Below are 57543 nucleotides of genomic sequence, written 5' to 3' on the forward strand. Positions count from 1 at the left end.
AAACGGAGCAAACAGTCACAAACCAACCAAACAAAAAATCATTGGCACACTATCGAGTTCTCACACAACACACGCACGCTCTCCGCGAAACCGTATCGGCTCCGTTTGAAGCGGCTTGTTCGACATTACTGGAGATCAACACACTGTGTCAATTCACTCGCAATATCGTTTTATTTTTGTCCTTACGTCCCGTTTACCTTGCGGTAACCGTCTGTAGGACGGATTCATACAATAGCCTCATTCGTTTCAAGAATGCAAACTCGGCCAAAAGCACCAGTTCAAACACACAAATGGCCAAACGGTGATTGCTTAGAAATACGCAGCAATAGGCCCACGGGATGTGGTGATCACGTCGATGTCGGTGCCAAAGATCTCGGTCAAGATATCGGCGCGAACAACCTGCTCAGGGGTACCAAACTCGACGATCTTGCCGTCTTTGACAGCACAGATGTAGTCGGCGTAGCGGGCAGCAAAGTTGATGTCGTGCAGGACAACGATGACGGTGCGACCCATCTTCTCGGCAGCATCGTGAAGGTGGCGCATCATGTCCACGGAGTGGGAGATGTCTAGGTTGTTGAGGGGCTCGTCGAGAAGCACATAGTCGGTTTCTTGTGCGAGGACCATTGCGACGTACGCGCGCTGACGTTGACCACCGGAGAGCTGATCGAGGTAGCGGCCCTCGAGTCCGGTGAGACCGAGGAAGTCGATGTAGCGGGAGATGATCTCTTCATCTTCTTCAGTCAAACGCCCCTTGCTGTAGGGGTAACGGCCAAAGCCGACCAGCTGTCGCACGGTTAGCTTGGTAACAAAGTTGTTCTCCTGGCGCAGGATGGAGAGCTCCTTGGCTAGGTCCTTGCCTTTCATGGAGGAAATATCGCGGCCGCCAATACTAACGGAACCGGAGTCCTGGGCAAGCAAGCGCCCAATGATGGTCAGCAGCGTGGACTTACCAGCACCGTTAGGGCCGATGAGAGCGGTCATGCCACCGGCGGGGATCTCCAGATCAATGGGGCCGATGGAGACTTCTTGGCCGTACTCCTTGGCGATAGATGACAGCTTGATCACAGCGTCCCCTTTCTCAGAATGACGGCAAGGAAGACAAGACCACCCACCAACTCGATGATGATGGACACGATGCCTTGAGCGTAGAAAATGTGGTTCATCACGAAATAGGACCCGGTGAGCACAACGAATCCAATCAGGGTGGCCATCGGGAAGATATAACGGTGATCGTAGGTGTCGGCGAACTGGTAAGCCAAAGTGGCCACCAGGAATCCGAGAAAAGTCATGGGCCCGACGAGGGCCGTGGAAATAGCCATGAGCACGCTCACCAGTACGAGCACGTAGATCGCATGCGCGCGGTGGTTGACACCCAGGTTCACGGCCGGTTCACGGCCGAGCGCGAGAACATTGAGCGTCCGCGAATGCACGTAGAGCAACAGCGCAGCGCCCAGCGCGAGAGGAATAGCGAGGGGAAAATACTCCGGGTCGGCGTTATTCACGGAACCGAAAAGGCGCGCTGTCAGCACGTCGAATTCGCTCGGCGCGAGCATGCGCTGCATGAACGTCGAAAGGCTAGCTAGTCCCCCACCGATCACCACGCCGATGAGCAGCATCGCGTGCATGTTGTTCTCACCGGTCAGCAGCCACGAGTACAGCAGCAGCGTGAAGCCCACCATGATGACCAGCTGGAGGATGAACATGTCCAGCGTGCGCGCATTAATCAGCCCGGCCGCGCCAAAGAAGTACACGGTCGATGTGTGAATAGCCACATAGAGCGCTTCAAATCCCATGATGGAGGGTGTGATGATGCGGTTGCCGGTCACCGTGTGAAACGCCACCGTAGCCATGCCTTGACACAGCGCAACCAGCGCCATAACCAGCACAGAGTTCGCGCGCCTTTCAGCAATCAGCCAGTAGCCGCGTGTGCCAAATTCCATCGGATTCTGGTACGCCAGCAGGCCCCACGCACTCGCCGCAGCAATCACAGCGAGCACCGCAAGGATCACCCAATAGCGCTTTTTGCTTGTCGACGTCTGGAACGCCCCCACATTCCTTCCACCTTTTACCTCCATCATGCGCGCACCTTCTTCGCAATCAGGGCCACAAAAACGAACGCGCCGACGATGCCAAGAATCACCGACACTGGCATTTCAAACGGGGCGATAATGGTGCGACCGATGATGTCGCAGATGGTCACCACGGCAACGCCAACGAGGCACACCCATGGAAGGTTTGAGCGTAGGTCATCCCCGCGCACCATGGAGACGAGGTTGGGCACGATGAGCCCCAGGAAGGGCAGCATGCCCACGACCACGGTGACCACACCGGAGGCAATGGCAACAAGACCGACACCGAGCAGCACGATGCGCTCATAGTTCAGGCCAACGTTCACGGCAATGTCTTTACCCAGGCCGGCGATAGTGAGCCGGTCCGCAAAGATGAACACCGCCACCACCACGATGCCCACGGTCCACAGCACTTCATACTGCCCACGGATGATCGAGGTGTACGAGCCCGCAAACCAAATGCCGAGCGACTGGAGCATATCCGTCTTCATGGCAAAGAACGTAGAAATGGAACTAATCACAGCACCCAGCATGATGCCGATGATGGGCACCACCAGGGAAGACTTCAGAGTCACCTTCCTCAAGAAGAGGAAGAAGACCATTGTTCCTATGAAGGCAAAGATCACTGCCACGATCATGCGCACGGTTAGCGATGAATTAGGAATGAAGTACAGCGCCACCAGCAGGCCAAGGCCCGCCCATTCAGTCGTGCCGGTGGTGGTGGGTTCCACGAATTTGTTCTGAGTGAGCAGCTGCATCACCATGCCACTCATAGCCATGGCCATGCCGGACAACACCAGCGCGATGGTGCGTGGCACGCGCGTGATCCAGAACATTTCAGTTCCTTCTTCGCTGCCCAGGATGTCGTACTGCCCCACCATCAAGGACACTGCGAGCAATGCTCCGACAACGGCGATACCCGCCAGCAGCTTCGTATCAAGAAGCCGCGGGCGGGTCGTCGATAAGCGATGCGGCACTAAGCGGCAGCCTCCCACTGATCTGCGAGAGCATTGAGAATCTCGGTGTACGTAATGATCGACTCATTAGTGTACGTGTCTGCCGGAGCGATGTAGATGTGGCCCTCCTTGATGGCGGTCACGTTCTTCAGCGCCTCACTGTCATCCAGAACCTGCTTCGCCGGCGCGGAATCCTCGGTGCGGATCGCGGCATCACGGTCAAGGACGAGCATCCAGTCCGGATTAGCCTCAGCGATAGCCTCCACCGAAATATCATCACCCTTGTGGTCATCGCTGGCATTTGCAACCTCGAGCGCCGGAGTCAGACCCAGCATGTCAAACAGCGGGCCCCACGTACGGCCAACCTTCGGTGCAACGTAGCCGATCTCACCACCGGAGACGTTTACCGCCATGACCTTCCAGTCCTTGTTGTATGCCTCGCGGGCGCGCTCAAGAGCCTTGCTGAAGTCATCGGCCATCTTCTTGGCATCTTCCTCCTTGTCAAAGATCTTGCCCAGCGCGTTGACCTGACGGAGGAACTCCTCATCCAGTGGCTGATCCTTGCGCGGCTCCAAGTCCACGAGAACTGCGTCCGGAACGAGCTTCTCAATCTCCTCGTTGTACTTGGTGAAGCGCTGGCCAGAAACGATCACCTGCGGGTCAGCTGCGACGATGGCCTCCAGGTTCGGCTCGCGGTGGTTGCCGATGTCCACGATGTCCTCATCATCCGCAATTCCCGGAATGGTCTCCGGCACGAGTGCACGAGCAGCCGCAACCGGCTTCACGCCCCACTCATCCAGGATTTCGAAGCTGCGGTTATCCAGCGCGACGACGGACGTCGGGTTTACCGGAACCTCCTTGGTGCCCTCATTGTCCTCAATGGTGACTGTCTTGGCTTCAGCTGCAGCCGTGGTCTCCTGCGCTGTGTTGTTGTCGGTCTGTGCACAGCCAACGAGGGTGAGCGAAGCAGCGGCGAAAAGGGCAACAGCAGCGCGCACCGGACGGCGGCCTGCGAGCCAGGATTTACGGGACATGATACTCCTTGTCCATCAAAAGTTTGGTAAGCGTTGCCTAACCTACCATATGGCCACTGAGAGTCAACACCCGCCCTAATAAATCGCCGACCAGTGGTTAGCTAACTCGTTGAACATCAGCGTGTACGCAGATAGCGTCCCTTGTGGCGGCGTGGAATACGGCGCGATGTAGACATTGCCCTTCTTCACCGCTGGCACATCCTTCATCTTGGGGTCCTTATCCAGCTGCCTGATCGTCGACTGGTAGCTCTCTGCGCTGTGCAGCGGCGACGGCTCACTGACCAAGATCACATCCGGCTTGTCCGCCAACGTCACCGGTTCAAGTCCCACCATCTCCATCACTGGACCGAAGAGCTTTCCGCCATCCTTGTCTAAAGGCAAGATTTTGCCGTCCACGACCTGAACCGCTGCGGCTGTCCAGCTTTTCTTCGCAGCGTTACGGGCGCGTTTGAGGGCGGCCGAGAAGTCGTCGTCAAGCTGCTTGGCTTCTTCTTCCCTACCGAAGATCTTCCCCAGCACCTGCGCCTGGCGCACCACTTCCCAATCCAGCGGCTGCTCCTTCCGCGGGGCAAGATCTACCACCGCTAGCTCGCCGAAATCGGCCGGCGAGTGGGACGTCTTCGCGCCGATCACCACCAGGTCAGGTTCCAGCCGCGCGACCTCCTCCGGCGTCGACCCATAATCCGCGTCCACCCCCAGGTTCTCCAACAGTACGGCGATCCCGGAGTCTAAGGCTACGACTTTTTTCGGCTGGAACGGCACCGTCTTCGTCCCCGTGTTGTCGGTGATCTCCACCGTGCCGCCCAGCCAGCGCGGCTTGGCTATTGTCTGCTCTCCCGCTGCCTCCGCTTCCCCCGCCTCACCGCACGCGCTCATCACCGGCAAACTCACCGCGCACAGCGCGACACAGACCAACCTCTTGCGCCAGATCATCTGCACCGGGGAGCCTTCTTTCACCTAATTCCAAGCGCACGAATCGGCGCGGTCACCCTAATGTCTTAGCACATAGGTAACCGAGGCTTTCTCCCCCGGGCTACTCACTTGAGGGGGCGGTTTTCCTTAACAAAGCGCCTTGCCTCTTGGCCATCACGGGTGGCCTCATTGCGGAACACGCTAAACCCCGAACCTTAGAACCCGAAAGTTGGCCCTTTTCATGCGAGGTTCGGGTTCTAGGGTTCGGGTTCTACGGCTGAAGCTAGGCCAGACATGGAAAAACCCCGGCCACATGAGCCGGGGAAATCCCACTAAGTGGAGATGCCGGGAATTGAACCCGGGTCCTTCGCCACTGCACCAGGGCTTCTCCGTGCGCAGTTCGCACAGGATCTCTGCTTGACCCTCCGGATCAGACGAACATGTCCGGATGATGGGCCCAGTCAGTGAAAGAAGTCCCCTCCAAGCACCTCACTGACACGGTGAGAGGGCAAGCTCCCTAGTCGATGCCAGGGTCCGGGGCGGGAGCAGGCCCGGCCTGACAGACACGCGGTCGCTACTTAGGCAGCGAGGGCGTAGTCACGCTGAGAGTTCTTCTCTGCGTTTATGAAGTGCTGCGACGCTTCAGTCGGTGGTCTCCAGCCTGCACCGGCACGCTTCCCCTGGATTGGTCAGCGAAGTCGAAACCAAGTCATCCCCTTGATTTAGACGTCCTGCGCGGTAAGAATACCGTGCAGGAAGATCAAGGTTACTACGCCAGGCCGGATGGGGCAACGCGCAGGAATTCGACGGTTGCGCCGGGGCCAGCATCGACGGCGAGGCGGACGGCGCGCGCGACGTTGGTGGCGTCCATCTTCGGGCGGTCGCCGAACTGCGGACCAGCCAACATGTCCGTATCCGTGCGTCCCGGGTGGATGGAGGTGACACGCACAGCGCCCTTCTCTTCCAGCGCCAGGGAGTCAGTGAAGCCCTTCAGCGCGAACTTCGACGCGCAGTACGCGGTGTGCTCAGGCACGCCATGGAATCCGGCACCAGAGTTAATCGCGATGATCAAACCATTCGAGCGGCGCAGCGCTGGCAGCAGCTCGCGGGTCAGAATGACCGGGGCAAGGAGGTTGAGGTCGAGGGTTTCGCGCCAGATGTCGTCGTCAAGCTCCTCGAAAGGCCCCTTGTGCAGCACACCCGCATTGAGCACAAGGACATCTAGCTCCTCGATGCCACGCGCGGCCGCACGGATCGCGGCGGGATCGCGCAGATCAACCTCGAAAGGCTCGGCGCTGGGCAGCTTTTCGACGACCCCCGCCGCATCCTGCGACGCCCCCGCAATCACGTGGTGATCCTTGCCCAACTCTTCCGCGATCGCGCGGCCAATTCCGCGGGTTGCGCCGGTGATGAGTGCCTTTTTCATGCCTTGATCCCCTTGAATTTCCGGCCAAGATCGCGCGCAATTTCACGGTCTTCCGTGCGGCGCTTGATGGCTTGGCGCTTGTCGTAGTCCTGTTTACCTTGGGCAAGCCCCAGTTCGACCTTGGCTAAACCGTCCTTGAGGTAGAGCTTGAGCGGCACGAGGGTCTTGTTGCCGTCGCGGATCTTGCCTTCAAGCGAGGCGATTTCGCGGCGGTGCATGAGCAGCTTACGGGTACGGCGCGGCGAGTGGTTCGTCCACGAGCCCATCGAGTATTCGGGGATGTGGAGGTTGCGGAGCCAGACCTCGCCGTCGTCGATAGTTGCGTAGGCCTCAACGAGTGAGGCCTTGCCATCGCGCAGGGACTTGATCTCCGTGCCCTGGAGGACGATCCCGGTCTCATAGGTATCCAGGATCGTGTAATCGTGCCGCGCCTTGCGGTTTGCGGCGATCACGCCTGCGCCGGGGTTTTTCTTCTTCTTAGCCATAAGTTACTTACGAACGTAGGAGCGCAGCGCCACTTGCGCAACCAGCCCGGACACCACCAGGGCAGCCAGGCCCACCAGTGGCATGACAGTCCACACCGCGGAATCTGGCAGCTTGGCCACGAGCAGGTTCTCATACACCGTGCCAAGCATCGGGTCGACCAGCTGGGACTTGGTGAGCCACACGCCGAGCGTGGCCACCACAGCACCGATGAACACGGAGGCCACTGCCTCCAGAATGAACGGCGCCTGGGTGAACCAGCGGGTGGCGCCCACCATGCGCATAATCGAAATTTCCTCGCGGCGGTTGTAGGCCGCCAGCTGCACCATGTTGGAGATGAGGAAGATCGCCGCCAGCGCCTGGGTCGCAGCCACAATGAAGGTCGCGTTGCGGAAGGAATCCATGGAATCAGCCACGCCGCGGACGTCGCTCGCTTGGTCCGCGATGAAGGTGACCTGTGGCTTGTCACGGATCTTCTCAATCGGCGCGGTATCCGTCGGATCCGCCAGACGCACGTGCAGTGCCGCCGGCATGGAATCGCGGGACGTCTCCTGCACCAGCACCGGGTCGGACTCGCGGAACAGCTCGGCGAAACGCTCGTAGGACTGCTCGCGGTTGCGAAAGGTCACCGATTCCACGCGGTCATCGGCTTGCAGCGCGTCGCGGATTTCGGCACAGCTTTTCGACGTGCAGTCTTTGTCCGACGCCGAAATCTCCTCATCCAGCTCCACCATCACTTCGACGCGGTCCAGGTACAGCGCCTTGGTCTCGCTCGTCACCTGGGAAATCAAAATGCCCGCACCGACGAGTGCCAGGGACAACGTGGTGGTGATGATCAGCGCGATAGTCATGGTCAAGTTGCGTCCGAGACCACGGAATCCTTCGCGGAAAATGAAATTCCAGTTCATAGTTATGCTCCCCTAGCTTCCGTGGACGCCGTAAACGCCGTTGTGGTCATCGCGGACGAGCTTGCCCAGGTGCAGCTCAATCACGCGCTTGCGCATGTCATTGACGGCGCGGGCATTGTGGGTGGACATCACCACTGTGGTGCCCATGCGGTTGATGCGGGCGAGCAGCGCCATGATGTCGTCTGCGGTGGAGGGATCAAGGTTGCCCGTCGGCTCGTCCGCAAGCAACAGCGGCGGACGGTCCACGAAGGCACGAGCAACAGCAACACGCTGCTGCTCACCACCGGAGAGCTCATTGGGCATGCGGTTCGCCTTCGCATCCAAGCCCACGATCTCCAGTGCTTCCGGCACGAGTTTGTTGATCTTGGACTTCGGCTTCCCAATCACTTCCAGGGCAAACGCCACATTGTCATACACGCTGAGTTTGGGCAGCAGACGGAAATCCTGGAACACGTAGCCGATGGACTGGCGGAGCTTGTTCACTTCCTTGCCCTTCAACTCATTCACATGGAAGTCGTTGAAGTAAATATCGCCGCTCGTCACGTTTTCCTCACGGATCATCAACTGCAAAAACGAGGATTTGCCCGACCCAGACGGCCCAATAAGGAAGACGAATTCGCCGTTTTCAATGGTCAGCGACACATCATCCAAAGCCGGACGCGTTGACGTCGGATATGTCTTAGTTACATGAGAAAAGGTGATCACCCCAGCCACCTTACCCGTTACGTAAGCAACCAATGAAACAGAAGGGGCAAATGTAAACAAAGAGTCATGCGCGCTCAACGCGAGACCCCTAAGATCAATCCCAAACCTGTTACCCGCGTCACATTAAGGCTCTATAGTGGCTACACAAAAGGAGGGACCCTTGACCGCTTTCACGTACCAACCCTGGCACCCGCTTCACGCCACCATCACCGGCACGCGCATCACCGACCCACAACGCGAGCTAGACAGTGCAGGGTTCCTCGCCGAAGTAGAGGCACTCGCCCAGCAGCTTATCCGCGCAGGCGTTAAGCCCGGCGACGTCGTTGCCACGTTCCTGCCCAACCGCATTGAGCTCCTGACCACCATGTGTGCTGCATGGCGCATTCGCGCATCCGTCACCCCGATGAACCCCACCTTCGCCGTACCCGAGTCCGCCTATCAGATCCAGGACGCGCATGTGAAGCTCGTGGTCACCACTGATGAGTTCGCTGCCCGCAGCCCGGAGGACTACTTCCCCGGCGCGACAGTGCTCGCGCTCAAAGACCTTGTTACTGATGCTCCCGCCACCGATCTGCCTGAACCACCGACGGGCGAGGACATTGCCCTGATCATTTACACCTCCGGCTCAACGGGCCGTCCAAAAGGTGTATTGCTCAGCCACAACAACCTGGATGCGATGACCAGTAGCATTTGCGAGGGCTTTGGCATGGACAGCAGCTTCCACGCGCTCATGCCCCTCCCACTGTTCCATTGCAATGCGATTCTGGTCAGCTTCCTCGCCCCGTTTAGTCGTGGGGGTCGCGTGACCATCCTGGAGCGCTTCGAACCAGTCGCTTTCGTCCAAGCCGTGGCGCAACACCGTCCCACGTATTTCTCCGCGGTGCCCGCCATCTTTGCCTACCTGCTCCAGCTTCCCGACGATGCCGGCGCCGACTTCTCCAGCGTCACGTTCGCCGTATGCGGTGCTGCACCCGCCTCGATCCAACTGATCGAGGCCTTTGAGAAGAAATACGGTGTAAAGATCCGGGGCGCCTACGGCCTCACCGAAGGAACCGTCGGCTCTACTGCCGTGCGACTGGAGGACACCCCACCGTCCGGCACCGTCGGCCGCGCACTCCCCGGACAGGAGGTGCGGATCTCTGACGGCAAGGGCGGGTTCCTCCCCACCGGCGAATCCGGCGAGGTTGTTATCAAGGGGCCCAACGTCATGGTGGGCTACCTCAACCGGCCGGAAGAAACCGCTAAGACAATCGTCGATGGCTGGCTGCACACGGGCGATGTGGGCTACTTGGATGAGAACGGCTTCCTCTTCCTCGTTGACCGCATCAAAGACATGATCATCCGTGGCGGAGAAAACCTCTACCCGTCTGAAATCGAGGCCGCCCTGAATACACACGAGGCGGTTGTTGAATCCGCAGTGGTGGGTCTCCCCCATGAGGTACTCGGCGAAGTCCCCGTGGCGTACGTCTCCAACGCAAACCCAGACTCAGTCGACCCTGAGGCCCTGCTAGACCACATCCGCCCGCAGCTGGCCAAGGTCAAGTGGCCAGTACACATCACCGCGCTCCAGGATCTGCCGCGCAATCCGGTGGGCAAGGTGGATAAACCTCAACTTCGGGAGATGGCCAAGGAACACTTCCTCAAGCAAGGCGACTAGAAAACTTCAGCCGAACACGGTGGCAGAGAACACTCCATACGAGTGTCCTGCCACCGTGTCGTTGCATTCAATGCAATTCTCTCGCTTCTGTTTCAGCACATTGAAGCTAGCTTTTGTACCCCCGGCACAAAAACCGCTGATTTCTTTAGCCAAACAAACATTGCCACCAATATCGCAGCAACCCTACGGTAATGCCTCAATCCTGTAATCCACGTCACACAAACAATTCTCATATGTGGAAGACCGGGGCGAGTGCCCAGGTTCACAACAGGATCTTGGACAGAAGCAATCGAAAGGAGAGACTGGTGGCCTGGTCTACACCCGACCTCATCGACACACCGTATGAGGAATACAAGAAACTAAGCCTGACCGAACGTCTGCGAATCTCGAGTGCGAGCCTCGCAGAGATCGGTCTCGGCTCGCCGAGGAACGCAACGATCTTCTATCTCGTCAAGTGCACTGCCTACGTCCTTATCGGTTTGGCAGTCTCTACCTTATTCGCGGGAGTGGGCAATCCCCTCAATGTCAGCAACTGGTGGGCTGAGCCGATCGTCTACCAAAAGTTCCTGATGTTCGCGATCCTTTGGGAGCTTTGTGGCCTAGGAGCTAGCTCTGGACCGGCGGGATTCCACTATGTACCGAAGTTTGGGGCCAACAAGTATTGGTCCAAGGTCGGCGTAATCAAGCGCCCTCCTTTCGCTGGCCGCTTGCCAGGTCAAGGCGGAGACACCCGCTCGCTCCTGGATGTGGTGCTCTACTACACACTGATCGCTTCTCTGATTGTCGCGATCGTGTTCCCTCCGACTAACCATAACTACGTCGCGGACTACATTCCGGGCGCAGAGGGTGGAATGTTGCCAAACTGGTGTTTTCTTGTTCCGATCCTGCTGATCTTGGCAATCGGCTACCGCTGCCAGCATCTCTTCCTGGGGATGCGCAATGATCAGTACTTCTTGGCGCTGCTCTTCGCCGTTGTTCTCAACCCGCACGATTACATCATTGGTGTGAAGATGATCATCATCCTCGTCTGGATGGGCGCTGGTGTTTCCAAGTTCGGTCGCCACTTCGAGTACGTCGTTCCGGTCATGATGGCCAACGCTCCGTACATGCTCAGCAAGCGCATCAGCCGGTTGTTCTTCCGCAAGCATCCACATGATCTGCAGCCTTCCAAGTTGTCCCTCGCTATGGCGCACGGACTGGGCACCGTGGTCGAGCTCATTTGTCCGCTGGTCCTTCTCCTGTCCGGCAACGCCGTGGCAGCAGGCATCGCCGCCTTCGTGATCATCGGCATGCACGTCGTCATCGTCTTGTCGATGCCGATCGCTGTACCTCTCGAGTGGAATATCCACTACATCCTGCTGACCGTATTCATCTTCTTCGGATTCCCGGCGTGGGAAGGCTTCGGCATCGGAGACATCAGCAGCGTAGGCGCAGGCGCATTCATTTTCTTCTGTGTTCTGGTCGGCCCTGTCGTGGGCAACCTCAAGCCAGAATGGATCTCCTTCCTGATCAGCATGCGCCAGTACGCAGGAAACTGGGCATGCACGGTGTGGGCTTTCTCTCCGGAAGGAATCGAGAAGATGTACAAAGACTACCCCGGCGCCATCCCGCCACCGGAGGAGATCATCAAGGCCGGCTTTGGTGAAGAGGCCAAGTTCAAGCTCATGGACAAGGTGCTCTCCTGGCGCGCCATGCACTCCCAGGGACGCGGCCTTCTCTCCGTGCTCAAGCGTGAGCTCGGCTCGAATATTGACGGCTATCACCTGCGCGAAGGTGAATACATGTCCGCGTGGCTGCTTGGATGGAACTTCGGCGAAGGCCACTTCCACGGCCCAACTATGTGGCCCTCCGTGCAAAAGCATCTCCAGTTCGAGCCAGGCGAGTGCGTTGTCGCTTTCGTTGAGTCCCAGCCGATTCACAAGAAAACACAGCGTTACATGGTCTACGACATGGCACTCGGTGTACTGGAGACCGGTTCTTGGAAGGTCAAGGACTGCATCGCTGAGCAGCCATGGCTGCCAAACGGCCCGATCCCGGTTAATCCGGATGCGGAGTTCGAAGGCCGCAAGTTCCTGCACGAGCGCATCGCACTCTACACTCGGGACGCACAAGAACCGGTCGTTCCGCAGAGCTAAATAACCACTCTCCCCCATACGCCACCGGCGACGTGGGGGAACCCTATTTATCGTGAGGAGCACAATCATGAAAGCAGCAGTTGTCGGTAGCGGACCGAACGGGCTCGCTGCGGGAATCACTCTCGCTAAGAGTGGATACGACGTGACGGTCTACGAGTCGGCTCCTACTCCTGGCGGTGGCATGCGCAGCAACGACGACCTCCGTACCGGTGTTATTCATGACATGTGCTCCGCTGTACACCCAATGTCAGTAGTCAGCCCCTTCTTTCGGGACACTGATCTTTCCAAGCACGGCCTGGCCTTCGCCTACCCAGAAGTCGACCTCGCTCACCCACTCGATGGCGGTCGTGCTGGAGTACTGTACAAAGACATTGATCGGACTGCTAACCGCATGGGAGCAGACGGAAAACTATGGAAGGCTACCTTCGGCCCCATGGCGAAAAGCTTTGACAAAATCGCCACTTCTGTTTTCGGCCCGATTATTGATATTCCGAGGCACCCGCTACCGTTCGCCTACTTCGGTCTGAATTCTGCATTGCCGGCAGTACTGTCGGCAAAGAGATGGAGGTCCGATGAAGCACAAGCGCTCTACATGGGTGTGGCTGCCCATATCTTGACCCGCTTGGACACCCCTATGAGCTCCGCGGTGGGTACGTTGCTCACGGCAGCGGCTCATAAAGCGGGTTGGCCGGTTGCTGAAGGCGGAAGCGGGGCTATTGCTGCAGCTATGGTCGCCGAGCTGGAAGCCCACGGTGGTCGCGTTGTGTGTGACCACAAGGTGAACTCACTTAAGGAGCTCGGGGATGTGAACGCAGTCATGCTCGACGTCAGCCCTTCCATTGCTCTGGAGATCTGCGGAGATGCCCTCCCTGCACGCCAGAAGCGGGCTTACCGCAACTATCGCCATGGAATGGGTGCATTCAAGGTCGACTTTGTCATCCGCGGTGATGTCCCATGGACCAACTCGGAAGCCCGTAAAGCGGGCACAGTACACGTTGGAGGCACCGCTGCTGAGGTTGCGCGAGCAGAGAAAGCAGCCACCGCGGGAGGGTTGTCTGACCGCCCGTTCGTTCTCGTCGGTCAGCAGTATCTAGCCGATACAACTCGTAGTGACGGTGAGTACCACCCTCTTTGGGCCTACGCCCACGTCCCCGCAGGGTATGCCGGTGATGCAACCCAGGCGATCATCGAACACATCGAGCGGTTCGCTCCAGGTTTCCGCGACACCATCGTCGATTCGGTCAGCTATTCAACTCAGGAAGTCGAGGGTTACAACGCTAACTACATCGGTGGGGACATCATCGGTGGGGCCTCGGACATGATTCAGTTGCTCGCCCGGCCAATCCTCTCTATGGACCCTTACTTCACTGGAATTGATGGTGTCTATCTCTGCTCTGCGTCGACTCCTCCTGGTGCTGGTGTTCACGGTATGAGTGGCTGGCAGGCTGCAACCCGAGCAATCAAGAGCAATCAAGGTTAAGGCGGACATCGGTGGTCAACTCATCACAGCGGTTGGAGAGCGAGCAGTTTAAGCTCCTCAGCCAGCGGGTTTCCGAAAACGTCGAGGAGCTCATTTCTACTGTCACGCAATACATCGAAGACACGATCTTCGTCGATATTTCCCCGGCGCTCCACGCAGACCTCTACGCCAGCGTCCATGCCAATATCTCTAACCTAGTACTGCTGCTGCAAGGCAAGCTTGAGCTGGAGGCTGTTCACCACATTCCTCTACCTGAAGGGGTCGTCCGATTTGCACGGTCATGCGCACGCCACGGCTATTCGGTCACCACCCTCACTCTTGCGTACCACCAAGGCCAAAACTCGATTGAGCGAGCGGTCTTGGTGATGATCCAAGAACAGTTTGCCGAGCAAGAGTCTGCGTCCTCGGTAACTGACCACTTCGAGCTGCTCGAAGAAGCGATGCATCTGTGCCACGAATTCCTGCTCATCGTGCAGGGAAAAGTGGTGGAGCTTTATAACGAAGAGTTGGAGCTTCTCTCGCTCCCTGGCAATACTGCGACACTGGAAATGGTCAGCTCGATCCTCACTGCCCCTGAGTCTGCGCCGTCAGATGGCGAGGTGGAGAACTACTCTCTAAACGGGCGACATATCGCCGGCGTGCTATGGACTGATCCACAGGAAACGCTTCCGGCCAAAACATCGGTGGAGCTTGCCCAACGCATTGCCCGTTTCCTCGGATCCAAGCTAGATCCATTGATTGTCTTTCCTCGCCCAGGCGAAATGTGGTTATGGGTCAAGAACCCAGCCCAAGGAGTCGCACCGACGTGGGCAAACCCATTGGGACAGCTTTCAGATATCTTGCCGGAAGACACTAAGCTCGCATTCGGCCCTTCTGCCTCTGGGGTGAGCGGTTTCGCTTATTCACATTCCCACGCGCTGCGATTCCAGCAGCTCGCACTCAAAGCCGCATGTAGTGTCCCGCAAGTGATCGATTACACCGTGCCCGGCGCGACGGTCGCCGCTGCCTTTGTCGAGCAAGTAGATGTCGCGTCTAATTTCGTCCGACTCACGCTTGGCGAGTTGGCTCTGCGCGATCCGAACAGTGCAATTCTCCGGCAAAGCGCCCGGATGTTCCTGCTTCACGGGACTGACGAGGCTGCCCGTCTTTTACACACTCACCCGAACACAGTTAAATACCGCAACAAGCGTTTCCGCGATATTTTGGACCGCGACTCTTTGCGCTCCTCAGATATCCAACTCGCACTCGATCTGACGTACTGGTACGGAGAATCCGTACTGTGGTCGTCTCTCTATGCCTAGCCCTGCTGCTTCGCCATCCGCCAGCGAATCCCGGCCTCGAGGAATCCGTCCAGGTCCCCGTCGAGCACCTTCTGCGGGTCGTTGACCTCGTAGTTCGTGCGTAGGTCTTTGACCATTTGGTACGGGTGCAGAACATAGGAGCGCATCTGGTTACCCCAGCTGGCGTTGCCACCGGCGCCGAGCGCATCCATTTCGGCCTTCTCTTCTTGGCGCTTCTTTTCCAGCAGTTTGGACTGCAGGACGTTGAGTGCGGAGGCCTTGTTCTGGATTTGGGATTTCTCGTTCTGGCAGGTCACCACGATGCCGGTGGGGATGTGCGTGATGCGCACGGCGGAGTCGGTGGTGTTCACCGACTGGCCGCCGGGGCCGGAGGAGCGGTACACGTCAACGCGGATATCGGAGTCCGGGATGTCAATGTGGTCCACTTGCTCCACCACCGGCAGGACCTCCACCTCAGCGAAGGATGTTTGGCGGCGCCCCTGGTTATCAAAGGGAGAGATACGCACGAGGCGGTGTGCGCCCTGTTCGACGGAAAGCTGGCCGTACATGTAATCGCCATGGACGACGAAGGTCGCGGATTTAATGCCTGCTTCCTCGGCATAAGAAATGTCGTAGAGATCGACCTTGTGCCCGTGCTTGTCCGCCCAGCGCGTGTACATGCGCATGAGCATCTCCGCCCAATCAGCCGCATCCACGCCACCCGCGCCGGAGCGGATGTGCACCACGGCCTCGCGCTCGTCGTATTCGCCCGAAAGCATGGTGGTCACTTCCAGGCTGTCGATGGCGGCAGAGAGCTGCTCCAGTTCATCGTCCGCAAGCGATGCGTCGCCTTCTTCTTCGGCGAGTTCGTACATGACCGGGAGGTCGTCGATACGCTGGCGCAGATCACGCACCTTCCGCAATCGTGCCTGCACAGCGGAGAGTTCGGTGGTGATTTTCTGCGCGTGATCCGGGTCGTCCCACAAGCTCGGGTCGGCGGCTTGGTCTTCGAGTTCGCGCGCGCGTGATTCCATCTCCTCGAGGTCCATGACCTTCTCAATCGTGGTCAGCGTGGAGTTCAAGGAGTCAATGCGTGCGGAAGTCTCGGGCTGCATAGGTGCGAAGTCTAGTGGACACCGCCATAATGGCAGCCATGAGCACATTGACCTCCTCTTTCATCGAAGAGCATTTGCTTATCGACGACCCCCACCTCGCCGCCGCCCTCACCCGCACCGCCGGCCAGCTTGCCCTGCGCATGCGCGCTGAGGGACTGGAGACCGCCCAGAAAACCTCCGTGTCTGATGTGGTGACGCAGGCGGATACTGCCGCTGAGCAGTTCGTTGTGGAGGCGTTAGCAGCCCTACGCCCCGAGGACGGCTTGCTAGGTGAGGAAGGCGCTGCCAAAGAATCCAGCAGCGGCCGCACCTGGGTGATTGACCCGGTGGATGGCACCTATAACTTCTCGTGTGGGTCTGATTACTTCTGTTCCGCACTGGCGTTGGTGGAAGGCGATCCTACTGAACCGGAGCGAATCCTGGCCAGCGCCGTGACCCGCCCAGCCTTGGACACCACGTGGGTGGCTGATGGCCTCGCTGCTTCTATCAACGGCACTCCCTTGCCCGCTTTGGAGTCTGCCCCGCTGCAAGCCCTCGCGCTGGCTACCTACCTGCACCCGCGCGATATGAACAACGCTGCCATCCGCGATTCCTGGCTTCAAGCTGTCAACAGTGCCGCCACGGTGCGCATGTTTGGTGCTGGTTCCATCGACTTGGCCACCGTGGCCAGCGGTGGCGTGGGCGGGTGGCTCCAACATTCCGTGCCCGCCTGGGACTGGCTGCCCGGAAAAGCACTGGTGGAGGCAGTCGGCGGACGCGCCGAGCAGATCACCGCGGGTGGAGTGACCTGGAGTGTTGCCGGCAATCCCCAGCTGGTGGCCGATGTTCTGGCTAAACTTGAGAGCCATGTCTAACTACTCCGACGATCTGGCACTCGCCCTTGAACTGGCGGATATCGCTGACGGCATCACCCTTGACCGCTTTGAGTCCACGGATCTCTCCGTGGACTCAAAGCCGGATATGACTCCGGTGACGGACGCGGACCTCGCCGTTGAGGCTGCCCTGCGCAGTCGCTTGGAGGACGCCCGCCCCGCCGATGCCGTCCTCGGCGAGGAATACGGCGGCAACGTCACCTTCTCCGGCCGCCAGTGGGTCATTGACCCGATCGATGGCACCAAGAACTTCGTTCGTGGCGTTCCTGTGTGGGCCACCCTGATCGCGCTGCTGGAAGACGGCAAACCGGTCGTAGGCGTCATCAGCGCCCCCGCCCTTGCCCGCCGCTGGTACGCCAGCGAAGGAAGCGGTGCTTGGCGCACGTTCGGCGACGGTGCTGTGCGGAAGTTGTCCGTGTCCGGGGTGGACCGGGTGGAGGATGCGTCGTTGGCGATTTCGTCGTTAAGCGGATGGCACGATCGCGGCTTGCGTGAGAATCTCATCGCGCTGACGGATGCGACATGGCGTCTGCGCGGCTACGGCGATTTCTTCTCGTATTGCCTGGTCGCGGAAGGTGCTGTGGATATTGCTGCGGAGCCGGAAGTCTCCCTGTGGGACCTGGCACCGCTGGCCATCCTGGTGACGGAGGCCGGCGGTCGTTTCACTTCCTTGGCTGGTGAGGACGGCCCGCACGGCGGCGATGCCCTTGCCACGAACGGCCCGCTTCACGAGGACGTCCGCGCCCGCCTTACGCGAGCCTAAAGCCCTGGCCCGGCCCCGGCGTGGCGTTGAGGTCCCGCATCACCGCGTCGATGTTGCGCGACACCGTCGGCGCGTGGAAGCCACCCTGCAACGGCGTGTGGCAGGACAGGTTGACCTGTTGCGGCAGAATCCCGCCGTTGATCATGCCGACCAGCCGGCCCCCCGCATACACCGGCGCACCGGAATCCCCTTCCATCGCACAGACCTGCGTGATGTGGCGGGCAGGCTCAGATGCCCAGGTCACACCACAGGTCACGCCCGTGGCATAGCCGTTCTTGCACAGCGTGTCACCGGTCTTAGCCCAGCCACCGAGCGAGCGGATCGTCGTGCCGTTGTAGCTGCCCGTCACTTCCGCATTGGGGCCAAGCTCAATCACGGCGTAGTCCAGCGCGCCATTCTTGCGCACGATGCGGCCCGAGTAGCCAGCCTCCAGCGAATCCGCCGCGGCCACCAGCTCCCCCACGTTGCCGCAGTGGCCGGCCGTCAGCGCGATCTTCCTGCCGGCCGCATCCCAGCCAGCTGCAGTGACGGTGCACATGCCGAACTGTCCCACGTAAATCGGCGTGCCGGGCCCGTATAGCGATGTGCCCCTGCCCACCGCCGCGCGGGCCGCGGGGTTTACTGGGTTGGCGTCAAAGAACGACCCCGGCACACGGTTGAGCACCCGGTCCGCAAACGGCTTGCCCGCCATCACCTTGGACACCGGGTCCGTCTTCCAGTGGTAGTTCGGATCCACCTGCGCATTGGCCACCGCGGGCACCATGCTGAGCAGCAGCGCTGCCGCCACAATTCTTCCGGCACGTTTCATCCTCGGCCCCTTCCTGCCTGGTAATTTCGCACTAATCTTGTCACACCTCTTGTCCTTTCCCGGTGAGCCCACCCCCAGTACTGTTACTGTGGTGCGGGTGAATCAACGACTCATCGTTCCTGACCTTGCCCGTGGCCTTGCATTGCTGGGCATCGCCATGGCAAATATTTCCACTGCCTGGATCATCGCTGACATGCCTGGCGCGACTGGCGAATATGTCGGCTGGGTCCAGCCCGGCAATGTGGCCGACCAAATCGCGGCGATGTTTGCCGCCATGTTTGTCCACGTGCGTGGCCTACCCATGTTCTCCACGCTGCTTGGCTTCGGTGTCGGCCTGATCACCATGAGCCTGTCGCGGAAGAACTACCCGGCCAAGCAGGCCCGACTCGTGTTGGTGAAACGCTACGGCATCCTGGCTCTCTTCGGCCTTGTGCACATGTTCTTCATCTTCAACGGTGACATCATGGTCTCCTACGGTCTGTGCGGCATGGTTCTGGGCCTGCTCATCGCCGTGCGCACAAAAATCTTGCGGATCATTGCCTACTGCTTCATTGGATTCTCCATCTTCATGGCCTTCCTCGGCGCCGTTGGCGCTGCATTCGGTCAGGACCTGATGCTTCCGCTAGATACAACAGACAACTTCACCACTCCCGCTGACTACTTCATCGATAACGCCACCTGGGGCTTCATCATGCTCATCAATGCGGTGATGGCTAACGGTTTCCTCCTCGGCGTGATGCTCATCGGTTTCATCTGGGCTCGCGAAGGCGTGCTAGCTGACGTCAACGCACACCACCGCACCCTGCTCGTCTGGTCCGCCTTGACCGTGGCCGTCATCCTTCTCATTGGCATCCCCTTGGGCCTGGCCTCCATCGGCGTGTTCAGCGGGCGCGTTGAAGCCATCTTCATTGCCCTCAACCAGGGTTTGGGCATGATCACCGGTCCCGGCATCCTGGCCATGCTCGCGTTAGCCACCCAGCGCCTGCACAACAAGGTCCCCGTGGTGTTTTACCCCTTCGTCGCACTGGGCAAGCGTTCCATGTCCGGCTACATCATGCAGTCCCTCCTCTTTATCGTCACGGTCATGCCCTTCGGTCTCGGGTTGGGCCTCGAAGACGGCGTTGCCATGAAGCTCCTCATCGCCACCGGTATCTGGGCTGTCACTCTGGTGTTGGCCACCATCCTCGAGATCACCAACACTCAGGGGCCCTTCGAGTGGGCGCACCGCCACCTCTCGTACGGCAAGACTGGCCGTCTGGAGCCCTACACTGTTGCTCATGCTTGATCTGCGCTGTTACTTCATCACCGGCCACGGCTCGCACGAGCAGATCGTGGCGACCGCCCGCCAAGCCGCTCTCGGCGGCGCCGGCATGATCCAGGTGCGCAGCAAACCCATCAGTGCCCGCGCGCTCTACGACCTGGGCCTCGCTGTGGTCACCGCTGTTCGGTCAGTCAACCCCTCCACGCACGTGCTTATCGACGATCGCGTCGACATCGCCCTCGCCCTCCAACCCCACGGCGTCGCCGGTGTCCACATCGGCCAAGATGACCTGGACCCGCGCGTGGCACGGGAGCTGCTGGGCCCTGATGCGATCATCGGGCTGACCACGGGCACGCTTTCACTCGTTGAGGATGCGAACCAGTACGCCGATGTCATCGACTACATCGGGGCCGGCCCCTTCCGTGCCACGCCGACCAAGGATTCCGGCCGCGAACCATTGGGGCTTGCTGGCTACCCCGAGCTCGTCGCCGCCTCCAAGCTGCCCGTCGTGGCTATCGGTGATGTCACCGTGGATGATGTCGCTGACCTGGCTGGCACGGGCGTGGACGGTGTTGCGATCGTCCGCGGCATCATGAACGCTGCGGACCCACGCGCCTATGTTGAGCAGGTACTGCAGAACTTCCGCTAGTCGGCGAACGAGTCTGAATCACCTCCGTCCTCCGCGATTGGCAGGCACACATAATCGTCATCCCTGACCGGCAGAGCGAAGTCATAGGAGACGTACCGGGCGCCATCCCGGAAATCGAAGACGATATTGTGGCGGTCCCGCTGGATCCTCACATAACCGTCCGTGACAAGTGAGTGGCAGCCAGAGCACAGCGGCAAGAGGTTATCCAGGTTTGTCATTCCGCCATCTGCCCACTCCCGTATGTGGTGGATTTCCATGAAGCGCCGATGGATACAACCCGGCATTGCGCACTGGCCTCCCCACATCGCCATCAACGCCTTCACCTGCTTGTCCGTGGCCAGACGCGCACCTCGGCCGACGTTGAGCACCAGCCCGTGTTTGTCCACGATGTTCAGCTTCATCATCGCGTTGGACACGATGTTCGCTAGTGCCGTGGATGGTGCACCAGCATTGTTGGGCAGGTAGGCCTCGCCGCTCACCGTCATCATCACATTCACCTGCGCAGCCGGTGCACGCAGCGCGTTCTTCGGGTTTGTGCGCACAATATTCACCATGCCCATGAGCGCGTAGAGCATCGCCCGCCCGGTGGGGAGCCCGAAACTGGACTTGTCCCGCTTCGCTAGCTGCTTCTCCTCGTCGATTTTCTGGTTGTAAAGGTTGTCGATGCTGGCATCGTCGTTAAGCTCCGCGAGCTCTTCTTCCCCCGCACAAAACGCGAGGTGACCGATCTTGAGAGCTGCTGCCAGCGCTTCCCCGTCGACGGCGTTGAGCTTGCCCCACACGTTCACGTCGCCGTTCTCGTCCTGGCTCATGCGGAGGTAATGCTCCGGATAGTCCTCGCCCGCACCCGTTTTCGGCTTGCCGGCGAGCGCGTGCTCCAGCCCGTGATAGCCGAGCTCTATCGCGCGATTGACCAGTTCAACCTCATTATCTGGGGCGAGATATTTGAGTAGAAGGCGCACTGCGGAATAGCTCAGCTTGCCTTCCCCAAACATCAGCTTGAGGTACGGGAAACTCTCTAGCTGGCGGGCGACCGCCACGTATTCGTAGGCTGTGGAATGAGAGATCCCCAATCTTCGGATCAACCACGCGCTCGTGCTCGTTGCCCCGAGCTCTTGGGCTAACCCGAGGTAATCAAACTCCGCGATCTGCGCCAGGAGCGAAGCCTTAGAACGCATCATCGTGGCATACGTATCAATGATCCTCGCGCCTACATGCGCAGCTAGAAGGTTCGGCTCCGCAAGTGTCGCTGTCATGATGTCCCCCTATTTGTTCGTTGTAAATGTGTCGTGGGGACACCATACAAAACGAGCGCGACATCATTCGAACGACAATTCGAACATAACCTAAGGAAATGAGTCCGCATTGCGGACTCCCTGGGACTTTGCGTTCATACCAAAACGTAGGCTTCAAACGCGCCACAAAACGCATCGAGCACTTATTCGAAACTAACCTAAGAAAAAGAGTCCGCATTGCGGACTCCCTGGGGTTTTATAGGCCCAATAGATGGCCTCCCGCGGGAACCCGCCCAAACTCATAAAGATTATGGGGTAAGCCATTTTTATTTATAGTTTTTCCCTCAAACCCACTCGAAGGCACCATTTTTTCGGCATAATGTGACCTGTCCCACTATCTAGCTCTGATGAACGGAGGAATCACATGGCAACAGCTATCGACCAGCGCGAGTCACAAAAGCCACCGCGTGACCCATTCTTCGCCCGAGCCATGCGACCAATCAATCGACTAATTGAGGAGTACACGCCTTCTGCCCTTACCTTTGCGATTGCGCTCACCGCTGTAGTGGCAATCATGGCGCTCCTCTTCACCGATGCTGGTCCAGCTGACATTGCTCTTGGTTGGGGCGACGGGCTTTCCGGCCTGCTGGAGTTCATGACGCAAATGGCCCTCGTGCTCCTCCTGGGGTCGATCCTCGCTGGCACCAAAGCGGTGCGCACTTTGCTGAGCAAACTTGCCACGGTTCCCAAGAATCCGCTTTCCGCGTACCTATTCATCTTTGGCATTACCGCTATGGCCATGCTCTTTTCCTGGGGTCTTGGACTGATTCTGGGCGCCATTCTGGCCAAGAATGTGGCCGTTCAATTCCACCAGCGTGGCGAGCGAATCAGTTTCCCCATGCTCATTGCCTCCGCATACTCATCCATGGTTGTGTGGCACATGGGCTACTCGGGCTCTTCACAGCTCACTGCAGCAACGGAAGGGTCTTTCATTGCTGAGCAGCTCGGCCACACCATCCCCTTGTCCGACACGCTTTTCGCATGGTGGAACCTGGTCACCATCGTTTTTACTCTTGCGTGTGTCGCACTTGTCCTTTTCATCCTCGCACCACGAGAAGTGCAAGTCTCTCATCTAATTAAGGACGAGACGGTAGCCCAGCTCGTCGATGCAGAAGATGTCGCTGCGCCGAAGGATACGATGGCAGACCGTGTCGACGCCTCGCGGATCCTCACACTAGTCGTTGGCCTGGCACTTGTGACCTATCTCGTGCTGCACTTCATTAATGGTGGCAGCGTTACTCTCAACATCGTCAACTGGACGTTCCTTACCCTCATCTTCCTCTTGGTCCGCAGCCCCCACGAGCTTGGCCAGCTAACTAAGGAAGCGGCTTCGAACGTCGGCGACATCCTGCTCCAGTTCCCTCTCTATGCAGGCATTATGGGCATCATGACCTCGACGGGTCTTGCGGCAATCTTGTCCAACTCCATTGTTGCCGTTGCTACCCCGGAAACGCTGGGCGTCCTCGGCTTCATTTCCGCCGGAATCGTGAATTTCTTCGTGCCATCAGGCGGTGGCCAGCTCGCTGTCCAAGGGCCCATCCTGTTGGATGCCGCCCAGCAAATGGGCGCCTCACCCGAAATGGTTGTCATGGCGATTGCTTACGGCGACCAGTGGACAAACATGATCCAGCCATTTTGGGCATTGCCAATGCTCGCTGTCGCCGGCATGAAGATTCGTGATGTCCTGGGCTACACCACAGCAACACTTGTTGCTGCCGGAATCCCAATGGCAATCATGATGCTCATCGTCGGATACACCGTGTAAACCCTGCTACTTCAACCCGTATTGGAGCTGTAATGTCTCACTCGAAAATCGTTCAGAACGCAGAAGAAGCCCTAGCCGGTCTCTCTAACGGCATGACACTTGCTGTTGGTGGTTTCGGTATTTGCGGTAATCCGCTAATCCTACTCAGGAATATCGTTCAAACAGAACTCAGAGATCTCACCGTGTACTCGAACAATCCGGGCACGATGATTGATGATCAGCACCTCGGCTTGTCACTGTTGTTCCAAGCTAAACAAGTGAAGAAGTTCTGTGGTTCCTATTTTGGATTCAACAAAGAATTTGAACGCCAGTATTTCAACGGCGAGATCGAAGTAGATCTCATCCCCCAAGGCACCCTGGCCGAAAAGCTCCGCGCTGGCGGCGCAGGTATTCCGGCTTTTTATACCGCCACCGGTGTGGATACTGCCCGCGCAGACGGTGGACTCCCTGAGCTTTACGGCAGCGATGGCAACTTGGCCCGCGAGTCGCAACCGTTAGAAACACGTGAGTTCACTTTCAAGGGCACGACTCAGACTTATGTTCTGGAAGAGGGCGTCGTAACTGATTTCTCTCTTCTCCGCGCGTGGAAGGCTGATCCGGAAGGCAACTTGGTTTTCCGTCGCACGGCCAACAACTTCAATGCTGATGCGGCGACATGCGGAAAGATCACAGTCGTCGAAGTGGAGAACCTCGTTGAAACGGGTGATCTCGACCCCGATGAAATTGATGTTCCCAGCATCTTCGTTGATCGCATCCTGCCGCTGACACCAGAGCAGGCTGAAGACAAGTATGTGGAACGCGCAACGGTGCGGTCTCACGAAGAAGAGCACGACACAAAGAGCACAGCGAATGACTCTCCTGAAAAAGGATGGAGTCGCCTCCAGATTGCTGAACGCGCCGCACTTGAATTGCAGGATGGCGAATACGTCAATCTGGGCATCGGAATGCCCACAGCGGTTGCTAACTACATTCCAGACGGAATCTCGGTGACCCTGCAATCCGAAAACGGCATCCTCAAAACGGGCCCCTTCCCTTACGAGGAAGAGCTCGACCCAGACATCATCAATGCTGGTAAGGAGACTGTCACTATTCTTCCCGGGGGCGCGACGTTCAGTTCTTCTCTGTCCTTCGCAATGATCCGTGGCGGGCATGTAGACACCGCCATCCTTGGCGCGCTGGAAGTGTCTGAAAAAGGCGATATCGCCAACTGGAGCATCCCGGGCAAGAAAATGACCGGTATGGGCGGGGCCATGGATTTGGTGAAGGGAGCGCGCAAAGTCATTGCCGTCATGGACCACGTTTCCAGGAAAGACGGCGCCCCACGTGTGCTGAAGGAGTGTGCTCTGCCACTCACAGCCAAGGGAGCAGTAGACAAAATCATTACAAATCTCTGCGTTTTCGACGTGACCGACCAAGGCCTAGTCCTCGTCGAGCTCGCACCGGGAGTCACCGAGGAGGACATCGCTGCAGCGACCGAAGCGAGCTATACGGTTGCCTAGTCCTCCATCTCCGCGAAGGCCTCCTCCACCGAGTCATGCTCCTCGCGGGATTCCTCCCACACTTCCTTTGCGGCGGAGAGATTCACGAAGATGATGATCGCAGCGACGATGATGTCGAACCAGGCGGTGGCCCACACGAAGGTGAGCAGTCCAGCGAGGATGATGAGGAGGTTGGCCAATGCATCGTTACGCGCAGCCAGCCAGGCACCCGTTGCTAGCGACGACCCCTGGTTGCGCAGGCGCAACAGGATCACGGCGCAGATCAGATTGACCACGAGAGCGCCGAGCGCGATGCCAGTTAGACCCGACGGCGACGGCGGCTCCGGGTTGATGATCTTCAGAACTACGGTCACCAGCGCGGCAACAGCCGGAATAAGAATGAGGCCGGAAAGAACGGAGCCTGCCACGCGACGCTTAGAAGCCGGCCACGCCACCGCAAAGAAAACCAGCAGGTTAATGGCGGTGTCTTCGAGGAAGTCTGCCGAGTCGGCAAAGAGAGACGCCGAGCCGATCGCGATAGCAGCTGTGAACTCGACGAAGAAATAGCCGAGATTCAGCAGCGCCACGATCAGAACGGCGCGACGAATACGTTGTTCAGTCATAGCTAGTAGCTGCTGAATCCGTCGTCTGAAAGCGTGTGCTTTTCATCGCCGGTGATCGCCGGGTTGAAGATGGAGACGAGGATCAGGTCCTCGTCTTTGCCGCCACGCAGGTAGTGCGCGTCGTGCTCGTCGAGGACGTAAATCGTGCCCGGGGTGATCGGGTACACGTTGCCCTCGGTGTCCTCGACCTCGCCGGAGCCAGCGATGCAGTAGCAGGCTTCGAGGTGGTTGCGGTACTGCAGTTTGGACTCGGTGCCGGCGCGCACGACGGTGTGCGCGACAGCGAAGCCCATGTTGTCTTTCGCGGTGAGCACGCGCTCGGAGGTGCCGCCACCCCACTCAACAGTTTCGACATCTTCTCGGGAACGAATGAACATGATTCTCCTTCCAGTTACCCGTTCCACGGTACGCGTAAGCTCGTGGGCATGATTCTTGCCATCATCACCGCAGAAGTTGCGTTCTGGCTCTGTTTGTTTGGCGGAATGTTCCTGCGCTATGCCCTTAAGTTGCCTAAAGCAGGAATTGTGCTGCTAGCGGCAACCCCCCTCATTGACCTTGCTTTACTCGTTTACACGTTTTGGAGTCTGGCCGATACGCACCGCGCAAATTTTTTCCACGCATTCGGCGCTTTCTACGTCGTTTTTTCCATTGTTTTCGGCAAAGATCTGGTTCTCGCACTGGACAAGAAGTGGCGTGGTGAAACAGAGATCAGTGGTGAGGGCTTCAGCCGCTCGATCCGCGACAATCTGATCCGCGCGGTCATTGCCTCCGGGATCACCATCCTCATCCTCGTAGCCATGGTCTTTGTTACAGGCATCGCCGGTAGTTTTTGGTTGTTCTATTGGATCATTGCTATGGCGTTTCTGCCGGCCTGCTGGTGGGCAATCGATAAATGGGTGGAAAGAAGGAAAGCATGAAGGTCGCAGTAGTAGGCGCAGGAATTATTGGCTTATCGACGAGCCTTACCCTCGCCGACCACGGCCACCAGGTCACCGTGTACGACCCAGCACCAGCTAGTGGTGCCACGTGGCATGCGGGTGGGATGCTCGCCCCGGCGGCTGAGGTGGTCTACCAGCAGGATCCGCTGTTTCCACTCATGATCGCGGCCGGGAAGTGGTACCCGGAGCTCATCGCGCTGATACAGAAGTACACGGACTCCCCCACCGGCTACCGCACGGAGGGAACACTGGTGGTGGCTAAGGACCACGCGGACAAGACCCACTTGGAAGAGCTGCAGGAATACCAGCAGCTGCATGGGATGACCACGGAGCGCATCACTACGCGGGAGGCGCGGAAGCTCGAGCCGGCGCTCGCTCCCGCCATCAGCGGTGCCGTGCATATCCCCGGTGACCACCAAGTGCGGCCGCGTCTCATCGCGGCAGCGCTGCAAGATGCGTGCCACAATGCCGGGGTGACGTTCGTGGCGGAGACGGTGAAAGATGTCAACGATGTCGCAGCTGATCAGGTGCTGCTGGCCAACGGTTTGGGCGCCCGCGAAACGACGGGCTGGTTCGAGGGCACGACCCCGTTGAAGCTGCGCCCGGTATACGGCGACATGGTAGAGCTGCGCGTTCCGGAACACCAGCAGCCACTGGTTAAGCGGGTGATTCGCGGGTTCGTGGAGGACCGGCCGATCTACCTCATCCCGCGCGAAGACGGAACGCTCACCATCGGCGCCACCACCCGCGAGGACGACCGCCCCGAGCCACAGGCAGGCGGGGTGCTGCAGCTGCTGCGCGACGCCAGTGAGATTGTGCCGGGAATTGAGGAATGCGACATCATCGAAACCCACGTTGGAGCCCGTCCAGGCTCCCCGGATGATCTGCCGTACCTTGGCCGGGTGAATGACCGGGTGGTGGTGTCCACTGGCTATTTCCGCCACGGAATCCTGTTGACGGGGGTGGGGGCTAGGTGTGGGGCGGAGATCGTCGAGAAGCTTAAGCCCTCCGTAGACTTGGAGGCCTGTAACCCGCTGAGGCACAAGGAGAACCATGAAGCTGACAGTGAATAATGAGGCGGTCACCACGGAGGCGACAACCGTGAAGGGGCTGCTTGAGGAGTTGCTTGGGAAGGTCCCCGCTGGCACCGCCGTCGCCGTGGACGGCGATGTGGTGCCGAAGTCGCAGTGGGAGACGCACTCGCTGAGCGAAGACGCCCGCGTGGATATTCTTACCGCTGTTCAGGGAGGCTAAACGTGCTGGAAATTGCCGGCAAGCAGTTCGATTCCCACCTAATCATGGGCACGGGCGGGGCGAGCTCGCAGGACATGCTCGAGCGCGCGCTGATCGCGTCGGGGACGCAGATGACCACGGTGGCGATGCGGAGGTTCGCTGCTACCGCTCCCACGGGCGAGTCGGTCTTTGACCTGCTCAACCGGCTGAATATCGCGCCGCTGCCAAACACCGCTGGCTGCCGTACCGCGCGCGATGCGGTGATCACGGCGAAGCTGGCGCGCGAGGCGCTGGGCACAGACTGGGTGAAACTCGAGGTTATCGCCGATGATCGCACTCTGCTGCCCGATGTTGTGGAGACCGTGGATGCGTGCGAGATGCTTGTCGACGAGGGCTTCACCGTCCTCGCCTACACCTCCGATGACCCTGTGGCAGCGAAGCGGCTGGAGGACCTCGGTGCGGCTGCGGTCATGCCGCTGGGCGCACCGATTGGGACTGGCCTGGGCATTTTGAACCCGCACAACATTGAGCTGATTTGTTCGCGGGCGGAAGTACCCATCCTCATCGATGCCGGTGTGGGCACTGCCTCCGATGCGGCTTTGGCGATGGAGCTTGGCTGCGATGGTGTGCTTCTGGCCAGCGCCGTGAACCGCTGTCAGGACCCTGTAGCTATGGCTAAGGCGATGCGTCTAGCCGTGGAAGCAGGACTGCTTGCGCGTGAGGCGGGGAGGATTCCGAAGAGGGAGCACGCGGTGGCGTCCTCAAGCTTTGATGGCCTGGTCAGCTGGGCAGATCAGGTTTTGTAACCGAAAACTCCGTAGAATGTACATGACGGGGGCCACATGGGCCCCGCGCTACCTCAAGGAGTTCAACCATGAAACGCACACTTGGCGCCACGGTTCTCGCCGCTGGTCTTGTCACCGCCGCGTTCACTCCGAATGCGGCAGCCAACCCCAACTACGTATCCAACGCCAACAACACCGTCCGCTGCTACATGGTCGAGGGTGAAACACTCTGTGTCAGCGACATCGGCCGCGACGCGCAGCCGGAGTGCAACCCGCCGAACCATCTCATCCCGGCCGTGTCCATCCAGCGCAACTGGGTGGGCACCAAGTGCTGGAACCAGGGTTTTGATGGCCAGCCAATGCGCCTCAACCCGCTGCAGATTCACGTCAACGGCAGCAGGGTTGTCATCCCAGGTTTGGCCGGTGAGTTGTACGTCCTTGACGTGGCAAAGCCGGCGCTGGTTCGCGCCGGCACGCACAATGCAGTGTTGTTTGCCCTCTAACTAGTCCTCCTTGGAATCTGAGGACTCTGGCGTCTCACCGTCCACCACCAGTGCTTCGGTGAGGCGCCATGTTTCGTTCTCAAAGTCGTACTCGAGCTCAGGGCGGTCGATCTCATTGCCCTCCGCGTCATAGCCCGGCGCGGGCTTGGCTTCGGCTTCCTCGTACTTCTCGGCCGTGTCGGTCTTCTCCCACTTACGGGAACGGAAGCGGCGGTCAGCGGAGGCGTCATCGCTCATTGCCTTGATCAGCGCGTACATCATGATGAAGTACACGAAGAAGAATGGCAGGGCGATGATGATCACCACTTCTTGCAGAGCTTGAATGCCGGAGTCGTTGATGAACAGCAGCGCAGCCGTAACCACACCGACGGAACATGCCCAGGCGACTCGGTAGTAGCCCGGTGATTTTTCTTCCTCGCCAGTGGCAAACATGTCCATGACCATCGCGGCGGAGTCAATGGATGTGACGAAGTAGAAGACGATCACAGCCAGGGCGACCGTGCCGGTGATCGTGTACAGCGGGTACTGCGCAAGCAAGGTAAACAGTGCCTGCGGTGTCTCACCATCTTCCACGACAGGGCCGGTGAGCACACCCGGGTTCTCGCTTTCCACTTCAAGGGCAGCGCGACCGAAGGTAGCAAACCAGATGATGTCAAAGAGAGTGGGCAGCATGATCGTGCCAGCGATGAACTCGCGGACACTGCGGCCACGGGAAATGCGGGCGAAGAACATACCCACGTACGGCGACCAACAGATGGTCCACGCCCAGTAGAACGCAGTCCAGGTGGCATGCCAGCCGGGGTTCTCACCGTTTGAATCCACCCAGAACATCAGCTCTGGCAGCGAATTGGCGTAGATGCCAAAGGACTCGGTGATGTGCCCAATGATCTTCAAGGTCGGGCCCGCGATGAACAGGAACACCAGCAACAGGATGGAGCCGATGATGTTCAGATTGGACAGCAGCTTCACGCCCTTGTCCAGGCCGGTAGCCACGGAGATGGAGGCGACCAGGGTGATGGCAATGATGATCACCAGCTGCACCCACGTCACCAGCGGGACGTCGAACATGATGTTCAGGCCGGCACTGATCTGCAGCACACCAAGGCCCACGGAGACGGCGAGGCCGAAGACGGTGCCGATGATGCCCACTGCGTCGAGAAGCTTGCCGGGCCACTCGTACACCTTGGATCCTAGCAGCGGGGAGAACATCGAGGAGTAGCGCGCGGGCATCTTGCGCTTGTAAATGAAGTAACCCATAGCCAGGCCAGGCAGGGTGAAGATCACCCACATGTGAATACCGAAGTGGTAGTAGGTGAACTCAAAAGCTTGGCGGATGGCGCCGGGGCTCATGGATTCAAAGTCGCCGCGCGGCGGGTTGAAGGAGTGGTGCAGAGGTTCAGCCGCACCCCAGAACATCAGGGTTGCGCCCATGCCGGCGGCAAACAGCATGGAGAACCAGACGGGGAGGGAGTACTCCGGGTCATCGTCATCATCGCCGAGTTTGAAGTTGCCGTATTTAGATACGAAAACAACAATGAGGAAGACGAACACCGTGGACACACCGCCGATGTACAGCCACGCGAAGTTGTCCATCATCCAGCCGGAGACCTGCGAGTATGTCTCACGGGCACGCTCGCCGAAAATGATGGTGGCGGCCACGAAAAGGGTGATGAACCCGGCCGCGGCGCCGAAGATCAGAGGGTCTGAGTGAAATCTAGGTTTCCTAGGCATGACGATCAAGCTTAAGTTAAAAGCGTGACTAACGCTCATCAGATTCCACAAAGCGAACTTCAACGCACCGCGCGCCAGATGAATTTGCCGGGCTTCGGCCCTGAGCAACAGACCGCGCTCCATGCAGCTCACGTGCTGGTCATCGGGGCAGGCGGCCTTGGTTGCCCCATCATGCAAACGCTCGCCGCGACGGGGGTGGGAAAAATTTCGCTTATCGACGATGACACCGTCGACCTCACCAACATCCACCGTCAAATTCTCTTCGGCGCAGATGATGTCGGCCGGAAGAAGACGGAAGTGGCGGCCGAGCGGCTGAAAGCACTGCAGCCCGACATTGAGGTCACCATCATCGACGGCCGCATGACCGCGGATAACGCCGTGGGACTCCTCGAGGGCATCGATGTGCTTATCGACGGCTCCGATACCTTCGCCACCAAATTCCTCGCCGCCGACGTCGCGGAGATCACCGGCACTCCCCTGGTGTGGGGCTCCGTGCTCCGCTACCGCGGCGACGTCGCCCTGTGGTGGTCCGGCCCAGGTGCCCCGGAAGGCGGCGTAGGCCTGCGTGACCTCTACCCCGACCAACCCGATGCGGGCTCGGTCCCCGACTGCGCCACCGCCGGTGTACTGGGCGTGACCACCTCGGTTGTTGGCGGACTCATGGCCACGGAGGTAATCAAGTTCCTCACCGGCATCGGACAGTCCGAGGTGGGCAAGTTGATGATGTATGACGCGCTGGGGGCGTCGATTAGCGAGTTCCACGTGACCCGCGACCCGGCGCGTGCGCTGACGACCTCTCTGCGCACGAGCTATGGCGAGGTCTGCGCCGTGCCCGACGGTGCGCCGGAGCTGCTCGCACAACTGGAAGCTGGCAAGCTCATTCCGCTGGATGTGCGCGAACCGCACGAAAAAGCCATCGCGGACATGCCTGTTCCTGGCCACCTGCTGCCCACTTCTGATCTGGAGATCCAGCCCCGACTAGCCGCCGATTTCTTGGACAGCGTCGAAGCAGGCTCCCGCGTGCTTGTCTATTGCGCCTCCGGCATCCGCTCACAGTGGTTCGTGGACACCTTCGAACCGCTGGCGAAGGAGCGTGGCATTGAATTGGTGAACTTTCCCGGCGGAGTCAAGCTGCTAGCGTAGGAGCATGACTAACACCAAACTCCCCCTGTCCAACATCGATCCGGATGGCCTGCTGGAATACTCCGCAGTGTTCAGCGACCGCTCCCTGAACCACATGTCTGCCCGCTTCATCGGCGTCATGCAGGAACTGCAGTCCATCCTCCGCGAGACCTACAACGCCTCTACCATGGCCGTTGTCCCCGGTGGTGGCACCTTTGCCATGGAGGCTGTGGCCCGTCAGTTCGCCCGCGGCAAGAAGGCACTGGTGATCCGTACCGGTAACTTCTCCTACCGCTGGACCCAGATCTTCGACACCGGCAATATCACCGACTCCGCCATCGTGCTCAACGCGGAGCCGACCGGTGACGCGCAGCGCCCGTCCTACGTCCCGCCAGCTGCTACGGCACGTATCCGCGAGGAGCGCCCCGCCGTGGTCATCGCCGCCCACGTGGAAACCGCCGCTGGCCTGGAGCTGCCGAAGGAGTACATCACCGAACTGACCCAGGCCACCCACGACGCTGGTGGGCTGTTCGTCCTCGACTGTGTTGCCGCCGGCACCAAGTGGGTGGACATGAAGGAGTGCGGCGTGGACATTCTCATCACCGCCCCGCAGAAGGGCTGGTCCGGCTCCCCGTCCACCGGCTACATCATGTTCTCCGAGGCAGCCCGCGCGGAGCTGAACAACACCACCTCCGATAGCTTTGCCATGGACCTGAAGAAGTGGACCGCGATCTCCGAGGGCTACGCCTCCGGCTCCGCTGCCTACCACGCCACCCTTCCCACTGACACTATCCAGCACAACCTGGCCCTGATGAAGGAAGCCAAGGAAGTCGGGCTGGACACGCTCACCGAACGTCAGGTGGAGCTGGGCACCAAGATCCGCCAGGTTCTGGCTGACCGCGGCTTCGTCTCCGTTGCCGCCCCGGGTTATGAGGCCTCCTCCATCGTGGTCATGCACGCCACCACCCCGGAGCAGGCTAGCGGCGCTGCCTTCAAGCAGGCCGGCATCCAGATCGCTTCCGGTGTGCCGCTGCACGTGGGCGAGCCGGAGAACTTCTCCACTTTCCGCATCGGCCTCTTCGGCCTGGACAAGTGGGCCGACGTCGACGCGGCCGTTGCCCGCTTCACGGAGGCACTGGACAAGGTCGAGCGCTAACCAAACGTCAGCGAATACAACTTCACGCCTGCCGATGGCCGGATGCGCAGCACCCCATCGATGGGCGTGTCGCCTTTCACTAGGTCCAAGGTGCCGTCGGTGACCTCGAAGGTCTTAGTGGAGCCGTCTGGGTACTCCACGTCCACCGACCCATTACCGGACACCACCAGCTGCACCCACGCGGCGTGCACGTTGATGTCCATGTGACCGCCATCAGCCTCCACGGATTCTGGCCCCAGCGTCCACTTCCCGGACAGCGCGAACATGTACGTCCCCGGCGCGGGCTGCTCGCCAAAGTCGCGCGGGCCATCGATGTAGTCCCGCTGCGCTGTGTACTTCGCACGCGCGGTACCCAGGTAGGTCTCCGGGTTACGGTCCTTCGTGCCAGACTCACCCGCTTGCTTTTCGACGACCTCCGGCAACTCCACCCCCGGATTCGCCTCCCGCAGCAGTTGACGGATGAGCTGCTCCGTCTCGGCATACGAGCCCTCCCCTTCCACGATCTGGCGGACATTGCCGTCCTTGTCGATGAGGTAGCGCGCCGGCCAGTAGCGGTTGTTGAAGTTCTTCCAGGTCGCAAAGGAATTGTCTTGCGCCACTGGATAGTGGATGCCTTCTTTCTCCACGGCGGCCTTCACGTTGTCCAGGTCGTGTTCGAAGCCGTACTCCGGGGAGTGGACGCCGACGACGGTGAGGCCGGCGTCGCGGTAGGCGTCGTAAAGCTTGGTGATGTGCTCCCCTGCCCGCTGGCAGTTAATGCAGGCATAGGCCCAGAAGTCCACGAGCATGACGCCGCCGTCCTGCGGGCTTGGCGGCTGGTCGGTGTTGATCCAGTTCTCCAGGCCGGCGAATTCGGGGGCGGGGCCGCAGTCGTGGAGGGTGGAGGGGTCGGAGCGTCGACAAGCATTCAGCTCACCCGTACCCAACGCATTGGTGGCGAAGTCTGAGTTCTCAAAACGCTGCGACAGGCCCGCCGTCCAGTTCGGCAGCGAGCGCTGAATAGCGGCCGGCGCATTGAGCGCGAGCGCGAGCGTGAACACGAGCACGATCGCACCAATCGCGCGGCGGTGACGTTGCACCACGTCGACCTTCTCCCCGATCTTGTTGCCCGCGAGCGCGAAGATGAACAGCGGCAGCGCGGAACCCAGCGCGAAAGCCACGGTGAGCAGCACCGTATTCCAGCCGATCTCACCCGTACTACCCGCCACCGTCACCGCGGCGAGCACTGGCCCTGCACACGGCACGTACACCGCACCGAGCGCCAACCCGATAACAAAACCACCCTTGTCCTTGGCATTCTGCTGGAGCTGGTACGGGCGCGGAATGGCATCAAAGGGCTTCTGCACGATCGCACCGATCTTCGGGAAAATCATGCTCAACCCGACCAGGCACAGCAGGACAATGCCCGTCCACCGCAGCACCGACGGCGGCAAATGCAACACGCTGAGCAACAACGAACCCAGCAACGCAATCACCGCAAAACTAATGGTCAAACCCGCCACCACGTGCGATGGTTTGCGGCCCACACTCACACCGAGCACCACCGGCAACACTGGCAAAATGCACGGCGAGAGCGCTGTGATCACCCCTCCGATAAAGCCGACGAGAACAACACTGAACATCTCAAACGTCCTTACTTCATTGCGTTTTCCTGACACCCGGAACTACGGAGCCACCCACTTTTTCGGATTGGTCCAATCTGCTGTGGCGGGGTGCTCCGTAGTACTTCATGACGGGCCCGAAAACTGCGCCCGCGACACCAACCCAATGAAGGAGACACCATGTCTATCAAGCGCACCATCGCCACCGCCAGCACCATCGCCATCGCCGCTGTCAGCCTCGTTGCTTGCAACGACTCCGCAGACAAGATGGACAACATGGACAAGATGGACGGCTCCATGACCCCGAGCTCCAGCGCGATGATGAGCGAGGACAAGATGATGGAAGAATCCAAGTAATCCATGACCCGGGTGTTAGATTTGGAACTTGTGGATCTGGATAGTCTGTTAGACGGCGTGCGCGCAGGTGATAAAGCCGCGTTCAGTGCGCTGTATGACGCCATCGCGCCACAAGTTCTTGGTCTAGCCACTCACATTCTGCGCGACCAGGCCCAAGCCGAAGAGGTCACCCAAGAGGTGTTCGTGGAGGTGTGGCAGAAAGCCCACACTTTCGATCCGGCTCGGGGCAGCGCAAAGTCGTGGGTACTCCGCCTGGCCAAGTCGCGGTCTATTGACAGGCTGCGGAGTTGGCGCAGTGCGCAGGCCCGCGATACGGAAGACTTCAACCTGCAGCTCACCACGTGGGTCGCTCCCGCTGAAGAGGAAGCCGAGCAGCGGCTAGAATCGCAGGAGCTGCAAGAACTCATTGATTCGATTGGGGAGCCCCACCGCAGCGCGCTCATGTTGGCGTACTTCGGGGAGTACACCCACCAAGAAATCGCCGATGCAACGGGTGTTGCGCTGGGCACCGCAAAGACGCGTGTGCGCGACGGCCTGCAGAAGTTGCGCAAGGCAGTGACAGTGAAAGGATGCCTGTGATGGATAAGGATTTTGAGGACCTGTTCAATTCCGCGGCCTCACCAGTCACGCCACCGCCAGAGCTCAAAGACGCGATCATGCAGCGTATCGACGCCACCGAGCAACCCACCGACCTCACCACCGCCCGGAACAATCGCCTGAGCCGCCGCCTCATGGCCGCCGCTGCTGCTGTCGTGCTGTTTGTTGGCGGTGGCATTGTGGTCACCCAGTTCAACGACAATGGCGCCACGGAATCCGTAACTGCCCAGGGCATCGAGGAGATGCATGCGGTCATGGGTGCTGAGGATGCGCGCCAGGGCCAGGCGGACGCCATGGGAGCAACGCTGGACATCGTGCTCAGCTCCGACATGGGCAAAGGCGGCGCCATGGTCAATGGCCAGCCCGCGCTTGCGGACGGCATGGGTGCCCAAGTCTGGGCCGTCATGGACGACGGCGCGATGGAATCCGCCGGCGTCATCGGCCAGGAACCCCACGACGACGTGTGGATGCCCCTGCCCGGCGGCACCGCCTCCGTCCTGGTCACCGAGGAAGTGGCCGCCGGCGCCGAGCAGCCCTCCGGCACGGTGCTGGCCAAGGTGCAGCTCTAGCCCCCGCCCGCCGCAGAACCCGAACCTTAGACCCCGAACTTCGCGTAAAAAGTGGTGACTTTCGGGGTCTAATGTTCGGGGTTTAGACGACTGTTAGCGCAGGGCGGGGAGCACGTACTCGATCAACTCGTCGATCTGCTCCTCCGCAGAGCGTTTCGACGACCTAAAGTTCACCATCACGTGATTGATCCCCACCTCGCGCTGGGTGTGCAGCAATTCGATGAGGGCATTGCGGCCCAGGCGGTAGCCGAAGGTGCCGCCGGAAGCAGGCGCGTCTGGGTCTTCGTGGAGGTCCAGCCAGAGTGACTCGGCAAACGGTTTGAACTGGTCCGGGCCAACAGCTGTCTGCCAATTGCGCACGTTCTGGCGCTGGATCTCCAGGCCCTTGTGGTACATCAGCCAGCCGTGGGTGTGCTCCGCGCGCCACTCCAGGGTCTGCTGGCAGGAGCCGGTGGCCAACAGAGGGACTTCGCGGGCGATGGGTTTGGGCACGACATCAGCGCCGCCCATTTTGCCGCCGGACCAGCGGATGGGGGTGGCGGTGGTGAGGGTGGCGCGTCGATAAGCAGCAATTCTTTCGCGGAACTCTTCGTCGCGGTTGCCTTTGTCCTGGCCGAAGGCGGGGAACTCCTCCGGGCGATCGCCGGTAGCCACCCCCATGAGGAAGCGGCCGCCGGAAAGCCGATCAAGCGTGGCGGCGCGCTTGGCCAGCAGCAACGGGTGCTGGAAGGGCACGACGATCGCAGCAGTGCCGAGCGCGATATCAGTGGTCTGCGCCGCGATGTAGCTCAAGTACATCCAAGGGTCGTAGACCTGGCCGACGTCACCGAACGTTTCGACGCGCAGCGGGATATCGCGGACCCAAATGGCGGCCACTCCCCCGGCCTCTGCCTTGCGGATGAGGCGCAGCTGGTTCTCCAGGCTGTCCTGGGGGTTGGCCTCCGCATCCTCCTCGATAGGCAAGGACAGGCCCACAGTGAGCTCACCTTGCTGGAAAGTGCGCTTGAAGCCGGGGAGGTCGGTGTATGGGAGGTCCGAAAGCTCAAACATACCCCCAGCTTAGAAGAACTGGGAGACCACCCCGAAGAGATCGCTCACGATCGCATCCGAGCTGTACTCGCCGAAGATCTCGCGGGCCATGTCGCGCTTCTCCTCCTCAGGCTTGGTCAGCTCCGACAGTTTGACGGAGGCGACGATGAGGTCGATCAGGTCTTTGATGATGTCCACGACACCGTCCGGCACACCGCCGAGAAGCTTGTCCAGATTCACTACTACCCCACTCCTTTTGTAAGCCAACATATCTGTGATGTTCAGAGATTACAGCGCCAGTGAAGGTTTGGGGCAGGAAACGGAAAACTTGCGCTAGAGCACCACCCAGCCAACGAGCGCAGCGCCGATCACCACTGCCCACGGCGGCACCTTCCAGGAGGTCAGCGCGGCGTAGCAAACCACAGCGATGCACAGCGTGGCCGCACCCGTGATGCCGGCAGTGAAGACCGGGGTGTACAGCGCCGCACCGAGAATACCCACGACGGCGGCGTTTGCCCCAGCCAAAGCGGCGCCAGCGCGAGGGGCTTGGCGGATGCGCTCCCAGAACGGCATCGCACCGAGGACGAGCAGGGCGGCGGGCAGGAAGATCGCAACGGTGGCAATGACGGCACCGAGCAGCCAATTCGTGCCCTCCATACTCGCGCCGAGGAAGGATGCAAACGTGAACAGCGGACCTGGCATGGCTTGTGCGGCGCCGTAGCCGGCCAGGAACGTGTCATGGTCCACCAGGCCCGGCCCGACGGTGACGGACTCAAGCAGCGGCAACACCACGTGACCACCGCCGAAGACGAGAGCCCCGGCGCGGTAGAACGTGTCAAAGATGCCCGCGCCGGTCGTACCGATGAGCCGCGCAACGACGGGCAGGGCGAAGAGCAGGACGAAGAATAGCGCGAGACACACAATGCCCAGCGTGCGCGAACCACTCTCCTGCGGTGTCTCTTCCGGCGTCTTCTCCGACCGCAAGAAGAGCAGGCCCGCCACGATGCCAAGCACGATGGCCCCAACTTGGATGAATGGGTGCGGGACCAGCAGCACCACAGTAAGCGCCGCCACGGCAATCGCCGCATGAATCTTGCCGGTAACCAGACTCTTGGTCATCCCGTACACCGCCTGCGCCACCACAGCCACGGCCGCGGCTTTGAGGCCAAGGAGCCAGCCGGCACCACTAATGTCACCCAGCTGCGCTACCCCCAATGCGAAGGCCACCATGAGCAACACCGAGGGCAGAGTGAAGCCCACCCACGCCAACAGCATGCCTAGGTACCCGGCGCGTTTCAGGCCAATCGCCATACCCACCTGGCTCGATGCCGGCCCGGGCAGGAACTGGCACAGGGCCACCAGGTCCGCGTAGTCCTTGTCGGTAAACCACTTTCGCTTATCCACGAACTCGTCGCGGAAATACCCCAAATGCGCCGTCGGACCGCCGAAGGATGTGCAGCCGAGACGGGTGAAAATGCGAAGGACTTCCCAGGGGGACGATGTAGCTGGTTCGGTGGCTTTCACGGGGTCAACATCTACCAGACCTATGCCCACCTGACCTGTTGATGAAGGGGTGGGACTAGCGTTAGTGCTATGACGTTGCCAAAGTTCGGTCCCGCTTGGGCCGGCGCTTTAATGGGAACCTCGATTGCGTCGAGTTTGACTGGGTTACATGGTTTTCATGTAGCCCAGGTCGTTTTTGCGCTCATCGCGGCGGGGCTCCTCGTTGTGTTCACGGTCGGCGTGCGCAATGAGCCGCCGCGGCACCAGAACATGGCGGCGTGGGGTATGTATTCGATGGGTCTGCTCGCGTGCGGCTCGGCGTGGACGGCACTCACGGGCAACGATGCGTTCCAGCTGATCAGCTGGTGGATCGGCGCGCCACTAGCCATCATCGTGTGCTTGTGGCAACTCTGGGGTTTGTGGAAGCAGTCCGCGCACTACACCGAGCCTGCGTTCCCCTGGGGCTTGGCGCTCGTGTCCCCGATGGTCGCCGCGACATCCGCCGGGCAGCTGGCCACCTATCACGGCGAGTTTTATCACTACGCGGGTGAGCTGTGCTTCTTCCTCACCTTCTTCACCGCGATCCCGCTCTTCCTCTACTGCTACTGGTCCCGCACGCGCCCGCGTGGCGCCGCCGCGGGTACAGCGTGGATTCCCCTCGGTGTTATTGGCCAGTCGACGGCAGCATCGACATTGCTTTTCGACGCCCACCTGTACGGCCTCATCATGTTCACCCTCGCCGTACCGTGTGTCCTCTACGCCATGTACTGCTTCTACGAGGCTGTCCTCCACTGGGCGCCCTACGGCCCTGGTTGGTGGGGCTCTACCTTCCCCGTGGGCACCCTGTGCTTGGGTGCTTGGGACGAAGGCTGGCACACACTTTCCTTGGCGCTCCTCGTGCTCTTGCTCCTCCACTGGGGTGTCTGCGCGGTGCGCTTTGGCTCCTGGGAACTAAGCCAATCTGGTGCTAGATGAACTAGCTATCCGCGCTTCTCCGATGCCGTCGTCGTGGTGGTCCACGACTCGGCATAGCGGCCGCCCTTCGCCAGCAATTCATCGTGCGTGCCCCGTTCTACGACCGTCCCGTCCTCCGAAAGCACGACGATGAGGTCGGCATCGCGGATGGTGTGCAGGCGATGGGCGACGACGATCACAGTGTGATCGCCGCGCAACGCCTCAATCGTGCCTACGATCGCCCGCTCAGTGGCCGCATCCAGCGAGGACGTCGGCTCGTCGAGAAGCACCACCGGGGAATCCTTCAGAAGCGCCCGGGCGATGGCGAGGCGCTGCTGCTCACCTCCCGACAGCAGCGTCCCCTCCTCCCCCACCGGGGTATCCCACCCGGAAGGCAGCAGCTCCACGATGCGGTCCACCCCGGAACGCCGGGCAGCCTCGCGCAAGCGGTCCCCGTCACCGGGCCTGGAACCGAATCCGGGGTCGGCGAAGACCACGTTGTCCCGCACGGACGCGTCGAAAAGAAACGTCTCCTGGAACACCGGGGTCACCAGCGCGTTCACGCCGTCGGTGCCGATCCGAGGCAAGGGCACCCCGCCGATGAGGATCTCCCCCGAGTCCGGATCATGAAAACGCGACAGCAGCCGCATGACCGTCGTTTTGCCCGCCCCCGACGGTCCCACTACGGCAACCAGCGCTCCCTGAGGTGCACGGAAGCTGACGTCGTCGAGAACCTTCTTATCTCCGTACCCGAAGCTCACGCCGCGGAACTCCACGTCATGCCCGTCGGGCAGCTCCGGTGCGGCAGGTTCAGGAAGGGCGGGGATTGCCCGCAGGTCACGCAACGCAGCCAACGTGTTGCGGCCCGCACCGAAACCGCCGGACAACGCTCCCGCCGTGGTGATCGGTCCGGTGAACTGGACGAGCACGATGAGCATCGGCGCCAAATGCGTCGGCGCCATCCCGCCCGTCGCGGCGACTGCCACGGCGACGATCACCGCCGCCGTGAACACCGCATGGACGACCGAACCCAACCGTCCGATGGCCGCCCCCTGCGTCGACGTCGCCTTCGCGAACGCATCGTGTTGGGCCTGGATAGCCTCATCTACCATCGCGTCCGCCGCCGAACCGTCGCCCGCGGCGCGAATCGCCTGCTGGCCGCGGGTGAACTCGATCAGCCTGCCGGAGACGGCAGCGACGGCCTCAGCATGTGCTTCGTCCGACTCCCCGCCGACCCGGCCAATGGCCCGGTAGGCGAAGAAGAGCACCGGCGCCGACGCGACAAGAACCAAACCGACGCGCCAATCCACCGCCAGAATTCCGAAGGCGATGACGGTCGGCGTAACCACCGCGGCGATGACGGGCCGCAGGATCACGTGCGGCACGGACGCCGCGAACGCGATACCCGACGACGCCATCTCCGAAAAGCGGCCAGCCGTGGACTTGGTGACGTACCCGAGTGGCAACGTCAGCACGCGTTCGCCCAGGGAACGCAGCAGGGACGAAAGCACCGCTGCGGAATTCGCCCTGCCAACTGTCCCCGCGGCAAGGGACAGCACCGCATGGGCGGCCGCGAGGCCGGCGATGACGCCGGTGAAACGCCACGCCGTCGCATCATCTCCCTCGGCCAGAGCCGACAACAGCGGCAGCAGCGCGACGAACGCCGCTCCCTGGGTCAGCGCGGCAAGCGTGGCCAACGCAATGAGCCACACCAGCGTCATTCTCGAGCGCCGATCCGTCATCGACCACAAGTCTCGAATCATCGGTTCCCCGCCTTTTCATCGTCTGATTCAGTACCCCGCGGGGCGGATGGTTCGTCGTCGAGCGTGAACGCGCGCCACAAATCCCGGTAGCGGCCACCGCGCGCAAGCAACTCGTCGTGGGTACCCGCCTCCGCGACCGCTCCCCCATCGAGAACGAGGATGCGGTCGGCGTTGCGGATCGTGCTCAACCTGTGCGCGATCACAATCACCGTCCGCGAACGGGCCAAACGCTCGATTGCGGACTGGATGAGGGCCTCGGAAGCCGGATCCGCGTAAGCGGTTGCCTCGTCGAAGATGAGCACCGGCGCGTCCGTGACGATCGACCTCGCGATGGCTACGCGCTGCGCCTCACCACCGGAAAAGGTCACATCGACGTTGACCACCGAATCCAGGCGCTTCGGCAGCGCCGCGATGACCGCATCGAGGTTCGCGAGCTTCGCGGCCGCCATGATTTCGTCGTCGGTGGCGTCTCTCCTGGCCAGCCGGATGTTCTCCCGCAACGGCAGCGTGAACAACTGCGGATCTTGGAACACCACCGACACCGAGCGGTGCACGTCGCGCACGGCGATGTCGCGAAGATCGACGCCGCCCAGCAGCACCGAGCCTTCAACGGGGTCATGGAAACGCGCCAACAGCCGGGCGACGGTGGACTTTCCGGAACCGGAGGACCCCACCAGCGCAGTGAGGGTCCCTGGTTCGAACGTCGCGGACATCCCGTCGAGGACCCGCGGCCCATCGCCGTAGGAGAAGACCAGGTTCCGGACCTCGAGCGCGCCTCCGCGCGCGGGCACCGGATCGGCGGGCTCGGCGATCGGCGGCGTGCTCAGCACCTCCGCGATGGACTTCAGGGCAGCGATCCCCGCGATGATGGGTTCGGAGTTCATGGCCACCCGCACGATCGCCGCGGAGAGTCCAAGGCTGAGAACCAGCCCGGCGACGAGACCCTCCGGTATGCCGCCCGCGGCGTCCCTCAGAGCGAGGCCGGCCCCGCACACCACTGCAAGGACTGTGGTCGGGGACGTCACCACTTCGATGAGCCCGAGATAAATGTTCGACTGCCGGGACCAGGCGGACCACGCGCGGACGAACGACAATGCCGCGGCATCGTAGCGCCCCGCGCCCTGGTTGGCGCGTCCGAAGGACTTCATCACCGGGATACCGCGCACCAGCTCGATGACCGCGGCCGTCACTCCTTCGGAGGCTCGCTCGTAGTCGCGCTGAAGAGCGGCTCCGCGCGAAATCATCACGCCCATCAGGGCGAAGGTGACCAGCACCGGGACGACCGCCACCACCGCGATCCGCCAATCCACCACGACGAGCGCGATGAGGGAAAGCAGGGGAACCAGCACCGCCACCACGGTCTCACCGACGGTGTGGCCCATGAGCTGGTGGACAGCCGCGACGTCCTTCTCAACCGACTCGATGATTCCCGACGAGCGCCGGGCGTCCAGCCAGCCCAGCGGCAACTTCCGGATTTGGGCGACCAGCCGGCGCCGGAGGTGGAGCTGCAGGTCGTTATCCGCCCGGTGCGAGAGCATGCCGGCGGCGCCGTCCGCGGCCATGCGCACCGTTGCGGCGACGACGATGACAGCCACGGCCAACCACGTCCGATGCTCCGGGGCCTCCGGGTACGTCATCGCAATGTCGATGATGCCGACCAGCGAAGCGACGGTAGCCACCGACGACAGGACGGATAACGCGACCACCGCACGCATCCGGGTCCGAATCGGGGCGAGCAGCGACCACGGGCCTACGGTCCCGTCCACGGCGCTCACTTGCCCGCCTCCCCGATCGCGCTTTTCTTCGTGAGAGTGCGGAAGTACACCATGCCGACGTGTGAGGCTCCGCCCAGCTTCAGCCCGTTGGCTTCGGCGAGGTCCTCGACCTCGCTGCCCGGGAACACCCGGTGGCCCATCTTCGCAACGACGGCCATGTCCACATGCTCGTTCACGTCGGGATCCTCGGCGAACGTCTGCACGTAAGCGATGCCTCCATCGGCGAGCAGCCCGGCGACCCTGCCGAGCGGCGCGAGGACGTCGGCGACGTGGAATTCCGTCCGGCCCCGAGCCCTTCGACGGCGGCGTCCATCGGTTCACGCGCATAGCGGCTGAGGAACCTCGGCTGGACCTTGTCCTCGTAGGCCGCGAGGAGTCTGAGGTTGTTCTGGACGATCTGGGCAATCGACTTCATCTGGTTCTGTCTCCGGGTGTGTGGGCCGCGTCCACGCGACGGTTTCGGGTTAGGTGATCGGGTTCGCGGGCCGTCGTCGGCGGTGCCGCCCCCTCTCGGCCGACTCGTCGACTCATTGGTCGCTGTGGTGGGTTCATCAGTCACAAGCGGCACTGTGTTGCCCTCTCAGAAGATAATAGCCATTATTACGTTAGGTTAGCCTAACCTCGCATGCGACTCAAGTCCCGTCTCGTGCGTTTGATAGACATTGCTGAAACCGAGATCGCGCAAAACCAGCACACCATTGAGTGACGCGTGGACGAAGACTCAGGATGGGCGCAAGAATCCGCAGGCGTTTTTAACAATCTTCTCGGTGAATCAGCCTGTAAATCCGGGGAATCCCCGTGCTCAGGGGACGATCACTACCCCGCTGGAGTGGGAGCAGAAGGCTTCTCCGGATAAGCGCTCTGGTAATGGCCCGAAACCGAAGGTGCGGGCGTGTCCCAAAATGGCACGGCTATGGATCCGGCGCTCGGTCAAGGGGTTCCAGCGCCCTTTCACCGCCATCGACCATAAAGAAGCCAGCTAGGGAGAGAAACACCGTGACCGCGATGAAGGCCCAGGATTCGCGCCATCCGAAGGCTTTGTATTGCCTTGTCTCTGGGCCTGTCTCTGGGCCTGTCTCCGGGCTTTCCGTCACACTGCTCATCCTCTTGCAACAGCACATCCCCCTCGCTCATGATCAGAAACAGCCTATAGTTGACGTGTCACAAACTTTTCACGCGATAAGGGAGGATACGATGACTGCAGGCACACAGAAGGATTGGGCAGGCGACGCCCAGAACGCCTCAAAGGACGGCGAGTTCAAGCGGGATACGAACTACATCAATGACCGCATTGTTGCGTCGATAAGCAATGAGGCTCTGCACTGGCCTGTGCAACCGCACCGCTACCGTCTCATCGCCGCACGTGCCTGCCCGTGGGCACATCGCGCTGTGATCGTGCGGCGCCTGATGGGGCTGGAAGATGTGATCTCACTCGGCCTGGCGGGCCCGACCCATGACAAGCGTTCCTGGACTTTCGACCTGGATCCGGGCGGCGTCGACCCCGTGCTACAGATCCCCCGCCTGCAGGACGCGTACTTCGCACGCTTCCCGGATTACCCACGCGGCATTACCGTGCCGGCCATCGTGGAGGAAACAACCGGCAAGGTGGTCACGAACGATTACAACTCCATCGTCCGCGACTTCCAAACCGAGTGGACCTCCTACCAGCGCCCAGGCGCCCCGAGCCTTCTGCCACCGGAAGATCAGCGCGAGGAGATGGAGAAGATCAACGACTTCCTCTTCCGCAAGTTCAACAACGGCGTGTACCGCGCCGGGTTCTCCGCCTCCCAGGGCGCCTACGAAGAAGCCTATGTCGACGTCTTTGAGGTCCTCGACTGGCTCGAAGACCGCCTAGCCAACCACCGCTTCATCATGGGTGAACACATCACGGAGACCGACATCCGCGCCTACACCACCCTCATCCGTTTCGACGCTGTCTACCACGGCCACTTCAAAACCAACCGCAACAAGATCACCGAAATGCCCAACGTCTACGGCTACCTCCGCGAGCTGTTCCACACCCCCGGCTTCGGCGACACCACCGACTTCACGGAGATCAAACAGCACTACTACATCGTCCACCGCGAAGTGAACCCCACCCAGATCGTCCCCGCCGGACCCGACCTTTCCGGCCTCGCCCAACCCCACGACCGCGACCACCTCCCGGGCTCCCCCTTCGCCACCGGCACCACTCTGCCCGGCCCACTGCCCGAGTCCGAACGGCTGAAGAACCCCACGGATTTCCAGCGGGAGCTCTTCGTGTTCAGAAGACTGAAATGGTAGCGGTGTGGTGAGTATCTGGTAGCGCCTGAGTGAGTATCCGGTAGCGGCGTCTCACTCAGGCCTTGTTGGTGGTTATGTGTTGGTGGTCAGGCGCATGTTTGGTCCTTCGAGTGTGATGATCTCGGCGCCGGAGACGAGTCGGTTGAGGATTGACTCGGAGATCACGGCATCGGGGATGGACTTGTACCATTCCAGTGGGGTGAATTGTGAGGTCACTATCGTTGAGACTTTGCCTTCTCGCCCGGCGAGGATGTTGAGAAGTTGGTGCGCGGTCGCGGCATTCACAGGTGTGGTCAGGAAGTCATCGAGGACCAGGACGTCGACGTCGTGGAGGTGTTGGATGAATTTCAGCCGTATGGGGTCATTGGGTTGCAGGACTGCCAGTTCGGCGGCGAGCATGTCGGTGCGGTAGAACCGTGCGGAGTAGTCGTTGCGGCATGCTGCTGTGATTAGTGCTTGGGCGAGGTAGGTTTTGCCGACTGAGGATTTGCCCAGGATGACAATGTTTTGGCCCAGGTGGCACCATTGTCCGTGAGCGAGTCTGCTGACTTGCTCGGGGTTGATGTTGCGGTCAGGCGTGCAGACTACATTTTCAAGGCAAGCATCAAGGTTTGGCGATCGGGATGCTTTCAGCAGTTTGTTGATGCGTCGTTCACGCCTGGCTGCGACTTCTTTGTCGAGTGCGTAGAGCACCTTTTGGGAAAACGTCCATGCGTCGAATGCGGGATCGTTGGCGATGTCGATGACGCTTCTGCCGAAGGCAGTCATCCGCAGCGCGGTGAAGTCGGCTAGGACGGATTCGTCAAGGAAGCGATCTGTTGGCGGGGTTGGTGATGACATGGGCTTTAGTGTCCTTTCTTAGCGAGGTTGTCCATGCTGAATTGGTCTGCACCGCCGAGAAACGCGCCGGTGGTATCCCTGTCGGAGACTGCAAGGGCGGTGGATGGGTTGGTTGTGGTGCTGCGCGGGGGCTGGTCTAACCCGCGGGGCCGGGTGGCGTGTTCTTTGCGTATGGCGGCCATCATGTTTTTGACTGCGGTATATGACACCGCCCGTCGGCTGCCGTTGTCGGCGGTCAGGCGCTGGCATGCCTCTTCCAGGATTGGTACGCCTGGGCCGGGATTGCTTTCGCCGCGATGAGTTCTTCGATGACCTTGCGTGTTGCCGGGCCGATTTTTTGGGCTTCGCGATAGAAGTAGTCGCTTGTCCACAGTCCACGGGTGGAGTCCATTCCAGATGGAATGTGCTCATAGTCAGTGACATAGGCCCCACGCTTATGCGAAACCTGGTGGGTTGCTACGGTTGTCCCCTGGTCAAAGACGGTCAAGACTTGCCCGGTGATGCGCACATCGACAGTGCGGCCAACAAGCTGGTGCGGGACGGAGTAGCGCACCGTTGCAACCGTGATATGGAAATCCGGGGCTACTTTCGCACGCTTCCACTCGGTGTGCTGCCACGGGGTTTCCGGCAGATCGGCAAGCAGATGCTGTTCGTGTGCTTCAAAGAGATCCCTGCGGCTTGACTGCTGACTGCGAAATGGCACGGAGGTGTTGATCGCGTCGACCAAGCCCACAATCTTTCCGTTGAGCTCGTCTACGTCAACACACTGGTGGCCCTCAAGAGCGTGGATGATCTTGTGCGTGACGATCTTTACCGCAGCTTCCACATTCGCTTTATCCTTCGGCCGACGCGCGCGTGTGGGAAGTGCCGCTGTGTTGTAGTGCTCCAAGAACTGCTGGTAGGTGTCGTTGACCTTCCGATTCCTATCGGCAGTGCTGATCGCGTTCGATGCCGTCGACGCGTTATCGGGGACAACAACCTGGCAGACCCCACCGAAGTAGTCAAACGCTTGACGATGCGCATCAAGCCAGGACTGTTGCCGCTGGTCAACACACGCACAGGCAAACAGCATCCCTGAATACGGCAGCGAAGCGACGAAAATGCTGACTTTCGCACCCGGTGTGCCCGCAGGGTCGTACAGGCGCATCTTGGTCCCTGCCCAATCCACCTGCATCGTATGCCCTGGTGCATGGGTGATCCGGGCGGTAAGCCCGGCTGCATCGACATGGGAGGCAACCAGCTGGCGAAACCGGTCGTAGCTGTAATGACGCTGACCCGGCTGGGCTGGGGTGGTGGTGTAGCGAGCCCACAATACTTGCAGTGTGTGCTTCGTACGCCCTGTGCGTGCTTTGACGACCGCGTCAAAGTCAATCGGGACGAACTCGCCTTGCCCGCTGGTGCGTTTATCAACGAATATCTCGTCCAGCTCGTCATTCGTCAGCGCCGCGACCTGCTGGGCAGTAGTCAGGCCAAGGCTTCGCAGCGCTTGGTTCGCCCGGGAAATCGCGCGATGCGAGCACCCGAGCTGGTCTTCAATCTGGCGGTAAGAACGCTTCTTAATCAGCAGCGTCATCACCGCACGGTAATCCGTCATCAGCGGACTCCTTCCAGTACGCGCCGCACCCGAGTGGTGCGGCTACCGGAAGTATCATCCCGAGCGCCCTGAGCTGCTACCAGAAACTCACTGAAGCGCTACCAGATAGTCACGACACTGCTACCAAATAGCCGGTCGCAACAAGGGTATTAATCCCCAAGCCCTCCATCACCGGGCTAACCGCCTGGAAGGAGGCGAGATTTCATGGCGAAAGACGGAACACTGCGCGGCGGACGCAGAGCAGGCTCAGGTGCGAAGCCCACACCTGCGTTTGAGAAGATCACCGAAGGCAAAGACGCACGCGTCCTCCACATCGCGTCGCTCGACCCACCAGATCTGGAAGCGGGCGGGGATCTTGAAGGTAGCGTAATGCCAGAACCTTCGGCTTATTTGGCGGCTGTGCAGCGTGATGGTAACCCTTTGGGTGCTGACGTAATCTACCGCGATACCTGGAACTGGCTCAAGGAGCGCGGCTGCGAAAAACTCGTAGCTCCACGGTTGATTGAGGCTTATGCGCAGAATTTTTCTCGGTTCATTCAATACGAAGAAGCAATCTCCGATTTTGGCCTGTTGGGTAAGCATCCGACCACGGGGGCGGCTATCGCGTCCCCATTCGTGGCCATGTCTCAGTCGTTTAGCAAGCAGGCGAATACGCTCTGGTACGAGATTTTCGATGTGGTCAAAGCCAACTCGCTGGTGGACTACTCGGGGCCGACTCCTGCGGATAACGTGATGGAACGGCTACTTCAGGCACGCTCATAGTTATTGGCGTAGTGCGGGTGCGGTGTGGGCGTAGATGACGACCACTGCAATCAAGGCGATACAGACGGCGAAGGGTGCCAGCGGGTTCCACCCGTAAAGGGCGGTCGAAGCCAGCGGGGCAATCGCGTACGCCAACCCATTATTAGCGTTAATGATGCCAGCCACTGCGCCTTGCTCATCTGCACTCATCTTCAAGGTTGGGCCAGTGTTGTACCCGGGCATCGCCAGTCCCATACCTACCCCCAGCACGATACACCCGACAACCAGTAAAGCGTGCGAGGAGGTAGGCCAAATGAGCACAGTTGCAACTAGTGTAATGGTCAGACCAGTACGTAAAAGCTTCGCTGCTCCCCACCCTGTCTTTGGAGCAATCACCGCTTGGGCAATGATCATGGTCACGCCCATGATGGTCAGGTAAATCGCGGAAATACCTGCGGTCGCAGTTGCCGACAGGGCGAAGCGGTCTTGAACAGTGAATCCAAAAATCGTAGCAACAGAAGAAAACACAAGAAACATCACCAGACCAGTTGCTAGCCAGGGAGCTACACGCGGATCAGTGAAGCGAATCCGTTGAGGCTTTGCAAAAAGTTGCCCTTGGCTTTGAGGTGCGAAACTCACCAAGAGAACAACCAGACCAATCACCATCACAACGGGCATGACCACCAAGGGCAAGAGCAGGCCACCAGCAGCGGCTAACACACCTCCAGTAACACCTCCAACAATGGAGGCGATCCCTTGAGCCGCTCCAATCATGCCCAGTGCTTTTACCCGCCCGTTCTCGCTGGCAGCATGCGTGACCAGGTGGGCTTGCGCGGTCGGGGCGATCGCTGAAATCCCTCCGCCATAGAGCAAACCACGAGTGATCACAACACCAAAAACTAGTCCGACACCGCCAACTACCTGGTTCATCCCCAGGTAGGAGACAATACCGAAGGCGCTCAAAGCGATGATCGCGATCACAAGCCCGGCAGCGAGTACACGTTTAGCGCCGACACGTTGGGAAGCTCGCCCCCAATAAGCACTCAAGCTCGCTAGTACAATCGCTGCCAAAGAGATAGTGGCGCCAATATGCCATTCCCGCAATCCCATCTGTCGTGACAGTGGCGCGATGATCGGATTGAGAATCATTTGCCCCATAAAGGCGAGAAAAACGATTCCCACTACCAGGTTCGCTTGCGCTCCTGGATCAATAGAACTCTGTGTCGGCTTATTACTACGAGGGTCAGGCATCACTACACTCCATTACTAGAACACTGTTTCACTTAGGAATATTGTAGAATGGTGTTCTAGTAAGGGTCAAAGAATAAGTTAAGGGTCACCTTATGAACACTGTGCTAACGGGGCGAAGGGCTGGGCTATCACGCGAGCTGATTGTCAAACAAGCTGTACAGTTAAGCGCGATCAGTGGCGTTGAGGGATGGTCAGTACGGGACATTGCCCGTGAACTGGGCGTGGTTCCCTCAGTGATTTATCATTATTTTCCAAACAAGGAAGCCATTTGTGATGCTGTTGTAGACCGGGTATGTGTCGGGATTGAAGTTCCCGACCCGGACCTTGAATGGAAAGCCTGGTTTCGAGCTATGGCTCACAATCTACGCCCCGCATTGTTAGCATATCCAGGGATTACCGACAGGTTCGCGCGGGGCAAGTTCACTGAACAGTTTTTGCCGATGATCGATGGAGCCTGGGCCAAACTACAAGAAGCTGGGTTTGGTGACAATTCGCCTGTGGCCTACACAATTATCGCGAACTCGATCATCCACACGATCGGAGCGAGAAACCTGCGCGCATCCAATCAAATCCAACCTCACCACAACCTGCACGAAATGCTTGTCAGGCTTGAGCCTATGATGGCTCAATCTGTTGGACTGACCAGTATTGTCAACTCTTACCTGGAGCCTCTCTCACACCTTGATGAAGAAGAAGCGATGTCCGAGGAATACTACGACCTCGTCATCGATGTGATCCTAGACGGCATCGAACACACCCTGCTGCCTTAACTCTGACCCACTTCTCAATCATCGTCTTAGTGAGCGCCCGCACAGCTGGCGCTCACTTTTTTATTCCCACCCCATATCAATTTATGAAAGCGAGTTGTATATGTCGTTGAAAACCGCTGAAAGCGTGCGCGCCGGGCACCCGGACAAGCTGTGCGACTACATCGCCGACTGCATTTTGGATCGTGCCCTCTACGAAGACCCTGCCGCCAGAGTGGCTGTCGAAGTGATGGCAACCAAAGCACGCATCTATGTCGCTGGCGAGATCACCTGCAAGGCAAAGCTTGAGATTCCGATGCTGGTACGCGCAGCGCTTGAGCATGTGGGTTATGATCCGCGCCGGTTCCGCATCCGCGCCAAAATTCACTGCCAATCGAGCGATATTGCTGGCGGGGTCGATAAATCTTTAGAAGCACGCCACGGTGATACGAGTTCTCACGTAATGGTTGGTGCTGGCGATCAAGGCACCGTCTACGGCTACGCCACAGCCGAGAGCGAAGAACGACTCCCGTTGCCACTGGTTTATGCTCACCGGATCTGCAAGCGTCTCGATCAAGCATTCACAGACGGCAAGATTCCAGAGCTCGGCCCGGACGGGAAAGCCCAGGTCACTGTTGAGTATGACGGCGAAACCCCTAAACGTATCGCCACGATTGTGGTCTCGGTCCAGCACAAGCCAGGCATTAACGTGGAGGATTTCAACCAGCGTCTGATTTCGCTGGTTATCTCGGCGGCGTGTCGCGAGATCGAAATCGACGAACACACCGAAATCCTGATCAACCCTTCAGGGCGTTTCGTCGAGGGTGGCCCTGCCGCAGACACTGGGCTGACTGGCCGAAAGCTCATGGTCGATACCTACGGCGGGCTTGCACCCCATGGTGGCGGGGCGTTCTCGGGTAAAGACCACTCCAAGGTCGACCGCTCTGGTGCATACATGGCCCGGCTGATCGCCAAGTCTGTGGTGGATGCAGGCCTAGCTGAGCAATGCCACGTCACCATCTCCTACGCGATAGGTAAAGCAGACTCTGTCGCGTTCGCCGTAGATACGCCCGGCACTGGCGCTTATGCCGAAGCATTGATTGAGCAGGCTTGCCGCGACGTATTCCCCTTGCGTCCGGCAGGAATTATCGAAGCATTGAAGCTCGGCACACATACGCGCTTTTCGGATTATTCAGCGTATGGGCATTTCGGTGACCTTACCGCTCAGTGGGAGCGTACCTGGGACTGGGCGACACAGTTGCGTCGGATCGTGAAAGGAGATACGTGGTGAGGGTCGACTTCGTTTGTGAAACCTGTGGAGTTTCAGGGCACCGCAGTTATCAACAGGGGCGAGTTCCTCAGCACTTCTTTCGCTCAGTTCCCTGCCAAAACGAGTGGCAAAAGACTCGATAGAATCTTCAAATGAAAAATCGAGACTCTAAATTTCGGGCGAAAGTCAGTGCTGGTCTTAAGAGAAGGAAAGAACGGCTAGGCGATAACTACCATTCGCCTGAAACAAAAGCACGAATCGGTACAACGACACGTGAGCATTGGGCTAGTTACGACGAGTGCAAAAGATCCAAGCTAATCGCAACGCTTCGTTCGAATGCCCAGAAGAAGCGAACATTCAAGCCCTACGACTACGAGTGGCAGTTATTGAGCAAGCGTCTTCGTGAGGATATGTCATGCGCACGATGCGGATCTCGCGAAAGCCTAACCGTGCACCACATTATTCCTGTTAAACAAGGCGGCACAGCTCAACTGCGCAACCTTGCAGTTTTGTGCCGCTCGTGCCACCCAAAGGTGGAAAAGCAGACATATTGAAGCGTCCTGGGTTCCGTTCCGCTTACTAAACGCCCAGCGACTGAGCGTCTGATTGTTGATAGTAGGCGTCCTCCATTTCTTGTGGAGTGATATATCCCAGGGATTCGTGGAGCCGCTGGTTGTTCCACCAGTACACCCATCGAAGGGTCGCGATTTCGACCTCCCCAACCGACGTCCACGGCCGGTGGGGATAAATCAACTCCGTTTTGTACAGACCGTTGACCGTTTCAGCCAACGCGTTGTCGTAGGAGTCACCGACAGTGCCAACGGACGGATCGATCCCAGCTTCAGCGAGTGCCTCACCGTAGCGGATGGACACATACTGCGAGCCACGATCACTATGGTGGACAAGACCCTCAGCGCGAAGATCACCGGCGTGATACAGCGCGTGCTCAAACGCCTCCAAAGGCAGTTCATCGGTGCGCATACTCGCCCGGGTCGCGACACCGACAATCTTGCGGGAATACACATCGGTGATGAACGCGGTATAAGCAAACCCAGACAGGGTGCGCACGTAGGTGATGTCAGCGACCCACAACCGGTGCGGTGCGCACGCAGTGAAGTCACGATTGACCAGATCAGGGCGACAATCCGGCACGTCGGCTCGAAGTGTTGTAGTCGGTGTGCGGCCTCTTCTTCGGCCTTGGATGCCGGCGAGTTTCATCAACCGGGCGGTCTGATCACGACCGATGTCCCAGCCAGCGCGCTGCATGGCCTTCCACATCTTGCGCACCCCGTAAACGCTGAAGTTGTCCTCGTAGACCTTCACGAGTTCGGGAATAAGCAGCGCATCCGTAAGACTCCTGGCTGACGGGGCTCGTGTCTTCGCTGCCCGATAACCACGAGAAGTGATAAACCCACACTCTGTCTGCCTCAAGGTGCGACAGATGGCCTCGACCCCGAAGCGATCGCGATACGTATCGATGTATTCGATCATCTTCTGGTGGGACGGTCGAGTTCCGCTGCGAAAAAAGCCGACGCGGTCTTTAAAATCTCGTTCGCCCTGCGCAGCTCTTTATTCTCTCGCCGCAGACGCTTCAGCTCATCGTCTGCTAACTCGCCGGAGCTGCCCTCGACGCCGTGTGACGGCCCTGAAGGCTTCAACCAATTATTAAGCGTGTGCGCGGAGACGCCGACCTTGTCACCGATCTCAACCGCCGCACCCCACTTCGAGCACCCTTCAAGCTCAACAAGTTCCTCAGCCAGACGCACCGCCTTGGCCTTGAACTCATCACTGTACTTCCTTGGCATGATCCCAATCTTTCTCTAGAAACGATCGGAACCAAACTCAGGACGCTTCACTTTCTGACGTCGCTCGATAACACTCGGAGTCCACACCGGTTCTCCAAGTACCTGCGTGGTGAGTGCGAGCACCGCCACGCCTTTCCCCGACTTGAAGTACCTCTCCTTCTTAACATCGAAGTCATAATTGCAAGCACTGGAGTTTTTCCGGCGATTGAGCAGCAGTAGGTTCCCAAGACGATGTGTCCATACTTTTGCTTCGCAGAAAATGACGGGCTCGATGGTGCTGGTTTTGGACAGGTCATCGGAATAGACCGTGCCGCGCAGTGCGTGGGCTTTGCCCTCGACCCGGTGTGCGGGTAGGACGTTTTTTCGTGCTGCCAGCCAAGCTGGTTGCCCGTTAGACGCAACTCCACGGCTTTTGGCACGGCGGGATCGGTGAAGTCCCACGATAGGGATGCTGATTCTCCGCCGATCTCAAGATCGGCCCTCACATTGGTTTTAGCGACGAAGCTGGGGTCACATGACGTTTTCGTGACGGTCGCTGCCTGCCCGTCGATTATCACCTCGCTTTGAGTCTTGGCGAATAGAGCATCGAGTGGCTCGAGCTGAGCTTTGCGCTCAGGGCTCGGTGCGTACTGGCCGTTGGCTACCGACTGATACGGGTCGTCGCGATGATGGCTCTCGTCAGACGTGCAGTCGATCTCCGCTTGGATTTCCATAGCCTTGAGTTCGGCCGCACCGTCGCCGCTGATTTCACGCACGGAGGCCTCGATCCGCCAGCGGTCTGCGTCAACACTCACGAGCGGGTCACGTCCAAAGTAGTCGCCTCCCCAGGAGTGCAGGGTGTTGCCGGCTTGCCATATCACATCCTTGACGGCGCCATCGGCAACCTTGACGGTGAGCAACGACTGCGGCTGGTCCGGTGTTTCGAATGACACCGTTGATTCCCCGTCGATCGTGGCGCACGCGGCAGATGTCAGGGGCTTATCCGTGCTGTCAACACTGAGCTTTGCGCTGATGGAAGGAGCTGAGGTGGTCGGGGGGTGATCTCGTGGCAGGCGAGGCCTAACTCTCAGGTGCGGTCTCGTCGCCACAACCGGCGAGCGTAGCTGCAAAAACCAGAGCCATTGCTGCACAGCGTTTCTTGATGCCATCCTTTCAACCCGGCGGTGAGCTGGGTCACGTAGGCTATGGCGTTGAATCTACCGTAGGGCTTGGCGGGAGCACTAGCGCACGCGCCAAGCGCTGGCGGCCTGCTGCTGGCGCCAGTATGCGGCGAAGCGGCCATCAAGGGCGAGCAGGTCCTCGATGCTGCCGTCCTCGATGACGCGGCCGGCATCGAAGAAGATGACGCGGTCGGCCTGGCGGATGGAGGACAGGCGGTGCGCGACGATGATGCGGGTGCGGGGCGTGGTCTCCGAGCTCAGGGCAGCGGCGACGGCGCGTTCGTTTTCGGTATCGAGCGCGCTGGTGGCCTCATCGACTAGCAGCACGGGGGCGCAGCTGAGCAGGGCGCGGGCGATCGAGACGCGCTGGCGCTGCCCGCCCGATAGCAGCGTGCCACCGTCGCCGACCATTGTGGCCATGCCGTCGGTGAGTTGCGCGGCAACGGCATCCACGCGCGCGAGTGCGGTGGCGCGCTCGATCTGCTCGCCGGTGGCGTGGGGATTACCGATGGAGATGTTGTCCAGCAGTGTGCCGTCAAACAGGTACGGGTCTTGGAAGATGACGGCGATGAGGGCGCGGCGGGCGGCGGGAGTGAGCTCGGCGAGGTCCGTGCCCTGGATACGGATGCTTCCGGAGGTGGGCTGGTGGAGCCCGGCCAGCAGGAACAGCAGGGTGGATTTGCCCGAGCCAGAAGGCCCGACGATCGCGGTTGTGGTGCCCGGCTGGAAGGTGAGGTTCAGGCCGTCAAGCACGGGGCGCTCGCGCGTGGCGTCATAACCGAAGGTGACGTCGGCGACCTCGATCTGGGGAGCGGTTGAGAAGGTTGGTGTCGCGGTTCCGGGGTGCTCGCGCGGTGCGGCAAGCACGGTGTGGATGGTGCGCAGTGCGTTCGTGGTCAGTTGCAAGCCGGCGGTGATATCGGCCACGAGCGCCAGGGGCTCCAAGAAACGGACGATGACGACGATGAGCGCGATCGCGGCGGCGGGGGAAACCTCGCCGGTGACGGCGCGGCTGACCGCGAGGGCGCTGAGCGCAATGAGGGCGAGCTGGGTCAGCAGAGTGAAAACCAGCTGTTCGGGCGCGCGGTAGGCGAGCAGTCGACTCATCGCATGAGTGCGCGCGGCAAGTGCCTGGCCGACATGGCTGCTCTCGGTATCGACGCGGCGGGCGGAGCGCAACGCCTGCTGGGTGCGGGCGAACTCCAGGAGGCGCTCGGACAGCTGGGCGTGGGCGCGATCCGCGGCGGCGTCGGCGCTGCGCGCCAGGCGCATCGAGAGGACGAGGGCGCCAAGCAGCAGCGGCAGGAACGCCAGCGCTGCAGCGCCGAGCGTCGGAGAAAACCACAGCAGGCCGATGCCGATCGCGGCCGGAAGAATAAGGGCGTTCAGCAGCGGCGTCACCAGGTAGGCGATCAACCCGACGAGTTCGGGACCGGTGGCAGCGACCGCCTGACGCGTGGTGGCCAGGTTATCGCCGGTCAGCCACTGCAATCGGATGGTGGTGATGCGCTCGGCGACGGTGTGCTGAGCGTGATCCAGCAGCACGAAGCCAACAGCGTAGGCGTGGCGGGCCGCGGCGCTATCGCACCCCCAGCCAAGCGCCGTAGCGATCGCGATCATGGCCAGAGGGCGCCAGGCATCACCCGGCTGCGAGCTGAACAGGGCCGAGATGAGCGGAATGAGGGCGAGCGCCGCTGCGGCGCGTAGCGCGATACTTAGCGCCGTGAGCGCCAGGTAGGGGGTGATATGGCGGCGCTGGGCCGGTGGCAGCAGGTTAATGAGCGTGCGGATCATGAGGTGGCCTTCGTCTCGGCGGCTGCCCAGAGTTCGGCGTAGCGACCGCCGCGTGCGAGCAGTTCCTCGTGCCGACCCTGCTCGATGATCTGGCCGCCATCGAGCACAACGATGGTATCGACGCCAGTGATGGTGTGCAGGCGGTGAGCGATGAGCAGCACGGTGCGTCCGGCGGTCAGGCGGCTGACCGCCTGCTGGACGAGGTATTCGGATTCGGGGTCGGAAAATGCCGTCGCCTCGTCCAGCACGAGGATTGGACAGTCGGCCAGCAGCGCACGGGCGATGGTGATGCGCTGGCGTTCACCGCCGGATAGGGCGATGTCAGCGCCCAGGATCGTGTCATAGCCGTCCGGTAGGGCGAGGATGCGCTCGTGAATGTGAGCGGCGCGGGCAGCCTGCTCCACCTCGTGCCGACTGGCATCCGGGCGAGCGAGCGCGATGTTCTCGTGGGCGCTGGCGCGCACCAGTTGCGGATTCTGGAAGACGAAGCCAACCCGCGAATACAGCTGTGATGCCTCGAGCGTACGAAGATCGTGGCCGCCGATGCGGATTGCGCCGTCGGTCACGTCGTAGAACCGGGCAAGCAGGCTCGCCAGGGTGGATTTACCCGCACCGGACGGGCCCACGAGCGCAGTGATGGTACCGGGCGCCAGGCGCAGCGAGACGCCCGACAGCACGGGGGTAGACGCGTCGTAGCCAAAGCTCACATCATCGAACTCGACGAGACCAGCGGGCCTCGGCGCGCTCGCCGCATGCTCGACCTCAGGCA

Annotated in this window: 56 protein-coding genes and 1 other RNA gene (1 of these 57 only partly in view); 27 read left to right on the forward strand and 30 right to left on the reverse strand. The window is 60.2% G+C overall.

Annotated features, from left to right (window positions below; translation table 11 throughout):
- Positions 1-309: 309 nt before the first annotated feature.
- The 10 genes from QP968_RS08750 to ftsE form a co-directional block, all read right to left on the reverse strand.
- Positions 310-1065, reverse strand: a complete 756-nt coding sequence (locus QP968_RS08750; RefSeq protein ID WP_284856026.1) for an iron ABC transporter ATP-binding protein — start codon at positions 1063-1065, stop codon at positions 310-312.
- Positions 1062-2078 (reverse strand): iron chelate uptake ABC transporter family permease subunit, encoded by a 1017-nt coding sequence (locus QP968_RS08755; protein ID WP_284856027.1) that lies wholly within the window; start codon positions 2076-2078, stop codon positions 1062-1064. The genes QP968_RS08750 and QP968_RS08755 overlap by 4 nt, the downstream gene beginning before the upstream one ends.
- Positions 2075-3046 carry an ABC transporter permease gene (locus QP968_RS08760; RefSeq protein WP_034665403.1) on the reverse strand — a complete coding sequence of 324 codons (972 nt, stop codon included), beginning with the start codon at positions 3044-3046 and terminating at the stop codon, positions 2075-2077. Before QP968_RS08760 ends, QP968_RS08755 begins: the two co-directional genes overlap by 4 nt.
- The gene (locus QP968_RS08765; protein WP_284856028.1) at positions 3046-4059 is read right to left on the reverse strand and encodes a siderophore ABC transporter substrate-binding protein; all 1014 of its coding nucleotides are present in this window, start codon (positions 4057-4059) and stop codon (positions 3046-3048) included. The genes QP968_RS08760 and QP968_RS08765 overlap by 1 nt, the downstream gene beginning before the upstream one ends.
- Positions 4060-4134: 75 nt before the next feature.
- Complete coding sequence (locus QP968_RS08770) at positions 4135-5016, reverse strand: ABC transporter substrate-binding protein (protein WP_284856029.1); 882 nt, start codon at positions 5014-5016, stop codon at positions 4135-4137.
- Positions 5017-5305: 289 nt separating this feature from the next.
- Positions 5306-5688: a transfer-messenger RNA gene (gene ssrA / locus QP968_RS08775) on the reverse strand.
- Positions 5689-5740: 52 nt separating this feature from the next.
- On the reverse strand, positions 5741-6397 hold the full coding sequence (locus QP968_RS08780; protein WP_284856030.1) for an SDR family oxidoreductase: 657 nt from the start codon (positions 6395-6397) through the stop codon (positions 5741-5743).
- Positions 6394-6882 carry an SsrA-binding protein SmpB gene (smpB, locus tag QP968_RS08785; RefSeq protein ID WP_284856031.1) on the reverse strand — a complete coding sequence of 163 codons (489 nt, stop codon included), beginning with the start codon at positions 6880-6882 and terminating at the stop codon, positions 6394-6396. The genes QP968_RS08780 and smpB overlap by 4 nt, the downstream gene beginning before the upstream one ends.
- Positions 6883-6885: 3 nt before the next feature.
- Positions 6886-7788 carry a permease-like cell division protein FtsX gene (gene ftsX / locus QP968_RS08790; protein ID WP_284856032.1) on the reverse strand — a complete coding sequence of 301 codons (903 nt, stop codon included), beginning with the start codon at positions 7786-7788 and terminating at the stop codon, positions 6886-6888.
- Between the two features lie 12 nt (positions 7789-7800).
- Positions 7801-8493: a cell division ATP-binding protein FtsE gene (gene ftsE / locus QP968_RS08795; RefSeq protein WP_284856033.1), complete on the reverse strand. Its 693-nt coding sequence runs from the start codon at positions 8491-8493 to the stop codon at positions 7801-7803.
- A gap of 160 nt (positions 8494-8653) precedes the next feature.
- Between ftsE and QP968_RS08800 the strand changes: the two genes are divergently transcribed.
- The 4 genes from QP968_RS08800 to QP968_RS08815 all read left to right on the forward strand — a co-directional run bounded on the left by QP968_RS08800 (position 8654) and on the right by QP968_RS08815 (position 15066).
- Complete coding sequence (locus QP968_RS08800; RefSeq protein WP_284856034.1) at positions 8654-10150, forward strand: class I adenylate-forming enzyme family protein; 1497 nt, start codon at positions 8654-8656, stop codon at positions 10148-10150.
- Positions 10151-10455: 305 nt separating this feature from the next.
- Entirely contained in the window at positions 10456-12285 is a 1830-nt protein-coding gene (locus tag QP968_RS08805) for a DUF3556 domain-containing protein (protein WP_284856035.1), read from the forward strand.
- 64 nt (positions 12286-12349) lie between these two features.
- The gene (locus QP968_RS08810; RefSeq protein WP_284856091.1) at positions 12350-13765 is read left to right on the forward strand and encodes a phytoene desaturase family protein; all 1416 of its coding nucleotides are present in this window, start codon (positions 12350-12352) and stop codon (positions 13763-13765) included.
- An 11-nt stretch (positions 13766-13776) separates the two neighbouring features.
- On the forward strand, positions 13777-15066 hold the full coding sequence (locus tag QP968_RS08815; RefSeq protein WP_284856036.1) for a helix-turn-helix domain-containing protein: 1290 nt from the start codon (positions 13777-13779) through the stop codon (positions 15064-15066).
- On the opposite strand, the gene prfB is transcribed toward QP968_RS08815, so the two are convergent.
- Complete coding sequence (gene prfB / locus QP968_RS08820) at positions 15063-16160, reverse strand: peptide chain release factor 2 (protein ID WP_284856037.1); 1098 nt, start codon at positions 16158-16160, stop codon at positions 15063-15065. The genes QP968_RS08815 and prfB overlap by 4 nt on opposite strands.
- A 38-nt stretch (positions 16161-16198) precedes the next feature.
- Between prfB and QP968_RS08825 the strand changes: the two genes are divergently transcribed.
- Complete coding sequence (locus tag QP968_RS08825; protein WP_502870931.1) at positions 16199-17014, forward strand: inositol monophosphatase family protein; 816 nt, start codon at positions 16199-16201, stop codon at positions 17012-17014.
- Positions 17007-17795, forward strand: a complete 789-nt coding sequence (hisN, locus tag QP968_RS08830) for a histidinol-phosphatase (protein ID WP_284856038.1) — start codon at positions 17007-17009, stop codon at positions 17793-17795. The genes QP968_RS08825 and hisN overlap by 8 nt, the downstream gene beginning before the upstream one ends.
- On the opposite strand, the gene QP968_RS08835 is transcribed toward hisN, so the two are convergent.
- A complete protein-coding gene (locus QP968_RS08835) occupies positions 17782-18603 on the reverse strand; it encodes a S1 family peptidase (protein ID WP_284856039.1) in 822 nt (273 codons plus the stop codon). The genes hisN and QP968_RS08835 overlap by 14 nt on opposite strands.
- Before the next feature lie 97 nt (positions 18604-18700).
- Here QP968_RS08835 and QP968_RS08840 point away from each other — a divergent pair, with 97 nt between their 5' ends.
- Both QP968_RS08840 and QP968_RS08845 read left to right on the forward strand, forming a co-directional pair.
- Positions 18701-19888, forward strand: coding sequence for a DUF418 domain-containing protein (locus QP968_RS08840; protein WP_284856040.1), 1188 nt, complete (start codon positions 18701-18703; stop codon positions 19886-19888).
- Complete coding sequence (locus QP968_RS08845) at positions 19872-20513, forward strand: thiamine phosphate synthase (protein ID WP_284856093.1); 642 nt, start codon at positions 19872-19874, stop codon at positions 20511-20513. Before QP968_RS08840 ends, QP968_RS08845 begins: the two co-directional genes overlap by 17 nt.
- On the opposite strand, the gene QP968_RS08850 is transcribed toward QP968_RS08845, so the two are convergent.
- On the reverse strand, positions 20510-21769 hold the full coding sequence (locus QP968_RS08850; RefSeq protein WP_284856041.1) for an HNH endonuclease signature motif containing protein: 1260 nt from the start codon (positions 21767-21769) through the stop codon (positions 20510-20512). The two genes, QP968_RS08845 and QP968_RS08850, sit on opposite strands and share 4 nt — an antisense overlap.
- Positions 21770-22172: 403 nt before the next feature.
- On the opposite strand from QP968_RS08850, the gene QP968_RS08855 reads away from it, so the two are divergent.
- A complete protein-coding gene (locus QP968_RS08855; RefSeq protein ID WP_284856042.1) occupies positions 22173-23573 on the forward strand; it encodes a short-chain fatty acid transporter in 1401 nt (466 codons plus the stop codon).
- Positions 23574-23605: 32 nt separating this feature from the next.
- Complete coding sequence (locus QP968_RS08860; protein WP_284856043.1) at positions 23606-25072, forward strand: 3-oxoacid CoA-transferase subunit B; 1467 nt, start codon at positions 23606-23608, stop codon at positions 25070-25072.
- On the opposite strand, the gene QP968_RS08865 is transcribed toward QP968_RS08860, so the two are convergent.
- Together QP968_RS08865 and QP968_RS08870 are read right to left on the reverse strand one after the other, a co-directional pair.
- The gene (locus tag QP968_RS08865) at positions 25069-25674 is read right to left on the reverse strand and encodes a cation efflux transmembrane domain-containing protein (protein WP_284856044.1); all 606 of its coding nucleotides are present in this window, start codon (positions 25672-25674) and stop codon (positions 25069-25071) included. The genes QP968_RS08860 and QP968_RS08865 overlap by 4 nt on opposite strands.
- A 2-nt stretch (positions 25675-25676) precedes the next feature.
- Entirely contained in the window at positions 25677-26051 is a 375-nt protein-coding gene (locus QP968_RS08870) for an ectoine synthase (protein ID WP_034665440.1), read from the reverse strand.
- 48 nt (positions 26052-26099) lie between these two features.
- On the opposite strand from QP968_RS08870, the gene QP968_RS08875 reads away from it, so the two are divergent.
- The 5 genes from QP968_RS08875 (at position 26100) to QP968_RS08895 (ending at position 29133) form a co-directional block, all read left to right on the forward strand.
- Positions 26100-26591, forward strand: a complete 492-nt coding sequence (locus QP968_RS08875; protein ID WP_284856045.1) for a hypothetical protein — start codon at positions 26100-26102, stop codon at positions 26589-26591.
- Complete coding sequence (gene thiO, locus QP968_RS08880) at positions 26588-27685, forward strand: glycine oxidase ThiO (protein ID WP_284856046.1); 1098 nt, start codon at positions 26588-26590, stop codon at positions 27683-27685. The genes QP968_RS08875 and thiO overlap by 4 nt, the downstream gene beginning before the upstream one ends.
- Positions 27666-27866, forward strand: coding sequence for a sulfur carrier protein ThiS (gene thiS / locus QP968_RS08885; RefSeq protein WP_284856047.1), 201 nt, complete (start codon positions 27666-27668; stop codon positions 27864-27866). Before thiO ends, thiS begins: the two co-directional genes overlap by 20 nt.
- Positions 27867-27868: 2 nt before the next feature.
- Entirely contained in the window at positions 27869-28651 is a 783-nt protein-coding gene (locus QP968_RS08890) for a thiazole synthase (protein ID WP_284856048.1), read from the forward strand.
- Positions 28652-28719: 68 nt separating this feature from the next.
- The gene (locus QP968_RS08895; protein WP_284856049.1) at positions 28720-29133 is read left to right on the forward strand and encodes a hypothetical protein; all 414 of its coding nucleotides are present in this window, start codon (positions 28720-28722) and stop codon (positions 29131-29133) included.
- Here the strand turns inward: QP968_RS08895 and QP968_RS08900 are convergent, their stop codons facing one another.
- Positions 29134-30864 (reverse strand): BCCT family transporter, encoded by a 1731-nt coding sequence (locus tag QP968_RS08900; RefSeq protein WP_284856050.1) that lies wholly within the window; start codon positions 30862-30864, stop codon positions 29134-29136.
- A gap of 24 nt (positions 30865-30888) precedes the next feature.
- Here QP968_RS08900 and QP968_RS08905 point away from each other — a divergent pair, with 24 nt between their 5' ends.
- Both QP968_RS08905 and QP968_RS08910 read left to right on the forward strand, forming a co-directional pair.
- On the forward strand, positions 30889-32007 hold the full coding sequence (locus QP968_RS08905) for a ThiF family adenylyltransferase (RefSeq protein WP_284856052.1): 1119 nt from the start codon (positions 30889-30891) through the stop codon (positions 32005-32007).
- A gap of 4 nt (positions 32008-32011) precedes the next feature.
- Positions 32012-33142 carry an aminotransferase class V-fold PLP-dependent enzyme gene (locus tag QP968_RS08910; RefSeq protein ID WP_284856053.1) on the forward strand — a complete coding sequence of 377 codons (1131 nt, stop codon included), beginning with the start codon at positions 32012-32014 and terminating at the stop codon, positions 33140-33142.
- On the opposite strand, the gene QP968_RS08915 is transcribed toward QP968_RS08910, so the two are convergent.
- A complete protein-coding gene (locus QP968_RS08915; RefSeq protein WP_284856054.1) occupies positions 33139-34764 on the reverse strand; it encodes a cytochrome c biogenesis protein CcdA in 1626 nt (541 codons plus the stop codon). The two genes, QP968_RS08910 and QP968_RS08915, sit on opposite strands and share 4 nt — an antisense overlap.
- Positions 34765-34923: 159 nt before the next feature.
- On the opposite strand from QP968_RS08915, the gene QP968_RS08920 reads away from it, so the two are divergent.
- From QP968_RS08920 to QP968_RS08930, 3 genes are read left to right on the forward strand one after another with little or no spacing between them, the layout of a single operon-like run.
- A complete protein-coding gene (locus tag QP968_RS08920; RefSeq protein ID WP_284856055.1) occupies positions 34924-35100 on the forward strand; it encodes a hypothetical protein in 177 nt (58 codons plus the stop codon).
- Positions 35101-35130: 30 nt separating this feature from the next.
- Complete coding sequence (locus tag QP968_RS08925) at positions 35131-35679, forward strand: sigma-70 family RNA polymerase sigma factor (RefSeq protein WP_502870933.1); 549 nt, start codon at positions 35131-35133, stop codon at positions 35677-35679.
- The gene (locus QP968_RS08930; RefSeq protein WP_284856057.1) at positions 35679-36266 is read left to right on the forward strand and encodes an anti-sigma factor; all 588 of its coding nucleotides are present in this window, start codon (positions 35679-35681) and stop codon (positions 36264-36266) included. Before QP968_RS08925 ends, QP968_RS08930 begins: the two co-directional genes overlap by 1 nt.
- A 93-nt stretch (positions 36267-36359) precedes the next feature.
- On the opposite strand, the gene QP968_RS08935 is transcribed toward QP968_RS08930, so the two are convergent.
- The 3 genes from QP968_RS08935 to chrA all read right to left on the reverse strand — a co-directional run bounded on the left by QP968_RS08935 (position 36360) and on the right by chrA (position 38819).
- Positions 36360-37316 (reverse strand): LLM class oxidoreductase, encoded by a 957-nt coding sequence (locus QP968_RS08935; RefSeq protein WP_284856058.1) that lies wholly within the window; start codon positions 37314-37316, stop codon positions 36360-36362.
- Between the two features lie 9 nt (positions 37317-37325).
- Positions 37326-37535 (reverse strand): hypothetical protein, encoded by a 210-nt coding sequence (locus QP968_RS08940; RefSeq protein ID WP_284856059.1) that lies wholly within the window; start codon positions 37533-37535, stop codon positions 37326-37328.
- A gap of 93 nt (positions 37536-37628) precedes the next feature.
- Positions 37629-38819 carry a chromate efflux transporter gene (gene chrA, locus QP968_RS08945; protein WP_284856061.1) on the reverse strand — a complete coding sequence of 397 codons (1191 nt, stop codon included), beginning with the start codon at positions 38817-38819 and terminating at the stop codon, positions 37629-37631.
- Positions 38820-38888: 69 nt separating this feature from the next.
- Here chrA and QP968_RS08950 point away from each other — a divergent pair, with 69 nt between their 5' ends.
- Entirely contained in the window at positions 38889-39773 is an 885-nt protein-coding gene (locus QP968_RS08950) for an SLAC1 family transporter (protein ID WP_284856062.1), read from the forward strand.
- 5 nt (positions 39774-39778) lie between these two features.
- Here the strand turns inward: QP968_RS08950 and QP968_RS08955 are convergent, their stop codons facing one another.
- From QP968_RS08955 to QP968_RS08965, 3 genes are read right to left on the reverse strand one after another with little or no spacing between them, the layout of a single operon-like run.
- Positions 39779-41494, reverse strand: a complete 1716-nt coding sequence (locus QP968_RS08955) for an ABC transporter ATP-binding protein (protein WP_284856064.1) — start codon at positions 41492-41494, stop codon at positions 39779-39781.
- A 17-nt stretch (positions 41495-41511) separates the two neighbouring features.
- On the reverse strand, positions 41512-43290 hold the full coding sequence (locus QP968_RS08960) for an ABC transporter ATP-binding protein (RefSeq protein ID WP_284856065.1): 1779 nt from the start codon (positions 43288-43290) through the stop codon (positions 41512-41514).
- Positions 43287-43466 carry a hypothetical protein gene (locus tag QP968_RS08965; protein ID WP_284856066.1) on the reverse strand — a complete coding sequence of 60 codons (180 nt, stop codon included), beginning with the start codon at positions 43464-43466 and terminating at the stop codon, positions 43287-43289. Before QP968_RS08965 ends, QP968_RS08960 begins: the two co-directional genes overlap by 4 nt.
- A gap of 591 nt (positions 43467-44057) precedes the next feature.
- On the opposite strand from QP968_RS08965, the gene QP968_RS08970 reads away from it, so the two are divergent.
- On the forward strand, positions 44058-44273 hold the full coding sequence (locus QP968_RS08970; protein ID WP_284856067.1) for a hypothetical protein: 216 nt from the start codon (positions 44058-44060) through the stop codon (positions 44271-44273).
- A 211-nt stretch (positions 44274-44484) separates the two neighbouring features.
- Positions 44485-45573: a glutathione S-transferase C-terminal domain-containing protein gene (locus tag QP968_RS08975; RefSeq protein ID WP_284856068.1), complete on the forward strand. Its 1089-nt coding sequence runs from the start codon at positions 44485-44487 to the stop codon at positions 45571-45573.
- A 72-nt stretch (positions 45574-45645) separates the two neighbouring features.
- On the opposite strand, the gene QP968_RS08980 is transcribed toward QP968_RS08975, so the two are convergent.
- Positions 45646-46413: an ATP-binding protein gene (locus QP968_RS08980; protein ID WP_284856069.1), complete on the reverse strand. Its 768-nt coding sequence runs from the start codon at positions 46411-46413 to the stop codon at positions 45646-45648.
- Between the two features lie 235 nt (positions 46414-46648).
- The gene (gene istA / locus QP968_RS08985) at positions 46649-48007 is read right to left on the reverse strand and encodes an IS21 family transposase (RefSeq protein ID WP_284856071.1); all 1359 of its coding nucleotides are present in this window, start codon (positions 48005-48007) and stop codon (positions 46649-46651) included.
- A gap of 204 nt (positions 48008-48211) precedes the next feature.
- Here istA and QP968_RS08990 point away from each other — a divergent pair, with 204 nt between their 5' ends.
- Complete coding sequence (locus QP968_RS08990; RefSeq protein WP_284856072.1) at positions 48212-48769, forward strand: terminase; 558 nt, start codon at positions 48212-48214, stop codon at positions 48767-48769.
- Here the strand turns inward: QP968_RS08990 and QP968_RS08995 are convergent, their stop codons facing one another.
- On the reverse strand, positions 48770-49999 hold the full coding sequence (locus QP968_RS08995) for an MFS transporter (protein ID WP_101630685.1): 1230 nt from the start codon (positions 49997-49999) through the stop codon (positions 48770-48772). It abuts the gene before it with no gap.
- Positions 50000-50091: 92 nt separating this feature from the next.
- On the opposite strand from QP968_RS08995, the gene QP968_RS09000 reads away from it, so the two are divergent.
- The 3 genes from QP968_RS09000 to QP968_RS11290 all read left to right on the forward strand — a co-directional run bounded on the left by QP968_RS09000 (position 50092) and on the right by QP968_RS11290 (position 52569).
- Positions 50092-50769: a TetR/AcrR family transcriptional regulator gene (locus QP968_RS09000; protein WP_042406082.1), complete on the forward strand. Its 678-nt coding sequence runs from the start codon at positions 50092-50094 to the stop codon at positions 50767-50769.
- Between the two features lie 100 nt (positions 50770-50869).
- Complete coding sequence (gene metK / locus QP968_RS09005; RefSeq protein ID WP_284856073.1) at positions 50870-52036, forward strand: methionine adenosyltransferase; 1167 nt, start codon at positions 50870-50872, stop codon at positions 52034-52036.
- A 389-nt stretch (positions 52037-52425) separates the two neighbouring features.
- Positions 52426-52569 (forward strand): HNH endonuclease, encoded by a 144-nt coding sequence (locus QP968_RS11290; RefSeq protein ID WP_350309336.1) that lies wholly within the window; start codon positions 52426-52428, stop codon positions 52567-52569.
- Between the two features lie 25 nt (positions 52570-52594).
- On the opposite strand, the gene QP968_RS09010 is transcribed toward QP968_RS11290, so the two are convergent.
- The 4 genes from QP968_RS09010 to QP968_RS09025 all read right to left on the reverse strand — a co-directional run.
- Positions 52595-53820, reverse strand: a protein-coding gene (locus tag QP968_RS09010) for an IS3 family transposase (RefSeq protein ID WP_284856074.1) whose coding sequence is annotated in 2 segments (ribosomal slippage) — positions 52595-53544 and positions 53544-53820 — 1227 coding nt in all. Because the reading frame shifts where the segments join, the coding sequence is not laid out codon by codon here.
- A gap of 15 nt (positions 53821-53835) precedes the next feature.
- The gene (locus tag QP968_RS09015; protein ID WP_284856075.1) at positions 53836-54261 is read right to left on the reverse strand and encodes a GmrSD restriction endonuclease domain-containing protein; all 426 of its coding nucleotides are present in this window, start codon (positions 54259-54261) and stop codon (positions 53836-53838) included.
- Between the two features lie 779 nt (positions 54262-55040).
- The gene (locus tag QP968_RS09020; RefSeq protein WP_284856076.1) at positions 55041-56774 is read right to left on the reverse strand and encodes an ABC transporter ATP-binding protein; all 1734 of its coding nucleotides are present in this window, start codon (positions 56772-56774) and stop codon (positions 55041-55043) included.
- Positions 56771-57543 carry the end of an ABC transporter ATP-binding protein/permease gene (locus QP968_RS09025; protein WP_284856077.1) on the reverse strand. Its footprint extends 1774 nt past the window's final position, so only the last 773 of its 2547 coding nucleotides appear in the window; its start codon lies beyond the right edge, outside the window — the gene reads right to left on this strand; the stop codon is at positions 56771-56773. Before QP968_RS09025 ends, QP968_RS09020 begins: the two co-directional genes overlap by 4 nt.

It is taken from the genome of Corynebacterium sp. MSK041 (genome assembly GCF_030232265.1).
Classification (GTDB): Bacteria; Actinomycetota; Actinomycetes; order Mycobacteriales; family Mycobacteriaceae; genus Corynebacterium.

What these genes read in the sequence shown, in the direction of transcription:
- prfB (WP_284856037.1), bottom strand. Translation starts at nt 16,160, where the DNA reads ATGCAGCCCGAGACTTCCGCACGCATTGACTCCTTGAACTCCACGCTG.
- QP968_RS08980 (WP_284856069.1), bottom strand. Translation starts at nt 46,413, where the DNA reads ATGTCATCACCAACCCCGCCAACAGATCGCTTCCTTGACGAATCCGTC.
- QP968_RS08875 (WP_284856045.1), top strand. Translation starts at nt 26,100, where the DNA reads ATGATTCTTGCCATCATCACCGCAGAAGTTGCGTTCTGGCTCTGTTTG.
- QP968_RS08870 (WP_034665440.1), bottom strand. Translation starts at nt 26,051, where the DNA reads ATGTTCATTCGTTCCCGAGAAGATGTCGAAACTGTTGAGTGGGGTGGC.
- QP968_RS08990 (WP_284856072.1), top strand. Translation starts at nt 48,212, where the DNA reads ATGGCGAAAGACGGAACACTGCGCGGCGGACGCAGAGCAGGCTCAGGT.
- QP968_RS08900 (WP_284856050.1), bottom strand. Translation starts at nt 30,864, where the DNA reads ATGCCTAGGAAACCTAGATTTCACTCAGACCCTCTGATCTTCGGCGCC.
- QP968_RS08755 (WP_284856027.1), bottom strand. Translation starts at nt 2,078, where the DNA reads ATGATGGAGGTAAAAGGTGGAAGGAATGTGGGGGCGTTCCAGACGTCG.
- thiS (WP_284856047.1), top strand. Translation starts at nt 27,666, where the DNA reads ATGAAGCTGACAGTGAATAATGAGGCGGTCACCACGGAGGCGACAACC.
- istA (WP_284856071.1), bottom strand. Translation starts at nt 48,007, where the DNA reads ATGACGGATTACCGTGCGGTGATGACGCTGCTGATTAAGAAGCGTTCT.
- QP968_RS08865 (WP_284856044.1), bottom strand. Translation starts at nt 25,674, where the DNA reads ATGACTGAACAACGTATTCGTCGCGCCGTTCTGATCGTGGCGCTGCTG.
- QP968_RS08995 (WP_101630685.1), bottom strand. Translation starts at nt 49,999, where the DNA reads ATGCCTGACCCTCGTAGTAATAAGCCGACACAGAGTTCTATTGATCCA.
- QP968_RS08935 (WP_284856058.1), bottom strand. Translation starts at nt 37,316, where the DNA reads ATGTTTGAGCTTTCGGACCTCCCATACACCGACCTCCCCGGCTTCAAG.
- QP968_RS08910 (WP_284856053.1), top strand. Translation starts at nt 32,012, where the DNA reads ATGACTAACACCAAACTCCCCCTGTCCAACATCGATCCGGATGGCCTG.
- QP968_RS08895 (WP_284856049.1), top strand. Translation starts at nt 28,720, where the DNA reads ATGAAACGCACACTTGGCGCCACGGTTCTCGCCGCTGGTCTTGTCACC.
- QP968_RS08915 (WP_284856054.1), bottom strand. Translation starts at nt 34,764, where the DNA reads ATGTTCAGTGTTGTTCTCGTCGGCTTTATCGGAGGGGTGATCACAGCG.
- QP968_RS08860 (WP_284856043.1), top strand. Translation starts at nt 23,606, where the DNA reads ATGTCTCACTCGAAAATCGTTCAGAACGCAGAAGAAGCCCTAGCCGGT.
- QP968_RS08825 (WP_502870931.1), top strand. Translation starts at nt 16,199, where the DNA reads ATGAGCACATTGACCTCCTCTTTCATCGAAGAGCATTTGCTTATCGAC.
- smpB (WP_284856031.1), bottom strand. Translation starts at nt 6,882, where the DNA reads ATGGCTAAGAAGAAGAAAAACCCCGGCGCAGGCGTGATCGCCGCAAAC.
- QP968_RS08780 (WP_284856030.1), bottom strand. Translation starts at nt 6,397, where the DNA reads ATGAAAAAGGCACTCATCACCGGCGCAACCCGCGGAATTGGCCGCGCG.
- QP968_RS08955 (WP_284856064.1), bottom strand. Translation starts at nt 41,494, where the DNA reads ATGACGGATCGGCGCTCGAGAATGACGCTGGTGTGGCTCATTGCGTTG.
- thiO (WP_284856046.1), top strand. Translation starts at nt 26,588, where the DNA reads ATGAAGGTCGCAGTAGTAGGCGCAGGAATTATTGGCTTATCGACGAGC.
- QP968_RS08950 (WP_284856062.1), top strand. Translation starts at nt 38,889, where the DNA reads ATGACGTTGCCAAAGTTCGGTCCCGCTTGGGCCGGCGCTTTAATGGGA.
- QP968_RS11290 (WP_350309336.1), top strand. Translation starts at nt 52,426, where the DNA reads ATGTCATGCGCACGATGCGGATCTCGCGAAAGCCTAACCGTGCACCAC.
- QP968_RS08920 (WP_284856055.1), top strand. Translation starts at nt 34,924, where the DNA reads ATGTCTATCAAGCGCACCATCGCCACCGCCAGCACCATCGCCATCGCC.
- hisN (WP_284856038.1), top strand. Translation starts at nt 17,007, where the DNA reads ATGTCTAACTACTCCGACGATCTGGCACTCGCCCTTGAACTGGCGGAT.
- QP968_RS09020 (WP_284856076.1), bottom strand. Translation starts at nt 56,774, where the DNA reads ATGATCCGCACGCTCATTAACCTGCTGCCACCGGCCCAGCGCCGCCAT.
- QP968_RS08855 (WP_284856042.1), top strand. Translation starts at nt 22,173, where the DNA reads ATGGCAACAGCTATCGACCAGCGCGAGTCACAAAAGCCACCGCGTGAC.
- ftsX (WP_284856032.1), bottom strand. Translation starts at nt 7,788, where the DNA reads ATGAACTGGAATTTCATTTTCCGCGAAGGATTCCGTGGTCTCGGACGC.
- QP968_RS09000 (WP_042406082.1), top strand. Translation starts at nt 50,092, where the DNA reads ATGAACACTGTGCTAACGGGGCGAAGGGCTGGGCTATCACGCGAGCTG.
- metK (WP_284856073.1), top strand. Translation starts at nt 50,870, where the DNA reads ATGTCGTTGAAAACCGCTGAAAGCGTGCGCGCCGGGCACCCGGACAAG.
- QP968_RS08930 (WP_284856057.1), top strand. Translation starts at nt 35,679, where the DNA reads ATGGATAAGGATTTTGAGGACCTGTTCAATTCCGCGGCCTCACCAGTC.
- QP968_RS08765 (WP_284856028.1), bottom strand. Translation starts at nt 4,059, where the DNA reads ATGTCCCGTAAATCCTGGCTCGCAGGCCGCCGTCCGGTGCGCGCTGCT.
- QP968_RS08850 (WP_284856041.1), bottom strand. Translation starts at nt 21,769, where the DNA reads ATGACAGCGACACTTGCGGAGCCGAACCTTCTAGCTGCGCATGTAGGC.
- QP968_RS08975 (WP_284856068.1), top strand. Translation starts at nt 44,485, where the DNA reads ATGACTGCAGGCACACAGAAGGATTGGGCAGGCGACGCCCAGAACGCC.
- QP968_RS08835 (WP_284856039.1), bottom strand. Translation starts at nt 18,603, where the DNA reads ATGAAACGTGCCGGAAGAATTGTGGCGGCAGCGCTGCTGCTCAGCATG.